General features: G+C 39.2%; 48 protein-coding genes, 2 pseudogenes and 1 riboswitch (2 of these 51 only partly in view). Of the genes and pseudogenes, 41 read left to right on the top strand and 9 right to left on the bottom strand.

What is annotated here, in order from left to right; all coding sequences use genetic code 11:
* From CLNEO_RS07250 to CLNEO_RS07215, 8 genes are all read left to right on the top strand, one after another.
* Window positions 1–1,400 carry the 3' portion of an ATP-dependent Clp protease ATP-binding subunit gene (locus CLNEO_RS07250; protein WP_066086676.1) on the top strand. It extends 1,048 nt beyond the left edge of the window, so 1,400 of the gene's 2,448 nt are visible here — the last part of the coding sequence; its start codon lies beyond the left edge, outside the window; it ends in the stop codon at window positions 1,398–1,400.
* Window positions 1,401–1,557: 157 nt separating this feature from the next.
* Window positions 1,558–1,974 carry a YajG family lipoprotein gene (locus CLNEO_RS07245; protein ID WP_066086580.1) on the top strand — a complete coding sequence of 139 codons (417 nt, stop codon included), beginning with the start codon at window positions 1,558–1,560 and terminating at the stop codon, window positions 1,972–1,974.
* A gap of 77 nt (window positions 1,975–2,051) precedes the next feature.
* Window positions 2,052–3,452: a DNA repair protein RadA gene (gene radA, locus CLNEO_RS07240; protein ID WP_066086577.1), complete on the top strand. Its 1,401-nt coding sequence runs from the start codon at window positions 2,052–2,054 to the stop codon at window positions 3,450–3,452.
* 143 nt (window positions 3,453–3,595) lie between these two features.
* Window positions 3,596–7,057 carry a pyruvate carboxylase gene (locus tag CLNEO_RS07235; protein WP_066086575.1) on the top strand — a complete coding sequence of 1,154 codons (3,462 nt, stop codon included), beginning with the start codon at window positions 3,596–3,598 and terminating at the stop codon, window positions 7,055–7,057.
* Window positions 7,058–7,471: 414 nt separating this feature from the next.
* A complete protein-coding gene (locus CLNEO_RS07230; protein WP_066086573.1) occupies window positions 7,472–9,946 on the top strand; it encodes a CoA-disulfide reductase in 2,475 nt (824 codons plus the stop codon).
* A gap of 448 nt (window positions 9,947–10,394) precedes the next feature.
* Window positions 10,395–11,519, top strand: coding sequence for a radical SAM protein (locus CLNEO_RS07225; RefSeq protein ID WP_066086571.1), 1,125 nt, complete (start codon window positions 10,395–10,397; stop codon window positions 11,517–11,519).
* Between the two features lie 346 nt (window positions 11,520–11,865).
* The gene (locus CLNEO_RS07220) at window positions 11,866–12,558 is read left to right on the top strand and encodes an anaerobic ribonucleoside-triphosphate reductase activating protein (RefSeq protein ID WP_066086568.1); all 693 of its coding nucleotides are present in this window, start codon (window positions 11,866–11,868) and stop codon (window positions 12,556–12,558) included.
* A gap of 114 nt (window positions 12,559–12,672) precedes the next feature.
* Window positions 12,673–15,066, top strand: coding sequence for a ribonucleoside triphosphate reductase (locus CLNEO_RS07215; RefSeq protein WP_066086564.1), 2,394 nt, complete (start codon window positions 12,673–12,675; stop codon window positions 15,064–15,066).
* A gap of 136 nt (window positions 15,067–15,202) precedes the next feature.
* On the opposite strand, the gene CLNEO_RS15760 is transcribed toward CLNEO_RS07215, so the two are convergent.
* Window positions 15,203–15,352, bottom strand: a complete 150-nt coding sequence (locus CLNEO_RS15760; protein ID WP_157723502.1) for an IS3 family transposase — start codon at window positions 15,350–15,352, stop codon at window positions 15,203–15,205.
* A 1,140-nt stretch (window positions 15,353–16,492) separates the two neighbouring features.
* Between CLNEO_RS15760 and CLNEO_RS07210 the strand changes: the two genes are divergently transcribed.
* The 12 genes and pseudogenes from CLNEO_RS07210 to CLNEO_RS16650 all read left to right on the top strand — a co-directional run.
* The gene (locus CLNEO_RS07210) at window positions 16,493–17,257 is read left to right on the top strand and encodes an IclR family transcriptional regulator (protein ID WP_066086561.1); all 765 of its coding nucleotides are present in this window, start codon (window positions 16,493–16,495) and stop codon (window positions 17,255–17,257) included.
* 31 nt (window positions 17,258–17,288) lie between these two features.
* The gene (gene kduD / locus CLNEO_RS07205; protein WP_066086559.1) at window positions 17,289–18,047 is read left to right on the top strand and encodes a 2-dehydro-3-deoxy-D-gluconate 5-dehydrogenase KduD; all 759 of its coding nucleotides are present in this window, start codon (window positions 17,289–17,291) and stop codon (window positions 18,045–18,047) included.
* A 120-nt stretch (window positions 18,048–18,167) separates the two neighbouring features.
* Window positions 18,168–19,181, top strand: coding sequence for a tripartite tricarboxylate transporter substrate binding protein (locus CLNEO_RS07200; protein WP_066086554.1), 1,014 nt, complete (start codon window positions 18,168–18,170; stop codon window positions 19,179–19,181).
* Window positions 19,182–19,312: 131 nt separating this feature from the next.
* Window positions 19,313–19,777: a tripartite tricarboxylate transporter TctB family protein gene (locus CLNEO_RS07195; RefSeq protein WP_066086550.1), complete on the top strand. Its 465-nt coding sequence runs from the start codon at window positions 19,313–19,315 to the stop codon at window positions 19,775–19,777.
* Window positions 19,778–19,805: 28 nt separating this feature from the next.
* On the top strand, window positions 19,806–21,284 hold the full coding sequence (locus tag CLNEO_RS07190) for a tripartite tricarboxylate transporter permease (RefSeq protein WP_066086548.1): 1,479 nt from the start codon (window positions 19,806–19,808) through the stop codon (window positions 21,282–21,284).
* 5 nt (window positions 21,285–21,289) lie between these two features.
* A complete protein-coding gene (locus CLNEO_RS07185) occupies window positions 21,290–22,300 on the top strand; it encodes a 2-dehydro-3-deoxygalactonokinase (RefSeq protein ID WP_066086545.1) in 1,011 nt (336 codons plus the stop codon).
* Window positions 22,297–22,935 (top strand): bifunctional 4-hydroxy-2-oxoglutarate aldolase/2-dehydro-3-deoxy-phosphogluconate aldolase, encoded by a 639-nt coding sequence (locus CLNEO_RS07180; protein ID WP_242864181.1) that lies wholly within the window; start codon window positions 22,297–22,299, stop codon window positions 22,933–22,935. The genes CLNEO_RS07185 and CLNEO_RS07180 overlap by 4 nt, the downstream gene beginning before the upstream one ends.
* Before the next feature lie 29 nt (window positions 22,936–22,964).
* On the top strand, window positions 22,965–23,588 hold the full coding sequence (locus tag CLNEO_RS07175) for a bifunctional 4-hydroxy-2-oxoglutarate aldolase/2-dehydro-3-deoxy-phosphogluconate aldolase (RefSeq protein ID WP_066086542.1): 624 nt from the start codon (window positions 22,965–22,967) through the stop codon (window positions 23,586–23,588).
* Window positions 23,589–23,606: 18 nt separating this feature from the next.
* Complete coding sequence (locus CLNEO_RS07170) at window positions 23,607–24,629, top strand: sugar kinase (RefSeq protein WP_066086539.1); 1,023 nt, start codon at window positions 23,607–23,609, stop codon at window positions 24,627–24,629.
* A gap of 164 nt (window positions 24,630–24,793) precedes the next feature.
* Window positions 24,794–25,360 carry a TetR/AcrR family transcriptional regulator gene (locus CLNEO_RS07165; RefSeq protein ID WP_066086669.1) on the top strand — a complete coding sequence of 189 codons (567 nt, stop codon included), beginning with the start codon at window positions 24,794–24,796 and terminating at the stop codon, window positions 25,358–25,360.
* Window positions 25,361–25,430: 70 nt separating this feature from the next.
* Window positions 25,431–26,006, top strand: a complete 576-nt coding sequence (locus CLNEO_RS07160; RefSeq protein ID WP_066086535.1) for a class I SAM-dependent methyltransferase — start codon at window positions 25,431–25,433, stop codon at window positions 26,004–26,006.
* Window positions 26,007–26,057: 51 nt separating this feature from the next.
* Window positions 26,058–26,322: pseudogene (locus tag CLNEO_RS16650) on the top strand (hydroxylamine reductase); the annotation flags it as partial.
* 216 nt (window positions 26,323–26,538) lie between these two features.
* On the opposite strand, the gene CLNEO_RS07155 reads toward CLNEO_RS16650, so the two are convergent.
* Entirely contained in the window at window positions 26,539–26,946 is a 408-nt protein-coding gene (locus CLNEO_RS07155) for a MerR family transcriptional regulator (RefSeq protein ID WP_066086532.1), read from the bottom strand.
* An 83-nt stretch (window positions 26,947–27,029) separates the two neighbouring features.
* Between CLNEO_RS07155 and CLNEO_RS07150 the strand changes: the two genes are divergently transcribed.
* The 10 genes and pseudogenes from CLNEO_RS07150 to asnB all read left to right on the top strand — a co-directional run bounded on the left by CLNEO_RS07150 (window position 27,030) and on the right by asnB (window position 38,640).
* The gene (locus tag CLNEO_RS07150) at window positions 27,030–27,818 is read left to right on the top strand and encodes an SDR family NAD(P)-dependent oxidoreductase (protein ID WP_066086529.1); all 789 of its coding nucleotides are present in this window, start codon (window positions 27,030–27,032) and stop codon (window positions 27,816–27,818) included.
* 118 nt (window positions 27,819–27,936) lie between these two features.
* Window positions 27,937–28,065 (top strand): hypothetical protein, encoded by a 129-nt coding sequence (locus tag CLNEO_RS16405; RefSeq protein ID WP_278276619.1) that lies wholly within the window; start codon window positions 27,937–27,939, stop codon window positions 28,063–28,065.
* A 244-nt stretch (window positions 28,066–28,309) separates the two neighbouring features.
* Window positions 28,310–28,393: riboswitch (ZMP/ZTP riboswitch) on the top strand.
* A 65-nt stretch (window positions 28,394–28,458) separates the two neighbouring features.
* A complete protein-coding gene (gene pflA / locus CLNEO_RS07145; RefSeq protein ID WP_066086527.1) occupies window positions 28,459–29,172 on the top strand; it encodes a pyruvate formate-lyase-activating protein in 714 nt (237 codons plus the stop codon).
* A gap of 22 nt (window positions 29,173–29,194) precedes the next feature.
* On the top strand, window positions 29,195–31,426 hold the full coding sequence (gene pflB / locus CLNEO_RS07140) for a formate C-acetyltransferase (RefSeq protein ID WP_066086524.1): 2,232 nt from the start codon (window positions 29,195–29,197) through the stop codon (window positions 31,424–31,426).
* A 284-nt stretch (window positions 31,427–31,710) separates the two neighbouring features.
* Window positions 31,711–32,301 (top strand): TetR/AcrR family transcriptional regulator, encoded by a 591-nt coding sequence (locus tag CLNEO_RS07135; RefSeq protein WP_066086521.1) that lies wholly within the window; start codon window positions 31,711–31,713, stop codon window positions 32,299–32,301.
* Window positions 32,243–33,379 (top strand): alpha/beta fold hydrolase, encoded by a 1,137-nt coding sequence (locus CLNEO_RS07130; RefSeq protein WP_242864180.1) that lies wholly within the window; start codon window positions 32,243–32,245, stop codon window positions 33,377–33,379. Before CLNEO_RS07135 ends, CLNEO_RS07130 begins: the two co-directional genes overlap by 59 nt.
* Window positions 33,380–33,473: 94 nt before the next feature.
* Entirely contained in the window at window positions 33,474–34,502 is a 1,029-nt protein-coding gene (locus CLNEO_RS07125) for a patatin-like phospholipase family protein (RefSeq protein WP_278276618.1), read from the top strand.
* Between the two features lie 208 nt (window positions 34,503–34,710).
* A pseudogene (locus tag CLNEO_RS16265) lies at window positions 34,711–34,895 on the top strand (IS5/IS1182 family transposase); the annotation flags it as partial.
* A gap of 495 nt (window positions 34,896–35,390) precedes the next feature.
* Window positions 35,391–36,770, top strand: a complete 1,380-nt coding sequence (locus CLNEO_RS07120; protein ID WP_066086517.1) for a citrate transporter — start codon at window positions 35,391–35,393, stop codon at window positions 36,768–36,770.
* Window positions 36,771–36,789: 19 nt separating this feature from the next.
* Window positions 36,790–38,640 carry an asparagine synthase (glutamine-hydrolyzing) gene (gene asnB, locus CLNEO_RS07115; RefSeq protein ID WP_066086513.1) on the top strand — a complete coding sequence of 617 codons (1,851 nt, stop codon included), beginning with the start codon at window positions 36,790–36,792 and terminating at the stop codon, window positions 38,638–38,640.
* A 143-nt stretch (window positions 38,641–38,783) separates the two neighbouring features.
* Here asnB and CLNEO_RS07110 read toward each other — a convergent pair whose 3' ends face one another.
* The 6 genes from CLNEO_RS07110 to CLNEO_RS07085 form a co-directional block, all read right to left on the bottom strand.
* Window positions 38,784–39,443, bottom strand: a complete 660-nt coding sequence (locus CLNEO_RS07110) for a superoxide dismutase (protein ID WP_083531895.1) — start codon at window positions 39,441–39,443, stop codon at window positions 38,784–38,786.
* 186 nt (window positions 39,444–39,629) lie between these two features.
* Entirely contained in the window at window positions 39,630–40,661 is a 1,032-nt protein-coding gene (locus tag CLNEO_RS07105) for a hypothetical protein (protein WP_066086509.1), read from the bottom strand.
* Window position 40,662: 1 nt separating this feature from the next.
* Window positions 40,663–42,261: an MBOAT family O-acyltransferase gene (locus tag CLNEO_RS07100; protein WP_066086507.1), complete on the bottom strand. Its 1,599-nt coding sequence runs from the start codon at window positions 42,259–42,261 to the stop codon at window positions 40,663–40,665.
* A gap of 19 nt (window positions 42,262–42,280) precedes the next feature.
* Window positions 42,281–42,508, bottom strand: coding sequence for an acyl carrier protein (locus tag CLNEO_RS07095; protein WP_066086504.1), 228 nt, complete (start codon window positions 42,506–42,508; stop codon window positions 42,281–42,283).
* A 19-nt stretch (window positions 42,509–42,527) separates the two neighbouring features.
* Entirely contained in the window at window positions 42,528–43,319 is a 792-nt protein-coding gene (locus CLNEO_RS07090; protein WP_066086498.1) for a GNAT family N-acetyltransferase, read from the bottom strand.
* Window positions 43,300–44,817, bottom strand: coding sequence for an amino acid adenylation domain-containing protein (locus CLNEO_RS07085; RefSeq protein WP_066086495.1), 1,518 nt, complete (start codon window positions 44,815–44,817; stop codon window positions 43,300–43,302). The genes CLNEO_RS07090 and CLNEO_RS07085 overlap by 20 nt, the downstream gene beginning before the upstream one ends.
* A 325-nt stretch (window positions 44,818–45,142) precedes the next feature.
* Here CLNEO_RS07085 and CLNEO_RS07080 point away from each other — a divergent pair, with 325 nt between their 5' ends.
* From CLNEO_RS07080 to adhE, 4 genes are all read left to right on the top strand, one after another.
* Entirely contained in the window at window positions 45,143–45,619 is a 477-nt protein-coding gene (locus CLNEO_RS07080; RefSeq protein WP_066086491.1) for a YbaK/EbsC family protein, read from the top strand.
* A 10-nt stretch (window positions 45,620–45,629) separates the two neighbouring features.
* Window positions 45,630–46,070 carry an RrF2 family transcriptional regulator gene (locus CLNEO_RS07075; protein WP_066086487.1) on the top strand — a complete coding sequence of 147 codons (441 nt, stop codon included), beginning with the start codon at window positions 45,630–45,632 and terminating at the stop codon, window positions 46,068–46,070.
* A 352-nt stretch (window positions 46,071–46,422) separates the two neighbouring features.
* The gene (locus CLNEO_RS07070) at window positions 46,423–47,358 is read left to right on the top strand and encodes a LysR family transcriptional regulator (protein ID WP_066086483.1); all 936 of its coding nucleotides are present in this window, start codon (window positions 46,423–46,425) and stop codon (window positions 47,356–47,358) included.
* Between the two features lie 743 nt (window positions 47,359–48,101).
* Window positions 48,102–50,744 (top strand): bifunctional acetaldehyde-CoA/alcohol dehydrogenase, encoded by a 2,643-nt coding sequence (gene adhE, locus CLNEO_RS07065; RefSeq protein WP_066086481.1) that lies wholly within the window; start codon window positions 48,102–48,104, stop codon window positions 50,742–50,744.
* 245 nt (window positions 50,745–50,989) lie between these two features.
* On the opposite strand, the gene CLNEO_RS07060 is transcribed toward adhE, so the two are convergent.
* Complete coding sequence (locus CLNEO_RS07060; RefSeq protein WP_066086660.1) at window positions 50,990–52,606, bottom strand: DEAD/DEAH box helicase; 1,617 nt, start codon at window positions 52,604–52,606, stop codon at window positions 50,990–50,992.
* Window positions 52,607–52,923: 317 nt separating this feature from the next.
* On the opposite strand from CLNEO_RS07060, the gene CLNEO_RS07055 reads away from it, so the two are divergent.
* The 7 genes from CLNEO_RS07055 to spoVAE all read left to right on the top strand — a co-directional run.
* Entirely contained in the window at window positions 52,924–53,721 is a 798-nt protein-coding gene (locus CLNEO_RS07055) for an undecaprenyl-diphosphate phosphatase (protein WP_066086478.1), read from the top strand.
* Between the two features lie 105 nt (window positions 53,722–53,826).
* A complete protein-coding gene (locus tag CLNEO_RS07050; RefSeq protein ID WP_066086474.1) occupies window positions 53,827–54,531 on the top strand; it encodes an MgtC/SapB family protein in 705 nt (234 codons plus the stop codon).
* A gap of 108 nt (window positions 54,532–54,639) precedes the next feature.
* Complete coding sequence (locus CLNEO_RS07045) at window positions 54,640–55,266, top strand: stage V sporulation protein AA (RefSeq protein WP_066086472.1); 627 nt, start codon at window positions 54,640–54,642, stop codon at window positions 55,264–55,266.
* Complete coding sequence (locus CLNEO_RS07040) at window positions 55,263–55,688, top strand: stage V sporulation protein AB (protein ID WP_066086468.1); 426 nt, start codon at window positions 55,263–55,265, stop codon at window positions 55,686–55,688. Before CLNEO_RS07045 ends, CLNEO_RS07040 begins: the two co-directional genes overlap by 4 nt.
* Before the next feature lie 167 nt (window positions 55,689–55,855).
* Window positions 55,856–56,302 (top strand): stage V sporulation protein AC, encoded by a 447-nt coding sequence (gene spoVAC / locus CLNEO_RS07035; RefSeq protein WP_066086465.1) that lies wholly within the window; start codon window positions 55,856–55,858, stop codon window positions 56,300–56,302.
* A gap of 7 nt (window positions 56,303–56,309) precedes the next feature.
* The gene (spoVAD, locus tag CLNEO_RS07030; RefSeq protein ID WP_066086463.1) at window positions 56,310–57,344 is read left to right on the top strand and encodes a stage V sporulation protein AD; all 1,035 of its coding nucleotides are present in this window, start codon (window positions 56,310–56,312) and stop codon (window positions 57,342–57,344) included.
* A protein-coding gene (gene spoVAE, locus CLNEO_RS07025; protein ID WP_066086460.1) for a stage V sporulation protein AE crosses the window boundary here: on the top strand, window positions 57,341–57,671 show its 5' portion. The gene runs 26 nt beyond the window's last position; only the first 331 of its 357 coding nucleotides appear in the window; the start codon lies at window positions 57,341–57,343; its stop codon lies beyond the right edge, outside the window. The genes spoVAD and spoVAE overlap by 4 nt, the downstream gene beginning before the upstream one ends.

Below are 57,671 nucleotides of genomic sequence, written 5' to 3'. Positions count from 1 at the left end.
AACAGTCTGCAATCAGTATGCTTCGTGCCCTTCGAGATCGATATGAAATGCATCACAAAGTAACCATTACAGATGAAGCAGTGGAGGCTGCGGTGAAGCTTTCCATGCGATATGTTACGGATCGTTTTCTGCCGGATAAAGCCATCGATTTGATTGATGAAGCTGCTTCCCGCTTGCGTTTAAAAACATATTCTACACCAATTGCTGTGAAGGATTTGCAAAAGAAACTGACGGCAATGGAGAAAGAAAAAGAGGAATCCATCAAATCCGAGGATTTTGAAAAAGCAGGGCAGATTAAAAAGCAGCAGGACGCTTTACGCACACAATTAAAGGAAGCTCAAAAAGAGTGGGAGCAAAATAACAATACCAATGACCATACCGTTACTCCTGAGGAAGTGGCAGAGGTTTTATCCCGTTGGACAGGAATTCCCCTGCAGAGTATAAAAGAGGAAGAAACCGCAAGATTGCTTGCTTTGGAGGAAACGCTGCACAAAAGAGTGGTAGGGCAGCATGAGGCGGTGAAGGCTGTTGCCAGAGCAATTCGCCGTGGTAGAGTGGGGTTAAAGGATCCCAATAGACCCATTGGCTCCTTCTTGTTTTTGGGACCAACGGGTGTTGGGAAAACAGAGCTTTCCAAAGCCCTAGCACAGGCGCTTTTTGGCGATGATAATTCAATGATTCGTATTGATATGTCCGAATATATGGAAAAACACAGCGTTGCCAGGATGGTAGGAGCGCCTCCGGGATACGTTGGCTATGAAGAAGGCGGTCAGCTTAGTGAAAAGGTTCGCAGAAATCCATACTCCGTGATTCTTTTTGATGAAATTGAAAAAGCATCTCCAGAGGTGTTTAATATCCTTTTGCAGGTGCTGGATGATGGACATATTACCGATGGGCAAGGCAGAAAGGTTGATTTTAAAAATACCGTAATTATTATGACCTCAAATGCAGGAGCAAGAAACATTGTTGCACCCAAAAAATTAGGGTTTACCAGTGTGGAAACAGCGGAGCAAAGCTATGAGTCCATGAAGAAAAACGTCATGGATGAAGTGAAAAATATTTTTAAACCGGAGTTTATTAATCGAATTGACGATATTATTGTGTTCCATCCCTTGGAACAAACGGATATTGTGGAAATTGTAAGAATTATGGCAAAACAGCTTTCTGATAGAGTACAGGAAAATATGGACATTACCTTGACCTTTACAGACAAGGCAATTGAAAAAATCGCTGAGGTTGGTTACGATAAGGCCTATGGCGCCAGACCTTTGCGCCGTGCGCTGCAAACAAAGATTGAGGATGTTTTTGCTGAGGAGTATTTAAGCGGAAACTTTAAGCGTGGTTCCAAGGTATCAGTGGGTATAAAAACAAATGGATTTTCCTTCAGAAATGTTAAATAATTGTTTTTTTACCTATTAAAATAATAAATTTGGGTATATACCAAAACCTTGTTTTGTGTTATAATCAACCTAATCCAAATAAAGAGAAAAATTTGGCGAAATTTAGCATTTTATTTCGAAAGTATATTTTATTGGTGATTTATTGGGAGGTAACGTAATGGCTGTAATCGAAGAATTGATTCGTCAAGAAGAAGATGGAAGTATCAGCTTCGGAAACTATTTGATGGAAGAAAAGAAAAAAGTTCTGGATTTTGAAGTGCAAGGAGATCTTTACAAGGTTAAAACATATAATGAAATTACAAAGCTGGAAAAAAACGGAAAAATGCTCATGGAGGTAGTGCCTGGCGCTACCATACATAAATTTTTATTAACAGAGCATGGTGCATTTTTCATGGTGGAAGGCCAGGAAGATGTGCAGTTAACCTTGGAAATGGAGTCGTTAACGGAATATAAAATTTTGATTGACGATGTAAATGTAGGCAAAGTAAAAACAAATATGGCGGGCAAGGTAACCCTTAGCGTGGAATTACATAATAATAACATGCCATATGTAAAGGTTGAAAAGATTGGCTAATAAATGCAAAGTGGACTGTATTAAAATACAGTCCACTTTTTCTAAATGTAGAATTTTTTATGGCAGGGAGTGGAGAGATGAAGACTAAAATAGTATATGTTTGTTCCTCTTGTGGATACGTCAGTCCAAAATGGGCGGGTAGATGCACAAGATGTGGAGAATGGAATACATTTGAGGAGCAAGAAGAGGTGAAGGGGCAAAAGGGACAGGCTTACACAAGGGCTGTAACGAAAACCTCCACCAAGCAGTCTGTTTCTCGCCTGTCAGAAGTTGAAATTAAGGGGGATGAACGCTTATTTACGGGGATTGCTGAATTTGACCGTGTTATGGGCGGGGGTATTGTCAGGGATTCCGTTACCATCATTACTTCTCCCCCCGGGGGAGGCAAATCCACCCTGTCTTTAATGGTTGCCAGCCAATTGGCAAAGTCAGGGAAACGGGTTCTCTATGCATCCGGCGAAGAAAGCGACAGCCAAATCAAAAGCAGAGCTGACCGTATTTTGGAAAAGGTGGAGGATAATATTTGGATTTTGGCGGATACTTCTATGGATCGGGTGCTGGAGGCAATCGCAGAGATTGATGCGGATTTGATTATTCTGGATAGTATTCAAACCTTTGCTTTGGCGGAATTTTACCCCTCCAGAGCAGGAAATCCCACCCAGACCATGGAGTGTGCCTCGGCATTGGTGCAAAGCGCAAAAAATAAAGTGCGACCCAGAGCAGTATTTATGATTGGGCAGATGAATAAGAACGATGAAATTGCAGGCTTGCGCGCCTTAGAACATTTGGTGGATACGGTTTTGGTTTTGGAAGGCGATGGGGCGGAGGAGCTGCGAAGCTTAATTGCTACAAAAAACCGCTTTGGCAGTACGGGGGAGATGGGCTTTTTCGCCATGACAGAAAAAGGGCTTGCCTCCATTGATAATCCATCAGAATATTTTGTGACCAAACGAGAAAAAGGAGATGGGGTTTCAGGAAGTGCCATTACGGTGTTACGGGAAGGCTCTCGTCCGGTCATTGCGGAAATTGAAAGCCTGGTTTCCAATTCCTTTATGGCCTATCCCTTAAGAATCAGCGAAAACATGAAAAAAGATACCTTAAATACACTTTTATCCGTATTGGAACAGCGTGGCGGGATAAAACTATATGATAAAAATGTGGTTGTAAAGACAACAGGAGGCTTGTATCTAAAGGAACAAGCTGCAAATTTAGCAGTATTAATGAGTATCGTTTCCGGTGTTCGTGATTTCCCCCTTCCCTCAGACTGGGCATTCATTGCCGATGTGGGCTTGACTGGCGAATTGAAAAAAATTCCTGCCATGGAAGGGCGCATCAGAGAGCTGGATAGAATGGGCTTCAAAAAGGTATTTGTAGCGTTTGAAGGAGCTAGGAAAGTAAAATTGGATAATTTGGAAGTCATTGAGTGCAAAAACCTTATACAATTAATGGGGAAAATTTTTCCAAGTAGGAAAAAATGACGAAATGTATAAGTTTTACTTATATAATCCTTTATAGATTTTTAGTTTACGAATAAGCCAACGTATATTATAATAGATACAAGATTTTTAATTGTAAACCAAGGGTTTTGATTAGAAAGCATAATGATTAGGGAGGTATAAAAATGCAGGAAGTACAAATTAAGAAGTTTAAAAAGGTGCTTGTAGCAAACCGTGGCGAAATTGCCATTCGTGTGTATCGTGCTTTGAACGAGCTGGGAATCCAGACTATAGGTATCTTTTCCAAAGAAGACAAATACTCTCTTTTTCGTACCAAAACAGACGAAGCGTATATGCTGAATCCTGAAAAAGGGCCTATTGATGCATATTTGGATATTGATAATATTATTAAAATTGCAAAGGCAAAGGGCGCAGATGCCATTCATCCTGGTTATGGCTTCCTCTCCGAAAATCCTGACTTTGTTTCCGCTTGTAAAAAAGCAGGGATTGCTTTTATTGGCCCTGAGGTTGGAGTAATGTATGCAATGGGGGATAAAATCTCCTCCAAGCAAATGGCAATCGAGTGTAATGTACCAATCATCCCCGGCGTTGATCACGCGATTCGCGATTTGAATGAGGTGCTGGAGGTTGCGCAAAAGGTTGGCTATCCTGTTATGCTTAAGGCAAGCAATGGCGGGGGCGGCCGTGGTATGCGTATTGTAAATAACGCAGATCAAATGCCAAAAGAATTTGAAGAAGCAAGAAACGAAGCCAAAAAGGCTTTCGGTGATGATAAGATTTTTGTTGAAAAATATCTTCGTAATCCCAAGCATATTGAGGTTCAGGTTTTGGGCGACAAATACGGAAACGTTGTCCACCTTTTTGACCGTGACTGTTCTGTGCAAAGACGTCATCAGAAGGTGGTGGAGTTTGCCCCTGCCTTCACAGTAAGCGATGGGGTTAGAGAAAAGATTTTTAACGATGCCGTTCGTTTGTCAAAGCATGTTGGTTATAAAAATGCAGGCACACTGGAATTTTTGGTTGATGCTGATGAAAACTATTATTTCATCGAAATGAACCCCAGAATTCAGGTTGAGCATACCGTGACGGAATCGGTAACGGGAATCGACATTGTGCAAGCTCAGATTTTAGTTGAGGAAGGCTATCCTCTTAATTCCACTGAAATCGGAATTCCTTCACAAGCGGATGTTACTTGCAATGGTTATGCCATTCAGCTGCGTATTACAACGGAGGACCCTTCCAATAACTTCCTGCCTGACACAGGCAAAATCAACGTTTATCGTTCTCCAGCAGGCAACGGCATTCGTTTGGATGGCGGCACCGCTTACACTGGTGCGGAAATCACACCATATTATGACAGCTTGCTGGTTAAAGTCATCGCCCATGACAGACGCTTTGAGAATGCAACCCATAAAGCAATTCGCGCACTCAAGGAAACAAGAATTCGTGGTGTGAAGACCAACATTCCTTTCCTTATAAACGTATTGAAAAGTCAGATTTGGGTGGATGGAAAATGTACAACAACTTTCATTGAAAGCACACCCGAACTGTTCCATATTGTTCCTGGAAAAGACCGCGCTACAAAGATTGCTGAATTTATCGGTAACAAAATTGTAAACGAGTCTAAGGGCAATAAGCCTGAGTTTGATAAAATTGTTCCCCCATCCTTTGGGATGAATGAGGATGGCTCTACCATTGAAGTAAATGGTGCAAAGAATGCCTTTTTGAAAATGGGTGCAACGGAATTTACCCAGAGCTTGATGAAGGAAAAACGCCTGTTTGTTACAGATACAACCATGCGTGATGCCCATCAGTCCTTGATGGCAACACGCTTGCGTACCAACGATTTAATTGTTGCGGCACCCGCAACCAATATGGCCATGGAAAAAGCATTTTCTGTGGAAGCATGGGGCGGTGCGACCTTTGATGTTGCTTATCGTTTCTTAAAGGAATCTCCTTGGATTCGCTTGCAGCAGTTATCTAAGGCAATGCCAAACACCTTAATTCAGATGCTGTTGCGTGCATCCAATGCCGTTGGCTATGCAAACTATCCGGATAACGTGGTACAGGAATTTATCAAGATTTCTGCAGAAAGAGGCGTAGATGTTTTCCGTATTTTTGATAGTTTAAACTGGGTTGAAAATATGAAAATGCCCATAGAAGAATCTTTGAAAACAGGTAAAATTGTTGAGGGTGCAATTTGCTATACAGGGGATATTTTAAATCCAAATGAAACAAAATACACCTTGGAGTACTATGTGCGTAAGGCAAAGGAATTGGAAGCACTGGGCTGCCATATTTTTGCCATCAAGGATATGGCTGGCTTGCTGAAGCCATACGCAGCAAAAGAGCTGTTTACCGCATTAAAATCTGAGTTGAGTATTCCTTTGCATCTGCATACCCATGATACAACAGGCAACGGCGTTAGTACTGTTTTAATGGCGGCAGAAGCAGGGGTAAATATTGCCGATTTGGCAATCCAGTCTATGAGCTCCTTAACGAGCCAGCCATCTATGAACGCTGTTGCTGAGGCATTAAAGGGAACGGAAAGAGATACTGGCTTGGATACGGACCAGCTGACGGAATTAAGTCGCTACTATGACGGTGTTCGTCAGATTTTCACAGGCTTTGAAAGTGAAATGAAAACACCCAATACAGAAATTTACAAGTACGAAATCCCCGGCGGTCAGTACTCAAACTTACTGGCTCAGGTTAAGGCTATGGGTTCCGCAGACAACTTTGAAGAAATTAAGCAGTTGTATAAGCAGGCAAATGACCTTTTGGGTAATATTATCAAGGTTACACCTTCTTCTAAGGTGGTTGGAGATATGGCAATCTTTATGTCCAAGAACGGTTTGAATCAAGACAATATTTTAACCGAGGGCAAGGATTTGTCCTACCCCGATTCAGTTGTGGATTATTTTATGGGTAACATCGGCAAGCCCGAAGGCGGTTTTCCTGAGGAATTGCAAAATATTGTATTAAAAGGCAAGAAGCCTATCGAAGGCAGAGCAGGTGCTTTATTGGCTCCTGCGGATTTGAAGGCCATTGAAAAGCATTTGCTTGAAACGCATACGATGAAGCGCATCAATCCAAGAAATATTATTAGCTATGCAATGTACCCTAAGGTATATGATGATTACTGCTATCATTGGGAATATTATACAGATGTTTCCAAGTTAACCAGTGATGTATATTTCTTTGGTTTGGCCAAGGGGGAAGAAACCAGTATTGAAATCGGCGAAGGCAAAAATATTTTGATTAAATATATGGATATGTCTGACCCTGATTCTGAAGGCTTCCGTTCCCTTACCTTTGAAATCAACGGTGCTGTGCGTGAGGTAAAGGTGCTTGATCAGAATTTAGAGGTAAAGAGCGACAGAAAATTAAAGGCGGATAAAAATAATCCTTTCCACTTGGGATCCTCGATTCCTGGTACAATCAGTAAGGTTTTTGTAAAAGAAGGGGATACAGTGAAGAAAAATCAACCTTTGCTTACTGTTGAGGCGATGAAGATGGAAACCTCGATTGTAGCCAAAGAGGATGGTGTCATTGATAAAATTTATGCTGTTGAGGGCGAAAAGGTTAGCCAAGGGGATTTATTGGTGTCCTTTGTGAAAGAATAATAGAAGAATTTTACAATAAAAGCTGTAATGCATTTTGTAGACAGCTGTAAAAAAACCCGATTTGGCGTTAGGCTAAAATCGGGTTTTTTATAAAAAGGCATGTTCTCTCAAACACCTTGAATGAAAAAATTAACCTAGTTACTGCTTATAAGAGTAGTGGATTTTTGATCTATAATTTTGTGTTTCTTAAGTTAGATCGTGTTCCCTTACATATTTCCTCAATACTTTATTTCTTTATTTCCCCCGTTTTACTTGAAAAAAGCGGTTTTGATGGATTTTTTCAACAGTTTTAGGCCATATTGGTTGAGATGGTTCTTCTGTGACAAGGTTACAGACAGGACGTGGATAAAAACAATATAATATGGTCAAAGAAGGGTTAAATAAATAACACAAAAAGCAGAGGGGGACTTGGATATGGCTAAAAAGACGCTTATTATTGGTGGTGTGGCCGGTGGTGCTACAACAGCAACAAGACTTCGCAGAAGAGATGATGCTATGGAAATTATCATGTTTGAGCGAGGAGATTATATTTCTTATGCAAACTGCGGCTTGCCTTATTACATCGGTGGTGTAATCGAAAGCAGGGATGCTTTGTTAGTGCAAAAGCCGGAGGTAATGAAGAATAGATTTAATATTGATGTGCGTGTGTCCAGCGAGGTAACAAAAATCATTCCCAACGAGAAAAAAATTGAAGTGAAAAATAGAAAAACCGGGGAAATTTACGAGGAAACCTATGATAACCTGATTTTGGCCACAGGTTCTTCCCCCATCAAGCCGCCTATTCCGGGGATTGATTCTGGCAATATTTTTACCCTGTGGACAGTGCCGGATACCGATCGGATTAAAGCATACCTCACGGAGAAAAAGCCCAAAAGAGCAGCTGTTATCGGCGGTGGTTTTATTGGTCTTGAAATGGCAGAAAATCTTCATGAGGAAGGTGTGGATGTTTCAGTCATTGAAATGCAGAATCAAGTAATGGCACCCGTAGATTTGGAAATGGCAAATCTGGTTCAAGAAAATATGATTATGAACGGTGTCAACCTGATTTTGGGAGATGGCGTAAAGGAATTCCATCATAAGGGTGAAATCATTCAAATTGAATTGACAAGCGGAAATGTTGTGGAAACGGATATGGTTATTTTATCCATTGGAGTGCGACCAAATAGTGAGCTTGCAAAACAGGCTGGAATTGCGCTGAATAAAAAGGGCGGCGTGCTTGTGGATGACTACCTGCAGACCTCTATCCCCAATATTTATGCGGTGGGCGATGTGATTGAAGTTACCCATTATATTACCAAGGATAAAACCATGATACCTCTTGCCGGCCCCGCAAATAAACAGGCGCGGATTTTAGCGGACAATATTGTGGGAGATAAAAAAACCTATAACGGAACCTTAGGAACTGCTGTGGCAAAGGTGTTTGATTTGAATGTTGCCAGCACAGGTCTGAATGAAAAGCAATTAAAAGCCATGGGTAAGGTTAAAAATCAAGATTATTTTGTGGCGTTGATTAATCAGAAATCCCATGCAGGATACTATCCTGGTGCAACACCTCTAACCCTTAAGATGTTATTTGACAAGGCTGGAAAAATTTTTGGCGGTCAGATTGTAGGGCAGGATGGCGTAGATAAGCGCATTGATACCCTTGCTACTACAATGCGACTGGACGGAACGGTCTATGACTTGCAGGCGCTGGAGCTTGCTTATGCACCGCCCTTTTCCTCAGCAAAGGATCCTGTGAATATGTTAGGCTATGTGGCGGAAAATATTTTGCGCGGACAGATAAGCTTTATCGAGTGGGATGAATTAGATGCCTTATTGGCAGATGCAAGCAAGAAAAATAAATATACCATATTGGATGTAACGGAAGAAATGGAGCGAATGGTATTTGCAATTCCCGATTCCGTTCATATTCCTTCGGGAGAAATCCATCAAAGATGGAAAGAGCTGGATCCAAATAAAATGGTTATTCTGTATTGCACCATTGGGGTACGGTCCTATAATGCGGCAAGAGTCTTACTGCAAAAGGGATTTAAAAATATAGCCGTATTGTCTTGCGGAAGTGGATTTTATAAATCCATGCATTATAACAAAAGCGGTGTTCGTTTTGAAGCGCAAAAAAAAACAGCAGAACCTATGAAAGTGTCTGATCAAGAAATGAAGATACTCAATTGCTGTGGTTTACAGTGTCCAGGGCCCATCATGAAGGTGCACGAAGCAATTTCTGATATGAAGGAAAATGAAGTACTGAAGGTTTCGGCTACCGATATGGGATTTGCGGCAGACATTGATTCTTGGTGTCGAAGAACAGGAAATACGCTGGTAAAAACAGAGCGGCAGAATAAGGAAAACATTGTGTATATCAAAAAGGGCGCAGAGGGCCTGAAGCAAAATGACGAAAATAAAGTGGCAGAATTGCCACAGGGAAAGACAATTATTGTTTTCAGTGGTGATTTGGATAAGGTGCTGGCGTCCTTTATTATTGCAAACGGCGCAGCATCTATGGGTAGACCGGTTACCATGTTCTTTACCTTCTGGGGACTAAATGCTTTGAGAAAATCAGATATGCCTTCTGTGAAAAAGCCGTTTATGGATAAAATGTTTGGTGCAATGATGCCAAAAGGCAGCAAAAAGCTGAAGCTGTCCAAAATGAACATGGCGGGCATGGGAACCTCTATGATGAAAAAAGTAATGAAGGACAAAAATGTGGATTCCCTTGAAACACTGATGCAGTATGCAATGAACAAAGGAATTCGATTGGTTGCCTGCACCATGTCCATGGATATTATGGGAATTACTAAGGATGAGTTGATTGACGGTGTTGAGTTTGCAGGGGTGGCATCTTACCTTGGGGATGCAGAAGAATCTAATGTGAATTTGTTCATCTAAAGTGGAAGATAAATAAAATAAAGTAATACGGGCAACGGCTATCTGTTGATTTTCAATTAAAACAGATAGCCGTTTTTTGCAGGGAGAAGGAATAAGCAGCTTTTTGGACAAGCGCAAGCAAAGGTTTTGAGGCAAGACAACCAGAAAGAAAAAGCTTGCTGCCACCAAGATTTATGGCGGCATAAGAAAAACAGATAGAAATAACTATTCTCATGTATGGGCTTATGCTATAATGATAAAATTGGTAAAAGAAGCGAAAATAGAAGGGCAAGAGAATTTGCCGAATTTATTTTCATACAGATACTTTAGGAGTCTTAAATAACAGGCAAAATGCCCCGACAACGTACCAATTTTTCGAGAATAGCATATGTAATATTTTTCGGAAAAATATAGAAAAGGCAAGTGGTGAATTTACGGGTTTAAAAGGGATATTAAAGGAGAATACAAAATGAAAATTTCAAAAAAAGACGCTTTAATGTGGTTTGAATTTTTCTCGGCCTTACCGGAGGATGAAGAATTTTTGGCAAAACAGCAGGAAATTATTTACGCCACTTTTGCGCAAATTGAGGCGGCCATTGATGATAGAAATGATAAACTAATGTCTGAAATCAGCGGTTTGAAAACTTTTGGGAACAGAACTTATTTTGTTGGAAATGAAAAAAACTTTCCTGGCGGATGTCGCTCCTGTCTTTTCGGCACAGGCTTGAGTGCAATCAGGAAAACCAACAAATGTAATTTGGAGTGTAAATTTTGCTACAATTATGGTGAGTTGGATGATGTTCCGCCCATTGGTGAAGGAATGTGGGAAATCGGCGGAACAAAATTTTACGAAAAAGATATCGATTTGCTTCTTTCCATTCAGCAAAAACCTACGGGCATTTCTTATGTTTATTTAGAGCCATATATGGAAATTGAAAAATATTATTTCATCATAAAGAAATTTAGAGCTGCGGGAATTCATCAGCATCTTTACACAAATGGTACTTTGGCTACAGAGGAAACATTGAAGGCTTTAGGGGAAGCTGGCCTTGACGAGATTCGTTTTAACCTTGGCGCCTCAAATTGTGCAGATAAGGTGATTGAAAATATAGGAATAGCAAAAAAATACATTAAGCATGTGGGCATTGAAACGCCCATGACCCCTGAGTTTTTTGATGCTTTCTTTATGAAAAAGCAAGCGATTTTTGATACAAAGCTGGATTTTATTAATTGTGCGGAATTGCATTTAAATGCAAACAATATAGACAATTATTTTGGGGAAAACATGTATATTTCCAGACACGGCTACATTTCGCCTGTTTGGAGTAGAGAATTAACGCTGAAATTCATGAAAATAGCAGATAACGAAAATTGGGATTTTGTTGTGCATGATTGTTCAAATCATACAAAATTTGCAAGAAGTCTGAATTTAAGCAGCAAAGAGGGGCGATGGTTCGGCGCCAGCAATTATGCCTGCGAGTTTTCCAGGATACCCTGCGAAGTATTTTTACCCATACTGCATGATAATAATTTTAAATTTTTATGGGAAGAGGAGCTGCCCATGGGCTATCAGCCTGGGGAGTTGATGTTTTAGGGGCTTCATAACTGTTTGTTTTGGGATAGCCATGATTTTATCATCATTCCCTATGAACTGCCCATGGGAATATCAACGCTGAGTGGCAAAGAATGGGTGGATCATGTATTAGAGGGCAAGGCTTGATAAAAATTTCTGATGATATGCTATATTCATGATGGTCATGGCGATCTCATACAGCTGGCTAATATCAACGGGGATGTTATTAAGGTCTTTATAGGATGTATTTGGAATAGTAGCGGTTGAAGAATTACGGAAACAACAGAGCTTGATCGCCTATTTCGGTGTTGTGGGAAGTATTTCGATAATTGAACACGTTGATTTTTTATATACAGGAGGTAATTGAATGCTGATTGGAGGACTTCAAAAACTGTCCTTGCTGGATTATCCGGATCGAACATGTTGTACAATTTTTACGATTGGATGTAACTTTAGGTGCCCCTTTTGCCACAATGCAACTATCATACAGGATAAATATGAGGGACCAAAGATTTTGGAAAAGGAAATTTTATTATTTTTAGAAAAACGGAAAAACCTTTTGGATGGTGTTTGCATTACCGGAGGTGAGCCTCTTTTGCAAAAAGGACTGGAAGCTTTTATTGGTGAAATTAAGGCCCTTGGTTTTGCCGTAAAGCTGGATACGAATGGAAGCTTTCCGGAACGCTTACAGGAACTTATCCATAATAAGTTGGTAGATTATGTAGCCATGGATATTAAAAATGCACCAGATAAATATGGACAAACCATTGGTGTAAAAAACTATGACATTTCACCCATAAAACAAAGTATTTCTATTTTGCTGTCGAATGTAGTGCCTTACGAATTTCGCACAACTGTGGTGCGAGAATTGCATACGGACGAGGATATGTTTGCTCTGGCACAGTGGATTAAGGGGACGCAAAATTATTATATTCAAAATTTCGTAAATTCCAATGATGTTTTGGCGAGGGGTATGAGTAGTTATTCAAAGGATGAATTGCAAGCTTTACTTGATTTAATTCACCCTCTTATCCCAACAGCTAGGCTTCGCGGAGTATAACAAAAAAGCATAGATTGTGGCGTTGTCGAAAAAAACCACAACATATTGTAATTTTCTATTGAGGGATTGGTATATCTGTGCTACAATGATAAAAAAATAATTGGGGTGGGAAAAATGTATAAAGTAATTAAACGAGATGGTCAGATTGCTGAATTCGACTTAATCAAAATCAGTAAGGCGATAACGAAAGCTTTTGAAGCCCAAGATAAGCAATATCATCCGCAAACCATAGATTTTTTGTCACTTAAGGTAACAGCTGATTTTGAACCTAAAATTGTGGATGGTCTTATTTCCGTGGAGGATATTCAAGATAGCGTAGAAAATGTTCTGATCAAAAGCGGCTATGCAGATGTGGCAAAGGCGTTTATTTTATATAGAAAGCAGCACGAAAAGATGCGTAATATGAAGTCTACCATCCTAGATTTCAAGGAAACGGTGGACAGCTATTTAAATGTAACCGATTGGCGAGTGAAAGAAAACTCTACAGTTACTTATTCCGTAGGCGGATTGATTCTCAGTAATTCCGGTGCGATTACGGCGAACTATTGGCTGAGCGAAATTTATGATTCGGAAATAGCGAAGGCACATCGGGATGCGGATATTCATCTGCACGATCTTTCCATGCTGACAGGTTATTGTGCCGGATGGAGTCTGAAGCAGCTGATTCAAGATGGGCTGGGAGGTATTCCCGGGAAAATAACTTCTTCTCCTGCCAGTCACTTGGCAACGCTTTGCAATCAGATGGTCAATTTCCTTGGTATTATGCAAAACGAGTGGGCAGGAGCACAGGCTTTTTCCTCTTTTGATACCTATTTGGCACCTTTTATTAAGGTGGACAACCTTTCCTATGATGCTGCAAAAAAATGCATTGAAAGCTTTATTTATGGGGTAAATACACCTTCACGCTGGGGAACACAAGCGCCATTTTCCAATATTACCTTGGATTGGGTTGTGCCCAACGACCTTGCGGAGTTGCCGGCGATTATCGGCGGCGAGGAAATGAATTTTAAATATAAGGATTGCCAAAAAGAAATGGATATGGTGAATAAAGCCTTCATTGAAATTATGCTCGAGGGTGATGCCAATGGGCGTGGCTTCCAGTATCCTATCCCAACCTATTCCATCACAAGAGATTTTGACTGGAGCGATACGGAAAATAATCGCCTTTTATTTGAAATGGCGGCAAAATATGGTACTCCTTATTTTTCAAATTATATTAATAGCGAGATGGAGCCAAGCGACGTACGGAGTATGTGCTGCCGTTTGCGTTTGGATTTACGAGAGCTGCGGAAAAAATCAGGCGGTTTTTTCGGAAGCGGCGAAAGTACGGGTTCCATTGGTGTTGTTACGATTAATTTGCCCCGCATTGCATATTTGGCAAAGGATGAAGCTGATTTTTATAACCGCCTTGATCGGATGATGGATATTGCGGCAAGAAGTCTTAAAATAAAGCGAAATGTGGTTACAAGGTTGCTGGAGGAAGGACTTTATCCGTATACCAGGCGCTACCTAGGCACCTTTAACAGCCATTTTTCTACCATCGGTTTGATTGGGATGAATGAAGCAACCCTCAATGCCAAATGGATAAAAGAGGATATCTCACATCCAACGGCACATGCCTTTGGCAGAGAAGTGTTGAATCATATGCGTGAACGCCTTTCTGACTATCAGGAGGAATACGGCGATTTATACAATCTGGAGGCAACTCCTGCGGAGAGTACAACCTTCCGTTTGGCGAAGCATGACGTGAAGCGTTATCCGGATATTATTACCGCAGCGAAAGGGGGAGAAGCACCGTATTATACAAATTCATCTCATCTGCCCGTAGGCTATACAGATGATATTTTTGAAGCCCTGGATATTCAGGATGATTTGCAGACCCTTTATACCTCCGGTACGGTGTTTCATGCGTTTGTAGGGGAAAAGCTTCCGGGATGGAAGGCAGCTGCAACGCTGGTAAGAAAAATTGCAGAGAACTATACCCTGCCGTATTATACGCTTTCTCCAACTTATTCCATCTGCAAAAACCACGGATATATCAACGGAGAACAATATGTTTGCGAAAAATGTGGCGCAGCAACAGAGGTATATAGCAGAATTACTGGCTATTATCGCCCTGTGCAAAACTGGAATGAAGGCAAGACCCAGGAATTTAAGGATCGAAAGCTATATGATTTAGAAAAAAATCCTATTTTGAAAAATATGGCTGTTAATAATGACAGTCAACCCGAAATTTGTGCGGCTGAAAAACAAAATGTTTCTGCGGCGGATAACATCATGCTCTTTACCACAAAAACCTGCGCAAACTGCAATATGGTAAAAGCTTTTCTTGAGCAGGCAAATATTACTTATGAAATTGTGCAAGCAGAAGAAAATACTGACTTGGTTGAAAAGTATGAAATAAGAAGTGTGCCTGCTTTGGTTGTCCAAAATGGTTTGGAGTACAGTTTATATGTGAACGCCTCTAATATAAAGAATTTTATTGAAGGTTATTCAATTTTGGTATAAAAAAGGGGTTCTCCAATTTGTTCTTATCACCAGCGGTGCAAAAACATAGCCGGTTAAAAATACAGAGAAATTAAAAGGGATGCATTTTGTTGAAGTGCCCCCAAAAAGTTAGACAAATCTTTAAGAAAAATATTGTTTAAGCAGCCGAAAGGGCTTGTTGTCTGTGGAGTGCAGGCGGCAAGCCCTTTCGCTTTGCCTTGCTGCGCCGATTGTTGTAATAATCCATGTATACTGCGTTGAAAATGCCCAACAGAACAGCTACATCCATGCAAACTGCAATTGCCACACGCTATAATACATTGCCCAAGAGTGCCTCAAGACTGGCACAACAGACCGTGGCAAAGAGTTTGCCTGTTGCACAAATACTGAGGAACGACTCGGTTTAACCCTTTATTTTGCCAATGCTTATTCTTTATGGCAACGTAGTAGCAATGAAAATTCTAATGGTCTGCTGCGAGAATTTTATCCAAAAAAACCAATCTGGCTTTGGTGAACCAAGAGGATTTAACCCACAAGTTGTTTCTTATTAACGCCAAACCTCGTAAGTGCCTTGGCTGGAAATCAGCAATTCAGGTTTTTCTACACGAAATGGCGCACTTGACTTGACAATTCATCACTTAATAAAATCTCCGTGTCTTACTCGATTTAAAAGGTTAATTTTCCGTTTAAAGCATTCCCAGCCTTCTTTTGTTTAATACAGTGCCACCTCGCTTATCGCTGTGGGCTCCAGATGATTTTTTTATGTCCTACAATATAAACGAGGATTGGCTTTTAATCAAACAAAATTTTCAATTTATAATAAAAAGATTTTATAGAAATAAATATTTAAAGGATATAAAGAAGGCTGCAAAGTATTGACTTAAACGATTTTAGATTAAAAAGCTTGGCGCTATTGCTAAGGGTTTCCTTAAAAAAGGTCTATTTATGATTTTTAAAGAAAACAAAATAGTGTTGTCAAATTAACTGATATAATCATCAAAAAAGTTGCTCGATTATCAACTAATTTAACAACTAAATTTTTTTTTATTAGGCAATACAACTAAAATATTACTAAAAAAATATAGCAAATTAACCAATAATTGGAATGTTTTTTGGTAAAACTTGACTTTAGAATTTTAGTGTGATACCATAAAAATAACTTAAACGGAACGTTGTTCCTTCTAGAGGAATGGAAAGTGTTTTTATAAATTTTTATAATTCTATTTGTATTACACAAGCATGTTTCGCAAGAAATGGGATGCATTTCGGTAAAGGATAGGTTGTAAGAGAAAACATATATTTTGTAAAAGAAACGAAAAGAAATACCATGATTTAGAAGGATTTGTAAAAAAATAAAATTTGGAAGTATGGACATAGGAATAATAATTGATTTAAAATAATTGTGTTGTTTAAATAAAAAAACATAATTATTTTTGGAGGGAAATTGATGGCTGGAGAAACGATGCAGTCTGTAGAGCGTTTATTTATTGTGGTGGAGGCGATGGCACAAAAAGAAACGGTAGGGGTACGAGAGTTAAAAACAATTACCGGTTTAAATACCACTACAATACACCGTATACTATCTTCGCTGCTTGAGCTGGGGTATGTAATACAAAATCATGAAACGGATAAATATATGTTGACCTATAAATGGACGGCATTGGGTAACGCCGTGTATAAGAAAAATGCAATGGTACAGTTGGTGCATCCATATTTAAAGGAATTGGCGGAAAGAATCGGAGATACGGTACACTTTGCCGAGCGTGTGGGAAACAATATTCGTTACATTGATAAAATTACACCAAGCTCTGGGATATTTGCCATTGGATCCTTTGTTGGAATGGAATTACCAATACCAAATACAGGGTTAGGAAAGGCAATGCTTTCCCAACTGCCGGATGAAGATGTGAATCGCATTTGGGAAGAGCGGGAGAAGGTTGTCTATACAGACAAAACGATTCAGGACGTAAATATTTTAAAAAGAGAGCTGCATGAGGCAAGAGAAACGGGATTTGCCTATGATAGAGAAGAAAGAGAAGTAGGAATTTTTTGTATTGCTACAAACATACCTGATTTTAACGGTGGCGTTCGTTATGCCTTAAGTGTTTCTGCTTCGGCGGGAAATATGACGGAAGATAACTTAACCCGCATTAAGGGACTGCTTTTGGAGGGCAAGAAAGAATTGATGCGTTTGATGGGAAGAAAGGAATAGTATTTTTAAGGTAGAAAAAGGGGTTGTAAGCATGAATTTTGCGTTACAAGGAAAGGTTGCAATCGTCACAGGTGCCCGAACAGGCATTGGCAAGGCAATTGCCATAGAGCTTGCCAAATCCGGCGCAAATATTGTGGGGGTTGGGAGTAGCTCTTTGGAAGAAATAAGAGAAGAAATCGAAGGGTTTGGTGTTGGTTTTTTACCCATACAAGCAGATTTGACAAAGCCTAGTCAAGCTTTGTTTCAAGAAATTTTACAAAAGACTTTGGATCAGTTTTCCCAGGTTGATATGTTAATAAATAATGCAGGAATTATCCGTAGAGAGGATGCTTTGGCCTTTTCGGAAAAAGATTGGGATGACGTAATGAATATCAATGCCAAGACGGTATTTTTCCTTTCCCAAGCAGTTGCCGGTCAATTTATAAAACAAGGCGGGGGAGGAAAGATTGTCAATATTGCTTCCATGCTTTCTTATCAAGGGGGCATTCGCGTTCCATCTTATACCACAAGCAAGAGTGGCGTTATGGGGCTTACCAGGCTTTTGGCAAATGAGTGGGCGAAATACAATATCAATGTAAACGCAGTGGCACCTGGTTATATTGCAACGGAGAATACCAGAGCCTTGCGTGAGGATGCTGCACGGTCTCACGAAATTTTGGGTAGGATTCCTGCCGGACGGTGGGGAGAGCCCAGCGATATAAGCGGAGCAGTTGCTTTTCTTTGCTCCAGCGCCGCAAACTATATTCATGGCTTTACTTTAGCTGTAGACGGGGGCTGGCTGGCAAGATAATTTCTTCTCTAGGAGAGAGGATAAAGTTTGGGTTAAAAGAGATAATTCCGCACAAACCAAAGACTTTGTGTTTGTGCGTAATTATATAGAATGAAAAATGAAAACAGGAGGAGAGTAAGTATGAAAAAATTTTTGAAAAGAACAATCGGTATTGCTTTATCCATGACATTGGTGGCAAGCTTGGCAGCTTGTGGAACCAAGGCTAGTGACGCAAATGCCGATGCTGGTTCTCAAGAGCCGGCTGCTGTTGATTTCTCTAAGGAATCTGTAACGGCAATTGTACCTTATGATGCAGGTGGCGGTACAGACACAGTTATGAGAGCTTTGGCTGATGCTGCAAAAGGCTCCTTTAAAAACATTACAGTTGAAAACCGTTCCGGCGCAGGTGGTGCAACGGGCATGCTTGCAGGTGCAAATGCAGCTGCGGATGGCAAGACGATCACCATGACAACTGTTGAATTGACAACTTTGGAAGCCATGGGCACAAATGCAGGTTTAACCTATTCTCAGTTTAAACCGATTATGATGGTAAATTCTGCTGCATCTGCAATTACAGTAAAGGCAGACGATACAAGATTTAATACATTAGAAGATGTGCTTGAATACAGTAAATCAAATGGATTTCAAATGGGTAACTCCGGTAATGGTGCAATTTGGCACTTGGCTGCAGCCGGCTTGGCAAAGGCAGCTGACACACAGTTTACACACGTTGGTTACGACGGTGCTGCAGGTGCAATTACGGACTTGTTGGGTGGACATATTGACGGCGTAGCAGTTTCTTATGCAGAAGTTGCAAACTATGTTGCAAGCGGAGATTTGAAAGTATTGGCAGTTCTGAGCGACAATAGATTAGAAGCAATTCCTGATGTACCCACAGCAAAAGAATCAGGTTATGATGTAGTGCTTGGTACATGGAGAGGCTTGGCTGTTCCTGCCGCAACACCTCAAGAAGTTGTTGACGAATTATACAGAATTTTTTCTGAAGCAGCACAATCCGAAGATTTTGTTACATTTATGAATAACTCCAACAACGTAATTGAAATCATGGATGGTCCCTCTTACGAAGCTCGTATGGCGAAGGATTTGGAAACATATACAGCTTTGATTGAAGATCTTGGACTGAAGGTACAATAATTTTTCTGAAAGAACTTTAAATTTTACGAAAGATTAAAAATGGGGAGGTGAAAACCTCCCTTTTTTCAAAGAAATTCCGAGAAATGTTCACTGTTTTGGGGTTTCCGATAATTAAGAAAGGACGTAGATTTATGAAAAAAGGCAATATAGTTTTTTCTTTGATATGTATTGTGCTGGGCTTATATATAATAATTGTTACAATGGGATATCCGAAAGCGGCAGTATATGGCACCGGTGTACCGGGCCCGGGGATGTGGCCGGGAATTATTGCAGGGTGTTTGGTAGTTGTTTCTATGGTTTTACTGATTAAGTCAATTCGAATGCCAAAAGAAGTCGCAGAAAAAGTGTCTGAGAGAATGAATGGCAGCAAACGAGTTTTGATTACCATGATAGGACTTGTGGCTTATGTTGCATTGTTAAATATATTAGGATTTATCATTTCTACTGTAGTTATGTTATTTGCATTTATACAATGGTTTTCTAGGGGGAAAATTTGGGAAAGCATGTTGATTTCTGTAGTGACAACGCTTTTTATTTACTGCGTTTTCCGATTCCTATTAAATGTGCCGGTTAACTTTGGCTTGTTTTATTTTTAATTGATAAAAGAGAGAAAGGGTGAACATTATGCTCATACAGGTTTTACAATCGGCACTGGAACCCATGGTGCTGCTATATATGGCACTTGGTGTAGCGGCGGGCATTTGTATTGGTGCCTTACCCGGTTTGACAGCAACCATGGGGGTAGCCTTGCTTTTACCACTCACCTTCGGTATGGATGCCGAATCAGGTATTTTGATGTTGTTGGGGATTTATGTGGGGGCAATTTATGGCGGTTCTATTTCTGCAATTTTATTGCATACACCGGGAACACCTGCATCGGCTGCAACAGCCATTGATGGTTATGAGTTTTCAAAAAGAGGAGAAGCAGGGAGAGCTTTGGGGATTTCAACTATATCCAGCTATATTGGCGGCTTGGTCAGTGTACTTTGTTTATGGTTAATCAGTCCGCAGCTGGCAAAATTGGCTTTGAAATTTAGTTCCGCTGAATTTTTTTTGCTTGCATTTTTTGGCCTTTGCATCATCGCCAACATCTCTGGCAAGGACATGGAAAAAGGCTTGATTTGCGGGTTATTAGGTATTTTAGTTGCAACAATCGGCATTGATAGTGTAACAAGCTATATTCGTTTTTCTCATAATGTTAATTTATTATCCGGTGTGCCTTATATTCCCGTAATGATTGGCTTGTTTGCTATGAGTCAAGGGTTTGAATCCATTGAAACCATTTATGATAAGGATGAGGTTAACTGTAAAGTAACGAAAATTTTGCCGCATAAAGAAGATTGGAAGGTAATTTTAAGGACGGCGCCGATTACCGGCTTAATTGGGACTTTTATTGGAATTATTCCCGGCGCTGGAGCAGATATTGGTTCCTTTGTAGGATATAACACGGCAAGAAGCTTATCCAAAACACCGGAGGAGTTTGGAAAGGGTTCTCCTGAGGCGGTAGCGGCTTCGGAAGGCGGTAACAACGGGGTAACGGGTGGTGCCATGATTCCTATGCTGACATTAGGCGTTCCTGGAGACGCAGTTGCGGCGATTATGATTGGGGCTTTAACCATCCAAGGGTTAACGCCAGGCCCTATGCTCTTTCAAAACAATAAGGTTTTGGTATACACTATCTTTTTTGGAATGTTTATTGCAAACACCTTTATGCTGTTGATGGGCCTTAGCTGTATTCGATTATTTACAAAGGTTTTAAGTGTACCCAAAACCGTGTTGACACCTATTATTTTTGTGCTTTGTGTTATCGGAAGCTTTGCAATGAGAAACAATTTGTTTGACGTTGGTGTAATGTTGGTTTCCGGTATTGTTGGCTATTTATTAAGCAAAATAAAAGTTCCTACAAGTCCAGCCATTTTAGGCTTGATTTTAGGGCCTATGGCAGAGAAAAACTTTAGAACAGCCCTTTTAAAATCCGGCGGCAGCGTGAACGTATTTTTTAATACGCCCATTTGTTGGTTTTTCTTAATTTTGATTTTTATTACACTATTTGGGAAGCATATCAAAGGTTTTTTCCTGTCTTTCAATAAACAAAAGGGGTAATTTTTATGTATCACATTTATATGGATTCGGGAACGACGAACACAAAGGTGTTTTTAGTGAGAGAAGGCAGCTGTATAGATACCTTAATACTTCCCGTAGGTACAAAGGATTCTGCCATTTCGGGAAGCAACGAGATTTTATTGCAAGGGCTGAAAAAAGGTTACGATGATATATTAAAGCATAATGGGGTTTTGGATAGTTGGGTAACGCAAATTTGCTTATCAGGAATGGTAACAAACCCCTTTGGTATCATTGAAGTGCCGCATATTAGTACGCCGGTGGGTTATCAAAAACTTTGGGCAGAGAGATACTTGCATTTTGAACAGAAGTATTTTCAAAGGGAATTGGTGTTAATCCGTGGGGTGAAAACAGGGCAGCCAGATGAAACAGTTACAATGGAGAATATGGGAAAAATGAATAACGTGCGTGGCGAGGAAATGGAAGTGGTTGGGATGTTGTCAAAGGGCGTGCTTTCAGAAAATGAAACAGCTGTGATGATTTCCCCCGGTTCCCATACACATATGCTTTATATCAAGAGTGGTATGATTTCCGATATTGTTTCTAATTTTACCGGCGAGCTATATCATGCCATTCAAAAAGAAACAATTTTTGCCGGGGAATTGGTAAAAGAAGATATCCCTTTGGCGGCTCCTTCTGTTTTGGAAGGATATCATTTGCTAACCACCTATGGCTTGGCCCGAGCATTGTATATTGTTCATGGAACGAAGGTGTTTGGTGTTTGTGAAGACAAAACACGAAACGCTTTGTTAATGGGTTTGATTGTGGGTAGTGTCATAGAAATGCTGCAAAAAAAAATAGAATATGATTGGGCAGATGCAAAAAAAGCGGTGATTATTGGCGGAAAGCACTATATTGAGGCATATAAAATTTTAGGCAGTCATTATTTGCCTAATATGAAATGGATTGTAGAGCCTGTGGCTGAGGGCGAAAACTTTGGTTTACAGGGGTATTATAAGCTTTTGGAAGAAATGAAAAAAGGAGATGGCGTTCTTTGACAAAAACCATGGAAAAAATAATTGCGGGGAAGGTAATTGCCATTGTGCGAGGGATTTCAGAAAAGAATATCCTTCCAACGGTTCAAGCATTAAAGGATGGCGGCGTTACTTGTATCGAAGTAACATTTTCTATGTCAAGCGCTGGAAAGTCAGCGGAAACAGTGCATTCTATTAGAAAAATCAAGGAGCATTTTGGTGATGAAATTACCTTGGGGGCAGGAACGGTATTGACGCCTGAGGCAGTTGCTTTGGCAAAGGAAGCAGGAGCGACTTATATTATTTCTCCCAATATAGACGAAGCAGTGATTAAAGAAACAAAGAGATTGGGTCTGGTTTCCATTCCCGGAGCAGTAACTCCGTCGGAGGTTTACCAGGCGTATTGTTGGGGCGCAGATATTGTGAAGCTGTTCCCGGCGGCAAGCTTAGGTCTTGGCTATGTAAAAGCGGTTTTAGGGCCTTTGGATGGCATTCCTGTAGCCGCTGTAGGAGGAATTGATGCAACGAATTATCAGGCCTTTTTGAATGCTGGCTGTGTTGGCGTTGGCATTGGTGGAAATTTAGTGAATCAGAGGCTCATTGAAGCTGGTGATTTTCATGGAATTACAAAACTGGCTTTGGAATACGGATTAAAATAAGAGGAGGGAAGAGTGTATACTCGAAAGAAATGAATATTCAAAAAAGAATCGAAGAATTAAAAATTGTACCGGTTGTAAAGCTTGACCAGGCTGAGGATGCAAAACCACTGGCTGAGGCGCTCATTGCCGGTGGGCTGCCCATTGCCGAGGTGACTTTCCGCACAGAGGCGGCATATGAGTCAATCAAAATTATGTCTGAAATTCCCCAGATGCTGGTAGGTGCAGGAACGGTCATAAACGTGGAGCAGGCAAAGCTGGCAGTTGAGGCGGGAGCAAAATTTCTTGTTTCTCCCGGCTTTAGCGCTGAGGTTGTGGCGTACGCAAAGGAAAACAATATTCCCGTATTTCCGGGGGTTTGTACGCCTACGGAGGTAATGGCGGCTTTGGCAATGGGGCTTACGGTGTTAAAGTTTTTCCCTGCGGAAAACTATGGCGGACTCAATACGATCAAAGCCTTGACCGGGCCTTTTCCAAATATACGTATCATGCCTACAGGGGGAATTAACGAAAAGAACATTAAGGAATACTTGGCAAATCCAAAAATTATTGCCTGTGGCGGTAGCTGGATGGTGAAGGACACCTTAATAAAAGAAAAGAAATTTGATGAGATTGAAAAATTAACTGCATCGGCAGTTGCATTGGTACAAGGATGATTTGGGGAGGAAGATCAAATGAAAAAAGTAGTTACATTTGGTGAAATTATGTTAAGGCTTGCGCCGGAGGGATATTTGCGTTTTTCACAGGCCGAAAAGTATGGAGCAACCTACGGCGGCGGGGAAGCTAATGTGGCAGTTTCGTTAGCAAACTATGGTTTGGATGCGGCATTTGTTACAAAGCTTCCCAAGCATGAAATCGGTCAAGCCGGTGTAAACGCCCTTCGTAAATATGGCGTGGATACCAGTAAAATTGTCCGTGGCGGTGATAGAGTGGGGATTTATTTCTTGGAAAAAGGAGCATCCCAGCGTCCTTCTAAGGTGGTTTACGATAGAGCAAATTCTGCCATTTCACAAGCAAAAAGAGTAGATTTTGACTGGAATAACATTTTAGACGACGTGGAGTTTTTTCATTTTACTGGGATTACGCCTGCCTTAGGCGGTGAAGTGCCTGCCATTTGCGAAGATGCTTTGAAGGTGTGCAAGGAAAAAGGAATTATGGTTTCTTGCGATTTAAATTATCGTAAAAATCTTTGGACAAAAGCAGAAGCCAAGGAAACTATGTCCAAATTAATGCCCTATGTGGACGTATGTATTGCCAATGAGGAAGATGCTGCTGACGTTTTTGATATTCATGCAACGAATACAGATATTTCCTCTGGAAAGCTGAATTATGATGGATATAAAGAAGTAGCAAAAACGTTGGCAGAAACCTTTGGTTTCAAAAAGGTAGCCATTACGCTGCGTGGTTCTATTTCTGCGAACGACAACAATTGGGCGGCTATGCTTTATGATGGTAGTGAATTTTATTTTAGTAAAAATTATTTGGTTCACATTGTAGATCGCGTTGGCGGTGGCGACAGCTTTGGCGGTGGCTTGATTTATGCAATTTTAAACAATTTTTCTATGCAAGAAACCATTGAATTTGCTGTGGCGGCAAGCTGCTTAAAGCATTCTATTGAGGGCGATTTTAATATGGTTTCGGTAGATGAGGTATTGAAGTTAGCAAAGGGCGATGGTTCCGGTCGTGTCCAGCGCTAAATTAGTGGAAATAAACGGAAAATAATATGCTGATAAAACCTGTTTCAAGGAGTCCTTGTGCAGGTTTTTTTGTTGTAGGCAAAATTTATTTTTTAAAAAAACAAAAAAGTAGTTGCAATTATGAAAAAGCATGTTATGATAATAAGGAACGGAGGTTCTTTATTATGCAGGTATTAAAAGATGAGGTACGACTTCAAATCTTACAGGTAGCAGAAAAGTTGTTTTGCGAAAAGGGATTTCTTGAAACGACAACACGAGGCATTGCCAAAGAGGTTGGAATTAGTGTCAGTAATTTATACTTATACTATGAAAACAAAGAAATGCTGTTTAATGCCGTTGCAGATCCCATTTTTCATGAGTTTGTAACTGGGTTTCAAAAGCTTATGACGCATGAGGATCAAACTGAGGAGCTGAATCAAAATATTAGCTTTGTAATCGGAAAAATGATTGCCGTAAGCAAAGGAAAGTTTTTGTTAATTTTTGAAAAAAGCAAAGGAACTAGGTACGAAGGGTTTCGGGAAGAAATAATTGCTCTTGTACAAAAGCACGTTATGGAGCAAATGAATGATAAGGTAGACGACAAAGCGTTAATGTCAAAGATTTTTGCACAAAATTTGATAGAAGGAATTATCGCTGTTGTGAAAGCACACGGAAGTGAGGAGGAGTTGCAGCAAAATTTGCAGCATCTAACTAATTTTTATGCAAAAGGAATTAGGCAATTTTTAAAATAGCTGCCAAAGGGCAGTTTATTTTACGGATCAATAAGGAACGATAGTTCTTTAATAAAAAGGAGGCAATGAAATGAAATTAAGAGATGTGCTTTTTTCGGGAAAATCCCAAAAAGGGGTAGTTTTTTATGAAAAGCTGCTGAAATGGTTGGATAATCCCAAAAGAAAAAAATATAACAATCCCACAAAACTGGTTGCAAATGCCTGTCTTTGTAATGGGCAAGTGGTGCTTGAGATAGGCTGTGGTTCCGGCTTTTTTACTGAGGAGATAGCAAAGTGTGTGGGAAAGGAAGGGTGTGTGTATGCAACAGACATTCATCCTATTGCAATCAAAGAAATGGAGAAAAAGGTTACGACACTGGGGCTTTCCAATGTTGTGGTGCAACAGCAGGATGCACTTAATACAACATTTGCGGATAATATGTTTGACATGATTATTTTGTATGGCGTAATTCCGGCACCAGTCATTCCATTGAAGGAGCTTTCAAAAGAGATATATCGTATTTTGAAACCCAATGGTGTTTGCGCTATTTGGACTGCCGCACCTTTTTGGAGGCCGAAAGCAATACAAAAATATGGAAATTTTGTTCAAATGAAGCGCTTGTATCCAATTTTTAGATTGCAAAAGAAATATGAGGAAATAGGTTAAGGGTTATGAAGGTGGCAGTATCAATAAAAGCAAAACAGCATTTTCAATTGGGGTATTCCAACAGTGCTTGTTCCTAGTCAATGCAATGACGCATATTCTCTTGTGGTAACCGCCCTTAAAAAAAGTTTTCAACCATGAGGATGTAAATGACCTTCCCATTGCATATAATATTGCCTGGTATGAGCAAAAAGCCGCAATTATACTGCTTGCATTACTCTCCTTAGGCGTAAAAAATATTGATCTCGAGCCAGCCTTATCTGGATTTTTGTCTTCAAATGCTCTTGCTGAAGTGTTTGACATTTTTGGAGTTGGATAAGGAAGAGAAGATATCAACTTTTTATGGGCGAATAATTTACGAATCATTAAAAAAGCAGAGATTCCGGAGATACTTCGGGCATCTTTGCTTTTAATGGTTGAAACGATTAGGATATTCACAAATAAAAAAATTTCAAAGTAAGAAAAATAGTTCCGTCGTGTAAATGATTTCGTTAGTATTATTAAAGAGGAAGTTCTTTGAAGCCAAGGTACGTGGTTACAAAAAAATGGTTTCCTTTCTAAAAGTAGATTGAATTGATAGATTTTGAGAAGCAATTTCTTCTTTGTAAAATTCAATTTTTTCGTTCAGTTTTGCTTGATGCTCTTTCAATTGTTTAATTTGATCATCCAAGATTTGGCGGTGTTGTATCAATATTTCCAATCTTTCGTTTAATGATGAATTCCCGCTGGATCGCAATTGGGCATAGCGCTTGATTTCTTTAATGGGCATACCTGTAGCCTTTAAACGCTTGATAAAGGCAATCCATGCCATATCTTTATCATTATAGCACCGACGATTTGCGGAATTTCGCTCCGGTGAAATTAATTTTTCCTGCTCGTAATACCGCAAGGTATGTATACCTAGGTTTGTAAGCCTGGAAAACTCGCCGATAGAATATTTCATAATAAAATCACCTCCATCCCCTTGACATAGAGGGAACTCTATGTTGTATTGTTTGATTATAACAGATAAAAGGAGGCTTTTCAATGATGGAGAAATCAAAGAAGTATACAGTAATTACCGGAGCTAGTTCGGGTATTGGCTATGAAACAGCAAAAGCATTTGCAGCACGGGGCAAAAATTTGGTTCTTATTGCTCGTCGTCAAGATAATCTTGAAGCACTGAAAAAAAATATCTTGGGAGAATATCCAACGCTGGACGTTATCATTAAGGCAGTTGATCTATCCTTAACGGAGAATGTGTACCAGCTTTATGCTGACTTGAAGGCGTTTGAGCTGGAAAGCTGGATTAACAATGCGGGGTTTGGAAGCTATGCCAGCGTAGCCAGCCAAGACCTAAAAAAAGTTGAAAATATGCTTCGCTTAAATGTAGAAGCTCTAACGATTTTATCTTCATTATTTGTTCATGACTATAAGGATACGGAAGGGACGCAGTTAATAAATGTTTCTTCTTGCGGAGGCTATATGATTGTGCCAACAGCTGTTACTTATTGCGCTACAAAATTTTTTGTCAGCGCTTTTACGGAAGGCTTGGCTCATGAATTGAAAGAATCCGGGGCTAAGCTGCGGGCGAAGGTATTGGCGCCGGCTGCAACGAAAACGGAGTTTGGAAAGGTGGCAAATCATGTTGATGTGTATGACTATGATAAACTCTTTGGCACTTACCATACAAGTGGGCAGATGGCGGCATTTTTATTGGAATTATATGATAGTGATCAAGTAGTTGGAGCGGTAGATCGAGAAACGTTTGAGTTTCAGCTGTGTAATCCTAAATTTTTATATGCAGGGGGATCTTCACGCAATCAAAAAATGTAACGGAAAAAATCCATACTTAGCGCCCAGGGTTTTGCACAAAAAACACCATGAAAAATTTATTTTACATTCTTTTTGATAGAAAAAGGTGGTTTGGGTTAAACTATGCAGAGGTGATTTTATGGCAAAAGAAGATGTAAAATATAATACACGAAAAGAGCTTTTCGAACCAAAGGGGAAAAACAAGGTAAAAAAACAGGCACAAGAGAAGGAATCCTTACCTTTTCCTGAAATACCAAGAAAAAAATAAAGGGATTTTACTAAATTTACCTTGCAAAAAAATTGCTTTCTAAATATTTCAACGTTATAATTCATTTTAAAAGGTTGGTAGATTTTTATTTTTACAAAATTCTATGAACCTTTTTTGAATATGTGCCTGTTGTTGATGAATCACAACTTTGGCTTATTATGATGAAACCAAAAAACAAACCTTCTAGGGATACAAATTAAAAAAATTTAGTTGACAGTAAAAAAAAGTCATGCTAAAATCATTTCATAGATTATATGACTGACGGAACAGTGGGTGCAACCACGTGAAGTATAATCGCTAAAACAAGCCGACCGTCTGGGCAGAAAAAGCCCGGATTGTCGGCTTTTTCTATTTCAAAAAATTGGAAAATTTGGATTAGAAAGAGGTGGTTATATGCAAAAGGGTAGAATTCATTCTATTGAGTCTATGGGACTGGTAGATGGCCCAGGAATACGAACAGTTCTCTTTTTTCAAGGTTGCAAGCTTCGCTGCAAGTATTGTCATAACCCGGATACATGGGAAATGCAAGGCGGAAAAGAAATGGATGTAAGTGAAATAATGAAAATGCTGAAACGTTTTCAACCCTACTATGGCAATACAGGCGGCATAACCTGTTCCGGCGGAGAGCCGCTTTTGCAGCTTGAGTTTTTAACGGAATTATTTAAAGCCTGTAAAAAAGAAAACATCTCAACCTGCCTTGATACGGCTGGGTATGGATACGGAGATTATGAGGAACTATTAAACTATACGGACTTGGTAATATTAGATGTAAAGCATTATTTATCCGAACATTATAATGGGCTGACGGCTGGGGATTTTTCGGTGCCAACAAAATTTTTAGAGGCAGTGAAGAAAAAAGGAATCCCCCTATGGATTCGACACGTTGTCGTACCAAATTTGACTGATTCCAAAGAACATATCAAGGGACTCAGGGAGTACATCAAGGCGATTCCCAATGTGGAAAAAGTTGAGTTGCTTCCGTATCACACGCTGGGCGTTGAGAAATACAAGGTTATGGGCATACAGTATCCTTTCAATGATTTGTTACCCATGAGCAAAGAAAAAACAATACAGCTTCAGAATATGCTTTTAGATAGTATTTCGTAGGGATTGAGAAAGGATTGAAAACATGAATACATTTGCATGGCAGGGATTTCAAACAGGAAGATGGACAGAAGAAATTGATGTTCGTAATTTTATACAAAAAAATTATTGCCTTTATGAAGGTGACGATTCCTTTTTGGAAGGCGTTACGGATCGAACGAAAAGGCTTTGGGATAAGTGCCACCAATTGATTGTGGAAGAAATGAAAACCGGTATTTTGGATGTTGAAACCAATATTATTTCAGGGATTGACAACTTTGCACCGGGCTTTATTGATAAAGAAAACGAAGTAATCTTTGGCTTGCAGACAGATGCGCCTTTAAAGAGAATTGTAAATTTATACGGCGGCTTAAAAATGGCCACCAGTGCGTTAGAGCAGTATGGCTACACTTTGAATCCCCAAGTGGAAAAAGATTTTCATGCCTACAGAAAAACACATAACGAAGGTGTTTTTGATGCTTACCCCGAAAGAACTAAGGTTGCCAGACACGTTGGTTTGCTGACAGGCTTGCCCGACGCTTATGGCCGTGGCCGTGTGATCGGCGACTATAGACGAGTTTCCTTGTATGGTGTGGACTTCTTGATGGAGGAAAAAGAAAAAGAGCTGGCTGATTTCGACGGCCCTATGACGGATGAACGTATTCGTACAAGGGAAGAATTGAGCATGCAGATGAAAGCCTTAAAAGAAATGAAGGCCATGGCTTTAAGTTATGGTGTTGATATCAGTAAGCCTGCGCAAAATGCCAAGGAAGCCGTACAATTTTTATATATGGCATATCTTGCAGGGGTAAAGGAAAACAATGGTGCAGCAATTTCCTTGGGCCGTACCTCCACATTTTTGGATATTTATATTGAAAGAGATTTGAAAAATGCCGTTCTTACGGAAAAAGAAGCTCAGGAATTGATTGACCAGTTTATTATCAAACTAAGATTGGTACGTCACTTGAGAACGCCGGAGTATAATGAATTGTTTGGCGGTGACCCTACTTGGATTACGGAGGCCATTGGCGGAATCAGCATAAATGGGATGGCGCTTGTGACAAAAAATTCCTTCCGTTACCTGCACACCTTGACAAACTTGGGCACTGCGCCCGAACCCAATATGACTGTTCTTTGGAGCAGAGATTTGCCTTATGCCTTTAAGGAATATTGCGCAAAAATGAGCATTGAAACAGATTCTATTCAATATGAAAATGATGATGTCATGCGTCCTTTATATGGTGATGACTATGCAATTTCCTGTTGTGTATCTGCCATGCGTGTTGGCAAGCAAATGCAATTTTTTGGTGCAAGAGCAAATATTGCAAAATCCCTCCTCCTTGCAATCAATGGTGGCGTTGATGAATTGATGAAGGTGCCTGTTGTGCCCAATATTGCGCCCATGGAAGGGAATGTTTTGGAGTATGAGGAGGTGCTTGAGCGCTACAAAAAGGTACTTGATTATGTGGCAGAGCTGTATGTAGACAGCATAAACATTATTCATTATATGCACGATAAATATGCATATGAAGCAAGTCAGATGGCACTTCATGATAGGGATGTGGAACGCCTCACTGCTTTTGGTTTTGCAGGTGTATCTGTGGCGGCAGACTCTCTTTCGGCGATTAAATACGCAAAGGTTACGCCAATACGCGATGAGCATGGTGTAACAGTAGATTTTAAAGTAGAAGGAGATTATCCGAAATACGGCAATGACGATGATCGGGTAGACGATATCGCTGTAGAAATTGCCACCTATTTTTCTGATGCCTTGAAAAAACATCCGATTTATCGTAATGCAAAGCATACCCTGTCTGCTTTGACCATAACAAGTAATGTTATGTATGGCAAAAAAACAGGAACTACCCCTGATGGCAGAAAACATGGGGAACCCCTTGCACCAGGCGCAAATCCTATGCATGGACGAGATGAAAACGGCGCCTTGGCGTCATTGAACTCTGTGGCAAAAATTCCTTATAGAAACGTTTGCCAGGATGGCGTTTCCAATACATTTTCCATTGTACCTGATGCGCTGGGCAAAGAGGAGAAGCAGAGAATTGAAAATCTCATTCATATTTTGGACGGTTATTTTATTCAAGGTGCCCATCATTTGAATGTAAATGTAATGAACAGAGATATTTTGATTGATGCTATGGAAAATCCTGAAAGGTATCCAACGCTCACCATTCGTGTTTCCGGTTATGCAGTAAACTTTAACCGATTGACTCGTGATCAGCAGCTGGAAGTAATAAAAAGAACTTTCCACGAAACAATTTAAGGAAAATCAGATACCCCGCCGTTTTGGCGGGGTATTTTTTATATCTATGGATCAAAGCAAAAGCCTTTTATGACAAATATAAATGTGGTTATCAAAACAATGGAACGTTTTACATGGCTAAGCATGGGAAGCAAAAAGAGACCGAGGGCTATCAGGAGGATTTATCGTAATCAAATGCGAATAGTGGTATCATCTTTGCTATCAATTAGGCATACGAAATTAATCTTGACGGTGTTAAGATATAATGATAAAATCTTTACAGTATTAAGATTGGAGAGGTTGGTATGAATGATAAAAAATATCATCATGGGAATTTAAAACAGTGTTTAATTGAAGCGGGCATAGACCTTCTTAATGAGGAGGGCGAAAATCATTTTTCGCTGCGTAAAGTGGCTGCGCTTTGTGATGTGAGTAATGCGGCGCCGTATAGTCATTTTAAAAATAAAGAAGATTTGCTCGAAGCAATGAAAAAATATGTGACGGAGCAATTTTCCCAGCAATTATATAACGCAATCCAAGGTGAAAGTGTGGAAGATCCAAACACTATCGTTAAAATGGGAAAAAGCTATATTCTGTTTTTTATAAATCACCCACAGTATTTCGAATTTCTTTTTTCACGGCCATGTATTAGGGTAAATCTAAATATGAATGATGACGGAAAGAGCAACTTTCCTCCTTTTGAGCTTTTAAAAGAGCTGCATTTTAAAGTGTTGTCAAAATGTGGTTTTTCTGATGAAAAAATTAAAGATATGATTATATCGTCCTGGGCAACTGTTCACGGTTTAGCCGCCATCGCAACGATGGAAGGGGTGATTTATGATGAAAGCTGGGAAAATAAAATTGAGGCCATTATTTCCAATAAAGAAAAAAATTAAAATGGTGGTTTGTATCATACTGGGTATGATTTTAACAGTTATTGTCCTGTGCCTCGTGGTTTTGGTGAAAATGAGTCCGGGAAAGATAAAGCAAATGACAGATGAAAAGGGAAGAAAACTAGAAAAAAGCATAGCGGAAAAAAGCTTTGTAAAAATTAATGACGTTACAATGGGTATGATCATCAAAAGCAAGGATATATCTAATCCTGTATTGCTATTTGTTCATGTTGGGCCAGGTATGCCGGAATTTTTTTTGACAGAGAATTATCCTACAGGCTTGGAAGACTACTTTACAGTCGTCTGGTGGGATCAGCGGGGGGCTGGGTTATCTTATCACAGCGATATGGATAAGACGGCCTTAACTGTTGACCAGTATATTGAGGACACAATTGCCGTAACAAACTATTTACGCGACCGTTTTGGGCAGGAAAAGATTTATCTTATGGCGCACTCATGGGGAACTTATTTTGGTATCCAGACAGTGCAAAAATCCCCTGAGCTTTATAATGCTTACATTGCAGTAGGTCAGGTTACAAATCAGGATGCGTCTGAAAGGCGGGCACATGAGTATATGTTGGAATATTACGAAAAGGTGGGTAACAAAAAAGCTTTGAAAACACTGGAAAGGAACGATGTAGCATCTGCTGGTTATCATAAGATAAGGGACGCTTTTATGCATAGTGCAGGGATTGGAACAGCCCGCAATATGAAGTCGGTTGTTTCGGGAATTGTTTTTACTTCTTTTACAAACAAGGAATATACCCTTGCTGAAAAAATAAATTTATGGAGAGGAAAGCTGTTGCTAAATCAAAATGATCAGCTGAAAATGGAAGATGATTTGAGGGAAAAAGTAACCTCGTTAGATGTGCCTGTATACTTTTTTTCCGGAAAATACGATTATACCGTAAATTATAAAATGGCAGAGGATTATTTGGCAGAATTAGATGCACCAATAAAAGGATTTTATCTTTTTGAGAACTCGGCCCATAGCCCTATTTTTGAAGAACCGGAAAAGATTGCACGAATTATTAAAGATGACGTACTATCAAATACAAATAGCCATGCTGATATCAAGTGACACTGTAATTGATGAAAAATTTAAAAATTTAAGAGCCTTTTACTAAAATATAATTTGCAACGATGCAATATAATTTAATACTAAAATAGTAAGGGTGATTTTCTTGTTTGGAAAAATTGAAAATTTAGTTTTTGAAGGCGGGGGTGTTTTGGGAATTGCGTACCTTGGAGTACTACACTACCTGTTTTACAATGGATTCATGGGAGATGTTTCTAGGGTTGCAGGAACCTCCGCAGGGGCAATTACTGCCTGCATTACAAGCTTTAACCTTCCGTTTTGGGACATAAGAAAAATTTCCGGCACCTTGGATTACAGAAAGATTCCGTCTAAGGGTCAGCCGGAGCATATTGGGTTTGTTCTGGAGGATATGAGTGAGGTGATGGGAAGGTTTTTAGGAGATGTAAGCTGCATCTATCGGCTCATGAATCATTATGGCTGGTTCTCTACGGATTATTTTTATAGCTGGATGAAGGAAGTAATTGATGGGCAGTTTGACTTTGCAAAAAAGCTGCCACCGTATACTTTTGAAGATTTTAAAAATCCCTCAATTCATAAGGATAACAGAGCATTTCTCGATTTATATGTGATTGGTACGGATATCTCCATGAAGACAACTCAAATTTTTTCTTTTGAAACAACACCGACGATGGAGGTCGCTGAGGCCGTTCGAATTTCTATGTCGGTTCCAATATTTTTTGAGGCAGTAATTAAGGAGCAGACAGATTCCCTTGGTAATTCCTTTTCAAATGTTTTTTGTGATGGCGGGTTGATGAACAATTATCCTTTGAATATTTTTGATAATCCTGCTTTCAATGCAAACCTTTATGAGGGGGCAAATATGTCAACTCTTGGCATTCGCTTTAAAAATAAGCTTAGCCGCAATGAAATAGATAGCCTATGGAAATATATTGAGAGTCTTTTGCGGGTATCTTCCTATATACAGCAGCAAAGTTATGAAAGCAACCCAATGAACAAGGAGCGGTCTGTAATCATTGATACAAAGGACATACATCCTTTGGACTTTGATATTGGCGTAAATGAAACAACATATCATTTTTTATATCGTCAGGGCTACATTGCGGCAAAAGAATTTTTTGGGGATGGCAGATATGGGCTGATTTAATTTAATGGTTTCTGTGAAAATGCTTCCTTAAAAATGAAGTTTTTTGCGAAACGCAAAGAAGCGTGGCAATTGGTATTAGGCATTTTTACGGGTGTGACTTGTGTGGACGAGATGCGAAAGACCATCACCAGCCCAGAGAAAGGTTCTGCTATTATTTTACGATAAAAGGGTTTTGTGAGTTAAGCGGTAGGTGCGTCTGGTGGTGCTTGTGATTTTGCCAAAGCAAAACCGTAAACTGAAACGAGAGTAAGATGCGCATCTTTATAAATTTGGAAATGCAATTTTGCATTTGAAAAGGTGGAGGGGAATTGCTACTCGATATGTCAAAAATATGGGTTTTAATACAACAATAGTTCAATTCGGTGTGTTGCTTTATGGCTTAACGATTATTGACGACACTATCTAGGTATCCACTCACCATTTCGCATAAGGCCGGTCTTTCCGGGGATTCGTTTTTTCGTTTTTTTGCCAAATAATAACCTCCAAACTGAGTAGTTTTATTATGCATCAGTTTGGAGGTTTACATAAACTTTGGGGTGTTCTCTCTTAATTCGTTTTTGTCTAACTTTTGGGGGTCACTTCAAAACAGGCACTGCTCCTAATAACGATAAAATATTTTCCATTATTTATTGAGTTTACACAAAACTTGAAATTCTTTCTACCTCCATTGCCTGATACTGCATGCCCTCAGAGACTGCAAATCTTTTTGCACACAAATCTTGACCCTACCTTCAAAATCTTCAACCTTCGGATGTTTTTTGTATATGCTCTAAAAAAATGTGATGGTGAGGCTTATCAGTCCGAAAAGACATCTTCCGATTGCTCCAAGCACATATCCCCAGAAAATGAATATTGTATTATATCACTTTTTTGGGGGAGGTATCCTATATGCCAAGCTTATCTATTCAACTTACACCAATTCATTTTATCTACCTCATTGGCGTTATTACCATTCTAGCAACTATGATACTCAGGAAGGACACACCCATAGTTTGCGCTGTTTTTATATTTATATTGGGACTTGTAAGTAGCCGTACTTTAGTAGGTGGTATTCAATCTGTTTTCCATGCTGTTTTGTACGCTTCAAAGGAATTTATGGAAATTATTGCAACAATTGCACTAGTGACCTCTTTATCGAAATGCCTGTCAGATATGGGGAGCGACTACATCATGATGCGTTCCATGTCTAAGATTATGAAAAATACCTATATTGCTTGGTGGATTTTAGGATTTACCATGATGATTTTTTCTTTGTTTTTATGGCCTTCCCCAGCCGTGGCATTGGTGGGTGCAATTTTAGTCCCTTTGGCTGTAAAGAAAGGATTAACGCCTCTAGCGGCAGCCATTGCAATGAACTTGTTTGGTCATGGCATTGCGCTAAGCTCTGACATTGTAATTCAGGGTGCGCCCTCCATTACCGCTGCCTCAGCCGGAATAGAACCGCAAAATATTATGCAAGTCGGCATGCCGTTATTTCTTACTATGGGTATTGTAACCGTTGTTTCTGCTTTTCTTTTAAACAAAAAAAGCATGGTACAGGAAAGCGGCGGCATATTATATATGCAAAGTAACGACGAAGTCCCTCTGAATAAGCCGTCAAAAGGGGCGATTTTTATTGCTGTTTTTACGCCTGTTGCCTTTGCCGTTGATATCCTTCTTATGTTTATGTATGACTTAAAGGGTGGGGATGCAACAAGTCTGGTATCGGGGACAGCCATGATGGTCATGATTATTGCCTCCGTCGTTGGGTTTAAGCGTAAAAGTCTTGAAAAAGTTACGGAATACATTCGGGATGGTTTTTTATTTGCCATAAAAATATTTGCCCCGGTAATTGTGATCGGCGGGTTTTTCTTTTTAGGTGGTGAGGGTATTACCTATATTTTAGGGGAACAATATCAAAGCGGCATTTTAAACGATTGGGCAATTTGGCTTGCAGGGGTGACACCGTTAAATAAATACTTTGTTGTGTTTATTCAAATGGTAATCGGAGGATTAACCGGATTAGATGGCTCTGGTTTTTCTGGGCTGCCCCTTGTTGGTGTATTGGCAAATACCTTCGGTACCGCAATTAATTGCTCCATTCCTATTTTGGCAACATTAGGCCAAATTACAGCGATTTTTGTGGGTGGAGGTACGATTGTTCCTTGGGGATTGATTCCGGTTGCAGCTATTTGTAATGTAAACCCTTTAGAATTGGCAAGAAAAAATCTTCTTCCTGTTGGAATTGGTTTTTTATGTACCTTTATATTAGCTTGTATTTTAATTTAGCAGTTGGGAGGCGAATATTATGTGCGGCATAGCCGGATTTTTCAATCCAAAAAAGGACTATCAGGAGCAAAAAGCATATTATATGAAAATATTGGAGGATATGTATACAGTCCAGCGTCACAGAGGCCCTGATGATTGTGGAACATTTTTGTCCTCAAACGTTGGATTATCCCATGCAAGGCTTTCAATTATCGACTTAGAGAAAGGTCATCAGCCAATGACAAGAACTGTTGGCAACCAAACCTGGGCTATTGTTTATAACGGTGAGCTTTATAATACCCATGAGCTGCGCAATGATCTTTTGGCGAAAGGCTGGTCTTTTGAAACGACTTCGGATACAGAGGTGATTTTGGTAAGCTATATGGAAAATGGTGCTGAATTTGTAAAACAGCTGAACGGAATTTTTGCATTTGGAATTTATGATCCCATAAAAAATATGCTGCTGCTTTACCGCGATCGTTCCGGTGTAAAACCTCTGTTTTATTCTGTTTTTGATAATGAAGTGGTATTTTCATCAGAAATTAAGGGCTTATTTTCCTATCCGAGTATTGTTCCTCGTTTGGATAAGGAAGGATTGAATGAGGTTTTCAGCATCGGCCCAGCAAAAACCTATGGAAAGGGTGTTTTTAAAGGCATTGATGAAATGCTTCCTGGTCATTACATGACATTTTCTCCATTTGGAATACAATCATACTGTTATTGGAAGCTGGAAAGCCATGTTCATGAGGATGATTATGAAACAACGGTTGAAAAAACAAAGGAATTGCTTCTTGATTCCATCAAACGCCAAATGGTATCCCATGTGCCCATTTGTACCTTTTTATCCGGCGGGGTAGACAGCAGCATCGTTACTGCGGTATGCGCCATGGAGCTGGCAAAAAAAGGGGAGCAGCTGAACACTTTTTCCTTTGATTTTGTAGGGAATGACAAATTTTTTAAAGCCTCATCCTTTCAGCCCTCACAAGATAGGCCTTATGTGGATATTATGGTGAAGCACCTAAATACGAATCACCGCTATTTGGAATGCAGTATTCAAGACCAGACGAATTGCTTAAAAAGCTCTGTAGATGCAAGAGATTTGCCTGCCATGGCAGATATTGACTCCTCTATACTTTATTTTTGTTCAAAAGTAAAGCAATATAACAAAGTTGCTTTAACCGGAGAATGTGCCGATGAGATTTTTGGTGGTTACCCTTGGTTCCACAAAAAAGAATGCTTTGAAGCAAACACTTTCCCTTGGACGATGGATTTAGAGGCAAGAAAGGTTTTGTTGAAGGATGATTTTATAGAATACCTTGATATGGATGACTATGTTGCCAAAACCTACGCAAAATCTGTCAGTGAAACGCCAAGATTAGCGGAGGATACTCCAGAAGAAGCCCGCCGACGGGAAATTTCATATTTAAATCAAAAATGGTTTATGCAAACGCTTTTGGACCGAATGGATCGAACCAGTATGTATAGCGGTTTGGAAGCTAGGGTTCCCTTTGCAGACCATAGACTCATTGAATACGTTTGGAATGTGCCTTGGGATATGAAAACAAGAAACGACGTGGTAAAGTCCTTGCTAAGAGAATGCGGTGTAGGGCTAATCCCCGATGAGGTTTTATTCAGACGGAAGTCACCATACCCCAAAATTTATGACAAACAGTATGAAACCCTGCTGGCATCCATGGTTGTAGAAATTATGGAGGATTCTACATCACCTGTAATGCAATTTTTAGACCGAAAAAAGGTAGAAACCTTTATCACAAGCCCGTCGGATTATGGAAAACCCTGGTATGGTCAGCTCATGGCAGGACCTCAAATGTTAGCCTATGTGGTTCAAATTAATGATTGGATAAAAAAATGGGATATCAAAATTATATAAAATAATTTTTGAGAGATGATTGTAATATCGAGGATTAGAAATGACGTTCGCTACTATTAATATATACAAAATAAACGGCACAAGGCAAAGTTTCTTTTGCCTTATGCCGCTTTTTTCGTGGGGGTACCTATTTGAATTTTTCGTTATTTTCTTCTTCTCATTCCCATCTCTTGGTAATTTTGAATGCAATTCAAATAATTTTCATCGGCTTTCTCCCAATTGATTACCCGAAACCAATCGTCAATATAATTTCCTCTTAAATTATAATGCTTTAAAAAATAGGCATGCTCCCATACATCTAAAGCTAAAATGGGACAAAGGCCTTGTTCTAGGGGACAATTTTGATTTGGTGTAGTTATGACCCTTAGCCTTCCATCATCAAAAACCAACCAAGCATAGCCGGAACCAAATACGCTCAAGCCTTCTCGTTTTACAACCTCTTGAAAATTATAAAAATTTCCATACTGGGCATTGATCATTTCAATCAACCTTCCCCTAGGCGTTAAATCCGAAGGTGGTTGCATTCCATTAAAGTAAAAGCGATGATTATATACGCCGCCTCCATAGTTTCTTATGGGAATCGACAATCCGTCCGTCAGCTCATCTGCGTTTATAATCAATTCTTCCAGTGTCATAGACTGCAATACGGGAAAATCACTTAAAACTCTATTTAATTGGTTAATATAGGCTTGTAGTTGTCTATCATGATGTATTTCCATGGTTTTTGTATCAATATACGGCTCAAGGGCATCAAAAGCGTAGGGCAGTGGTAAGTTTACAAAAGGGTACATATTATTTTCCATGGTCAATCCTCGCAATTTATTTTATTTCAAAGGTATTCAAGGAAAGCTTATTTTATGCTGGAAAATCCTTGTTAAAACGAAAAAAACCTGGCGGAACAAATGCCCAAACAGGTTTTTCATAGCCGGCTTTTTCATTGGTATTTTTCAAAAATTGTACACACAAGATAAATATTAAAATTGTAAGTTTTACGATACCGCCTTTGTTTTTTCGGCATATAATTGATAATCCTCATTCCACTTTTGATAAGCTTCCTCATTTCTATGGTCGGGCAGATTGTAAGTGATATCCAAATATTCACCAAACCATTGAGAAAGCTTTATAGAACCAATCAAATTCATATGCCCCTGGTCATAGTAATCAACGGCAGGATCCAGATTTAATTGAGTTCTGATTTCTTCACGGTCACAATCAAGGTAATCAACGCCCATTTCTTTTGCAAAGTCCTCTATTGCCATGCTTTGTTCATAGCTCCATGACATTTTCGGCAAATGAAGCATTAAAACAGAAATATTTTTTTCCTTGCAAAGATTGATTGTTTTTTCGATATAATCTTTGGCGCTCTCGTTAAATTCTGGGGCCAATGTAGAGGAAGGTTCCATAAAGTTTTCCGGATATTCCTGAGGCTCTCCGCCACGAAGGTAAACATTGCCTTTTTTGAAGGAATGTACCATGAGAGGGGTTGGCTCTGCCTCTGCCCAGTTGATTTCCTTCCATCTTTCATGATAACGGAACAACGGAAACATATAGGATAGCAAAGTCTGTCTGTCATCCGCCGCAATAACCTGGTTTACAATTTGGAATTTGTATTTAGACATTTTCATTCCATCCAATGCCCGTCGCAAATCTCCTTCACGCTCCCCATAGTCAAATTCCAGAAAAATGTTATCGCACAAAAGCACTACTAATTCTGGGCTTTGGTACTCTAAGGATTCCCCCAAAAGCCCATAGGTAACGGAGGGTGCTTGTAACGCCGATGCACGAACGTAGCTGGTAAAGCCGTTCTGTTTCCACATTACCATGGGAGAAACCCCTCGCAAGATGGGACTGCTTCCCATAAATAATACGTCAATGGAGTCCTTTGGCTCGTCGTAAAAGGCGTGAATTTCATCGGACTCATCGTCGGGACGACGCAGATAGTCAGACGTATTAGAAAAGATCATTGAGAAAATTATAAAAAAAGCAACGCATCTTGTCATGGTTTTGATACATCCTTTCATATTAAAACCCCCTATAAATAAAGTCGGAGGCGTTATAATTCAAGCCATATACGCCAAACAAAATTAATGAGAAAATTGCTGCCAAATAAATCACCCAACGAAACATGAGGTTTTGCTTGGATAAGGCTTCGCGAATTTGCACACCGGATTCTTGCAGCAAGCTTACCGTTAGGAATACAAGGGATGCAAAGAATAATACCCATAAATCCTGTATATCAAGCCCCAGTTTTAATAATCCCCCATTCAACAAAACATTTCCGTCCCAATTTTGCACCATAGAGCGCACCATATAGGCAGAAGCACCAACACCGGGAGCTCTGGTGATTATTTTACCCAATGCCACTAAAATAAGTGTGCGTAAAACCTGAAACAAATGCCAGCTAAAACATTCTGTACGAATATGAAGCTTTTCAATTAGTTTTTTGAAGGGCTGATCAAACAAAATGCCCAAAACAATTAATGTGCCGTTGTAAAAACCGAAGGCAATATATTTCCATTCTGCTCCATGCCAAATACCGATGAGGAAGAAAACAATAAACTGTGGAATCAATACAGGCAACAGCTTGCCTATGTAGTTGCCCAGAAGCTTGCGCCCTTTTTTTCCTACTTTCATAAAAAACTTGGATAAAGAAAGGGGATAAAATACATAATCCCGAAACCATGCCCCTAAGGTAATGTGCCATCTGCGCCAAAAATCGGGGATACTGGTTGCCAAATAAGGCCGCTGGAAGTTCTTTTCTAATTGAATTCCCAAAACCTGTGCCGCACCCGTTGCAATATCAATTCCTCCGGAAAAATCCCCATAAAGCTGAACACAGTAGACCAATGCAGCCACTGCAACATAGGTACCGCCAAAGGTTTGAGGATAGCCGAAAATAGTATCTACAATTACCTTGGCTCTATCGGCAATAATCAGCTTTTTAAATGCACCCCAAAGCATTAGCTGTACGCCAAATTTCACTCTTTGAAAGGAAAAGGAATTGGGGCGAAAAAGCTGCTCCGCCAAATCATTATATCTGCCGATGGGCCCTTGCACGATTTGAGGGAAAAAGGAAATAAATAACGCAAGCTTTGCCCAATTTCGTTCGGGTTCATATTTTTCCCGATAAACATCAATCAAATACGCCACAGACTGAAAGGTATAAAAAGAAATCCCCAAGGGTAATAAAAAGCTGTGTATCGGCATCTCAATACCAAGGGAAAAGCGGGCAAACAGTGCATTTAAATTGCTCTCAACAAAACCGGAATATTTTAATACCGCCAAAATACCAAGATTAAAAAGCAGGGCGGGAATTAAAATCATGCGCTTCTTTTTTGTAAAAGTGGCTTTCCAAGCTTTTTTCTGCTCCTTATCCAGCGCTGTCTTTGCAGCAGCAAAATCAACCTTATTTTTTGCAGAGATATTTCCCAGCTTAACTGCAGCAAAATATATGGTTATCGTTGTTGCCAGTAAGTAGATAAAGTACCTTACCCCTGCAAAAAAATAAAAAATATAATTAGCAATTAAAAGCGTTACCCAACGGTAACGCTTCGGGGTCAGGAAATATGAAGTGGCCGCCAGTAGTAGGAATACCACAAATTGTACCGAAGTAAAAGCCATAATCCAATCTCCTTAAAAATCAATCTTCCTGCAATCTTTTAACTAAAGCCATAATTGCTTCAACAGAATTAAAATTTTCAGGAATAATGTCCTCTGCGCCTATTTGAATTTCATATGCCTCACACAATTCTCCAACCAGAGAAACAATGTCAAAGGAGTCCAGCTCGCCGCTATCCACCAACTCCTTGTTCTCCTCAAAATCAACGTCCGGTCTTAATTCCGCTAAAATTTTTAATAGTGTTTCCATCTCTGCATTATCCTTTCTGTTATGTGGTTTTTATCATTACGGGCGCAACCCTGCCATCAGGCAAAAAACCGAATTTTTCGTACATTCGTAAAGCAGGGGGGTTGTCCGTTCTTACCCAAAGGAGGAATTTCTTAGCAACATCCCTTTGGGCAAAAATCCAGTCTTTCACAAGCCGATTACCAACACCTAAGCCGCGTGCTTGGGGCATTACTGCAATATGCCATAGCATTGAGCCCTGTTTCATATTCCCAAAGTGTAAAAAGCCGAGAAGCTCTTGATTTTGTAATGAAACCAATACCTTTTGGTTCAATATATCCGTCAAAAGTGATTCTTTTGTAGGCAATGCCGAGGAAAAGGGTTCAAAGCTTTCATGCATCAAATAAAAAATATCATCAAGCATTTTTTCTGATGCAAAGGTAATCTTTCGCTCTTCGAAAGAAACATTTTTTGTTGTTAAATACATTCGTTTTCGTTCTAAATACGGCTTCAAACCGGCTTTTTTCCAGTTATCCTCCGATGGAATACGCTCCTTCGCAGCCAAAAGCACCTCTTCTAGTATAATAGGTTCTGCAAGCGCAGGCAATACCTCTGGGCTTTTTTCCTTTTCCAAAAAATAATAAAGTTGATAAAACGTTTCTTCTTTTACAAAAAAATACACACCGCCGTCAAAGTCTAATCGATAAATTTTGTCCCTTTGAACCATCAAAAGTGCATCCTCCTGGGAAAAAAAGAAGTTTGTACTTTCTCCATTTGATAGTCTTTTTGCAATTTCTCGCCAAAAAGCTTGACCGTCAATCATCTTTTTTAACATAATACTCCTTTAGGCGCAGCCTGTCTATCTTTCCATTTAAAGTTTGGGGCATTTCATCTAGTAAAATCATAACGTTTGGAAACATATATTTTGGGACCTTATCTCGTAATTTTTTTAAGATATAGCTTTGGGTTGCTTCCTTACCGCAATAAAACAATATAATTTTTTGGTTGTCCCCATCATAAATACAAGTGCCGCTTTCCACTAAATCAATAGAATTGACTGCTGTTTCAATCTCTCCTAACTCAATGCGGTGACCCATATGCTTAATTTGATGGTCTTTTCTTGCCAAGAAAACAATTTCTCCGTGTTCGTTATACTTTGCCACATCTCCTGTTTTATATATTTTTTCGGGATAATAGGGATTTAGAGGATTTTGAATGAACGCCTCGTCTGTTTTTTCTGGATTTTTGTAATAACCCGGAGCAAGGCATCTTCCGCGGATACAAAGCTCTCCCGCTTCGCCTTCCTTTGCCAAATGATCTCCATTTAATATGAATATATCTGTATTTCTGCAGGGATAGCCAATGGGCAAAGGCTCATCATCGGCAAATTCTCTGTTAACAATATAATAGGTGCAATCCACCGTTGCCTCAGTTGGTCCATAGATATTTGCAAAAAGGGCATGGGGATATTTTGTCCGCCACATATTATATTGTTTTGTGGGCATAATTTCTCCGCAAAAAGCAATTTTTTTCAAGGATTGTGGAGCGATTTTCTCCAAAGTGCCTGAATTTGCAACAATGCAAAATGCCGAGGGTACCCAATCTATATAATTTACCTTTTTTTCATCAATATATTCCATCAGCTTTATAGGAAAGGAAAACAACTGCTTCGGAATGATTTCCATGGTTGCCCCTGTTTTTAGAACAGCATAAATATCCTTGATGGACGAATCAAAGTAAAAGGGTGCTTGGTTCCCTATGATTTCATTTTCTGAAATTTCAAAGGTTTCTGTATACCATTCCGTCAAATTTATAACAGAGTGGTGGGTAATAACGACTCCCTTGGGAATCCCTGTGGAACCAGAAGTAAATAGGGCATAAAGTGGATCAGCATCAATGGCAGCTTTTCGAACCTTTAATAAAGCGGTTTCCTCTACTTGGGTATGGAATATTTCCTCAAGCACAATTATTTCCCCTTTATATTCCAAATATTCCGCCGTTTTTTTGCTTTTTTCATCAATGAAAAGCACTTGTGGCTGTAGGGTTTCAAATATGGAAAGGATACGCTCCTTTGGCATTGTGGAGTCAATGGGCGTATAAAAATTTCCGCTGTAAACACAGCCTAAAAAAGCGGCTACCGACGCAGGTGTTTTTTCCATCATAACCGCAATGGGAGCATTTCTTTTTCCATATCGCAGCAAAAATGTTCCTATTTTCTTGCTTAGGGTCATTAATTCTTGAAAAGAGAGGACACTTTCCTTGCTGGCAAAAGCCGTTTTTTCCGGTATTCGCCCCGCTGTTGCCTCCAAATATTCTAAAATATTTCGTATCATTTTTTCTCCTCGATCCGTATAGGTTTTTCCTTTGTAAATAATAGGATTAACTCGATTTTGAGTATAGCATTTTGATTATTCCACGTCAAGGCAAGAGAGAAAAACCCCGTATCTTTCAGTTCTTTTATGACAAATATTATTTTAAAAGTCCAAACAACAAATATGCAGAAATAATTTTTTCTCTTTTATGCTCAAAAGTATAGTATAGACAAGCTGCATTGAAATTGGTAGTTTACGTTTCATTGCCTTGCAGAATTCCCTTTTTTCTGCTATGATTTAAAAATGTAAATTTATTGATAATTTGTACGAAGGAGTTGTAAATACCATGTCAATTGAAAAGGTAAGGGCGTATTTAAAAGAAATGAATTGCCCTCATGATGTTTTAGAATTTGATACTTCCAGCGCCACCGTTGATTTGGCTGCGCAAGCGGTGGGGGTCATTCCCGCACGCATCTCAAAAACCCTTTGTTTAATGTCAAAAGAGGGGCCTATCGTCATTGCGGTTGCAGGTGATGCCAAAATTGATAATAGAAAATTTAAGGATACCTTTGGTTTAAAGGCAAAAATGCTTTCCCCTGAGGAAACACTAGATGCCACAGGACATGCCATTGGAGGTGTTTGCCCTTTTGCCTTGCCGGAAGGAACAAAGGCTTATGCGGATATTTCAATGAAACGGTTTGAAACTGTTTTTCCTGCAGCAGGTAGCAGTAACTCCGCCATCCAATTAACATGTGATGAAATATTTCACTTTGGAAAATGTATTGAATGGGTAGATATTTGTAAAGGCTGGCAAGAAGAATAGGGGTGATGGAATGAAAATTTCAACCAAAGGACGCTACGGAATTCGCTTGATGCTTTCCTTGGCGATTAATTATGAAAAGGGAACGCTTTCCTTAAAGGCTATTTCAAAGGAACAGCAAATTTCTGAAAAATATTTGGAGCAAATAATAAATCCGCTGATGAAGGCAGATTTGGTAACAAGCTTTCGGGGGGCACAAGGCGGGTATATTCTTTCCCGCCACCCCAAAGAAATCACGGCAGGAGAAATATTGCGTGTATTAGAAGGCTCTCTGTCTCCGGTATATTGTGTTGATACGCCTACATGCCCGAATTCAGATTTCTGTGCTTCCCTCACTCTTTGGAAAAAAATGAAGGATGCTTTGGATGATGTGGTGGATAATACAACGTTAGATATTATGGCCCGGGAATACTTGGAGAACGAAGTAGGTAACCGAGGTAATATAATTGAATAAGCTAGCGTTTTTTGAAAAAGTTCTATTTTACCGTATTTTTTCTTGATTATGGTGATGATAAGCGGATTAAAATGAATGGTTTTGAAAATTTGAGGGTCTTTTGTAAAGGTTTCCCATTAAACTCTTGTATCATGAAACAAAGTGTATTTTGAATGAATCATACAAAAAAATATAAAAAAGAATCAATTTGCAAGGTCATTTAGGTATGGTTTTTTGATAAAAAATTACAAAAAACGCTAAGGAAGTCGGAATTTCTGGATTTTTAGAAAATTTTAATTTATAATAATTTTAATGGTTTTTTTCTGACAAGTTAAGTTTTTTATATGTTCAAACGATATTTAGGGGGACTTAGATGAATCTTACTGATTTAAAATATGTAATTGAAATTGACAAATGTGGTTCCATATCTTTAGCAGCCAAAAAACTGTACGTCGCCCAGTCTAATTTAAGCCGGGCAGTAAAAGAATTAGAACAAGAATTTGATATTGTTATTTTTAAACGTACCCCAAAAGGTGTAATTACTACACGAGAGGGACAGCGTTTTTTGCGTCATGCAAAGGAAATACAGTATCAGATAAATATTTTGACGAATCAATATTCTGATGTTAACGACCGTGGGGTTAGCTTAAAAATTTCTGTGCCAAGAGCCAGTTACATTTCTGAAGTTTTTACCAACTGCTTGAATACGTTAATTAAAGAAGAAAATATGCGGATTCACTATTGTGAAACAAATTCCAGTAGAACAATACAAAATGTTTTGGATTATCATTATGATATTGGTATTATTCGTTATAATGTTATGCATGAAGGCTATTATTTGTCTTTGTTTAAGCTGAAGGATCTTGCGTATAGGCTTATATTAGAGTTTGATTATTTGCTTTTAACTTCCAAAAACAGTATTATTGCGGATAAATATATTCGAGCGGATGCAGACTTAGAGGGTTGCATAGAGGTGGTTCATGGGGACGAAAGACTTCCTTCGGGGGATTATATTGATTTAACGGAGAATGATCGGGAGGAACGCTATCAAAAAAAGGTGATTTATGTTTATGAAAGAGGCAGTCAGTTTGAAATTCTTTCTTCTGTACCCAATACCTATATGTGGGTATCTCCTGTACCTGAGGAAACCCTTGAAAAGTATGGCTTGGTACAAATGCGCTGCGGCGCATATGCGAAATATATGAAGGATGTTTTGATTTTCAAGGAAAATCATGTGCCAAAAAAATATGAAAAGCTGCTAATAGATATGCTAAGAGAAAAAACCCGTGAATTTGGGTGTTATTTGTAATTTTAAAATAGTGCAGTGAAAGAAAGACATAAATTAAAAAACAGGCCATAAAATGCCATGAAATTAGAATTTTTCACAGAGCTTAAAAGGATTCACAGAAAAAATGTGAATCTTTTTTTGTTTTCAAAATGCTGATTGAAAGTAAAAAAGCATGGGATATCATTAAAAAACAATAGAAATGAAGTTTTATAGTTTTTTTAACACAAAGCCATTTTGTTTTTAAATTAACAAAATGGACAAAAATGAATAAAACTGATTTTACTTTAAATGGGTTTTTTTAAGCAAATTTTCATAAGACATTTTAAATTGCACAAATGAATGTACAAATAAGCTAATTTTGCACTACAAACAAAGAATAAAATTGTTTTTTTGAGTGAAAGCATTTTATGCAGGAAATTTATGACCATATAAAAATTGATATAGGCCAATCGCTAAAAAGGTATATTAATTTTCAAAAATTTTTATTGATTTAACTGGAACAAGGTGTTAACATTAGCTCCAAGAAGAAAAATCGCACAATATCAAATGTGTATTTTTTGTTGAATTATAAATTTTGCACAACTTGATAGTTTTTCTTTTTTAATCGCTCTCTGTGTCAACTTAAATACTCCCATCTGAATTTTATAATTAATATACCAAATTCAGATGGGAGGACACGGCAATTCGTGCAGTGCCGTTCCTGCACTCTAAGATAAGCGCTACAAGAAACTAAAAAATTATTGTTAGTTTAAGGAGGATTTTAAATGGCAGTTGAAAAGAAAAAAGAAGTAACTACTGCAACAAAGAGACCAGAAGTTGTAAATAGTGTTGAAACCTTGAAACACAGAATTGCAGAGGTAAAGGAAGCGCAAAAAATATTTGCAACATATACACAAGAGCAAGTAGATAAAATTTTCTTGGCAGCAGCTACCGCAGCTACTAAAAACAGAATTCCATTGGCAAAACTGGCAGTAGAAGAAACCAAAATGGGTGTTGTTGAGGATAAGGTAATAAAAAATCACTTTGCTTCTGAATATATCTACAATGCGTTTAAAGATAGACAAACTTGTGGTGTTTTGGAAGAAGATACTGCTTTTGGTATTAAAAAGATCTTTGAGCCCATCGGCGTTATCGCAGCGGTTGTACCTACAACAAATCCGACATCCACAACAATTTTTAAATGCTTAATTTGCTTAAAGACAAGAAATGGTATGATTGTTTCTCCTCACCCTACAGCTAAGAAATGTACAATCGCGGCTGTTAAGGTTGTGTTGGATGCAGCTGTTGCAGCTGGTGCTCCTGCTGGTATCCTTGCTTGGATTGACGAACCTTCCATCGAAATGTCTGTCGAAGTTATGAAAGACGCTGACATGGTATTAGCAACTGGTGGTCCTGCCATGGTTAAATCCGCTTACTCCTCTGGAAAACCTGCTGTTGGTGTAGGTAATGGTAACACACCTGCATTGATTGATGAAAGCGCAGACATCCTTATGGCAGTTAACTCCGTAATTCACTCCAAGACATTCGATAATGGTACAATTTGTGCTTCCGAACAGTCTGTAGTAATTGAGGATAAAGTATATGCTAAGTGCAGAAAAGAGTTCCTTGACAGAGGCTGCTATATCTTGACTCCAGAAGAAAAAGATAAAGTTGGCAGAATTATTTTAAATGCAGCTGGCAATATCAATGCTCAAATCGTTGGACGCAGCCCTTATCAGATTGCGCAGTTGGCTGGTATTGAGTGTCCGAAGGATGCAAAAATCCTCATTGGCGAAGTAACAGAAGTTGATGTTACAAAAGAGCCTTTTGCTCATGAAAAACTTTCTCCTGTTTTGGCTATGTATCGTGCAGCTAACTTTGATGAAGCTATGGATATTACAGACAGGTTGGTTATCGACGGCGGTGTTGGTCATACTTCTGTATTATATGTAGATCCTGTTAAGGCTCCTGAGAAAATAAAGCGCTTTGAAGAAAGAATGAAAACCTGCCGTATTTTGATCAATACACCTTCTTCCCACGGCGGTATCGGCGACCTGTATAACTTTAGACTTCTTCCTTCCCTTACTTTAGGTTGTGGTTCTTGGGCTGGCAATGCAATATCACACAACGTAGGTATCGATGAATTAGTCAATATCAAAACGGTAGCTGAGAGGAGAGAAAACATGCTGTGGCTTAGAACTCCTGAAAAGGTATACTTCAAGAAAGGGTGCACACCTGTTGCATTAAAAGAACTGAAAGATGTATATAGCAGAAAGAAAGCATTTATCGTAACAGATGGCTTCTTATACAAGAATGGCTATACAAAACCCATTACAGATCAGTTGAGTGAAATGGGAATTACAAGCCATGTATTCTTCGATGTAACTCCTGACCCTACATTGCCTTGTGCAATCGCTGGTGCTACGGCAATGAAAGAATTTGCACCTGATGTAATCATTGCTATCGGTGGTGGCTCTGCAATGGATGCTGCAAAGATGATGTGGGTAATGTATGAACATCCCGAAGCTGACTTTGCTGACTTGGCAATGCGCTTCATGGATATTCGTAAGAGAGTATTCGTATTCCCTAAGATGGGCGTAAAAGCAATCATGGTTGCTATCGCTACATCTTCCGGTACTGGTTCCGAAGTTACACCTTTTGCCATTATTACAGATCCATCTACACAGACAAAATACTCCATCGCCGACTATGAATTAATGCCTACCATCGCAATCAGCGATGCAGATATGATGATGGATCAGCCTAAGGGCTTAACAGCTTCTTCTGGTATTGACGTATTGACCCATGCTCTTGAAGCATATGTTTCCATGTTAGCGACTGACTATACAGATGGTTTGGCTTTAAAGGCAGCGAAGTTGGTATTCGATTTCTTGCCCAGAGCATACAAATATGGTCGTGATGATATTGAAGCTCGTGAAAGAATGGCAAATGCTTCTACAATCGCTGGTATTGCCTTCTCAAATGCTTTCTTGGGTGTATGCCACTCCATGGCGCATAAGTTGGGTGCGCACCACCATGTACAGCACGGTGTTGCAAATGCGCTGTTAATTAATGAAGCAATCAAATTCAACTCTGCGGAAGTTCCTAAGAAGATGGGTACTTTCCCTCAGTATAAATATCCTCATACAAGAGCACGCTATGCTGAAGTAGCTACATATTTGGGCTTGCCAGGCAAAACTGATGAGGAAAAAGTAGATAGCTTGATTGCGAAGATTGAAGAGTTGAAGGCTACTGTTGGTATCGCAAAGTCCATCAAAGAACATGGTGTTGACGAAAAATCATTCTTGGATTTACTGGATGTTATGTGCGAAGAAGCATTCGATGACCAGTGCACAGGTTCTAACCCTAGATATCCTTTGATGAGCGAAATTAGAGAAATGTATTTAGCAGCTTATTACGGTAAGTAATCAACATACCCTCTATATTTATGAAAAAGGATCACATTGGGTTTTGTGGTCCTTTTTTATGGAGTTTTTTGAAATGCAAAGCATACTTTTGGAAAAATGAATCATGGGAAGTATCCTGTGTGAGAAGTAGAAATTCCTTTTGGGATGTACAAAAATGCATTTAAATAGGTAGGAACTAGTGATTTTTAAAAAAATAAAACGGATTATAAGCTATGGGGCTTGTAATCCGTTTTTAAAATCAACGTTTATTGCTGTTTTCCTTTTGCTTTTTTTGCGATTTCTATGTGAATTCTTTTGTTTTTGATTTTAGCATTTTTCATTCCTGCTAAAATATCTTTTATATAATTTTTGGGTACATCCACAAAGGTATAATCGTCAAAAAGGTCAATTGCTCCCAAGACTTTTCCGGGAACTCCGGTTTCGTTTGCAATGGCACCTACAATATCCTTTGCACGAATTTTATTTTTCTTGCCGGCATTGATAAACAAACGAATCATTTTTTCATCATTGCCGCCATAGAGTTCTGTTCCGCCTAAATTAATGTCGTCTAAAACATCCAATTCGTCAACATTGACATCTGCAAGGTGGTTTTTCAGTAAAGCCGCTGCAATATCAATTGCGGTAAAGTCCTCATCTGTTAATCGTTCAACCAAATTAATGTATTTGGTCAGATGACCTTCATTTATAACATCTTTTACTTTGTCCAAAAAAATATTGGTTTTCATTTCTTCAACGTCGCTAAGTGTAGGCAATTTTTGCTGCACAATTTTTGTTTTTGTGTAGCGCATAATATCCCGAAGCTTATAAATTTCTTTACCAACGCAGAATGTAAATGCTTTTCCAGACTTTCCAGCACGGCCAGTACGACCGATACGATGAACATAATATTCTTCGTCCTGAGGAACGTCATAGTTAAATACGACATCAATGTCATCCACGTCAATGCCTCTTGCCGCCACGTCGGTTGCAACTAGGATTTCAATAGTTCCATTACGGAATTTTTGCATAACCTTATCACGCTGAGGCTGCTTTAAATCACCATGAAGGCCTTCAGCAAAATAGCCGCGACCTTGTAGAAGCTCAACCAAATCATCCACACGTTTTTTGGTATTGCAAAACACCATGGACAAATGAGGATCGTACACATCAATAATACGAGTCAATGCATCCAACTTAGTTTTTTCCTTAACATCAAAATATGCCTGTTCAATATTGGGAACGGTTAACTCTTTGCGAACTACCTTCACAAATTCAGGATTTTTCAAAAATCTTCTTGTTATATCCAAAATTTCGGGTGATAAGGTTGCAGAAAATAGTAATGTTTGATGATCCTCTGGAATTTTGGTCAAAATTAATTCGATATCTTCACGAAATCCCATATCCAGCATTTCATCCGCTTCGTCTAAAACCATCATTTGCACGGTTTCCATTTTTAAGGTCCTACGACGCATATGATCCATTACACGACCGGGGGTACCAATTACTACATGTGCTCCTTTTTTTAAAGCAGCAATTTGTCTGTCAATAGGTTGTCCGCCATAAATTGGCAAAACACGAATATTCTCTTTGTATTTCAAAAGCTTTCTGAATTCTTCGCTAACCTGAATTGCTAATTCTCTGGTTGGGCAGAGAATTAACGCCTGTAAACGTCTATCTTCAGGGTTTACGCGTTCTAAGCAGGGAATACCAAAAGCTGCAGTTTTACCGGTGCCTGTTTGAGATTGACCGATGACATCTCTACCTTCTTTTACAACGTTGATTGCCATAGATTGAATTGGGGTTGCTTCTTCAAAACCCATATCCAATACTGCCTGGCAGATTTCTGGGGATAAGCCCATGTCTTGAAATTTTAAATGTTCCATTCTTTGTTTCCTTTCTTCTTTTCCGAGCCGAAGAGAAACCACAAAAAAGGAAGTTGCTTGTCAGAGGTTACCCTCCACGTTTTCTTTCGACTACTTTATTATAATTTAAGTGCTTTCGCAAATGGCATATTCTTTTTTTTCTTTTAATATACCTGTTTTAAATCCCTTTTAAAGCACTGTTTTGCCATCAGGTTTAAAAAAAACCATACGCTCTATCATAACAGGGAAAAATAGTAATTGCAAGGGGCAATTGTCTGTTATATAATGAATTGTTACTAATTTACAAGAAAAACTTAGAAATAGGAGGAATTTTGATAATGCAGATATTAGAAGCTATTGTTTTGGGCTTAATTCAAGGCCTGACAGAGTTTTTGCCGGTAAGCAGCTCCGGACACTTGGTGCTGTTTCAGAACCTTTTCGGCATACATGAGGCAACACAGGCATTTGCTATTTTACTGCATGTGGGAACCTTAATTGCGGTTTTTATTTACTATTGGAGAGATATTTGGGATTTGATCTGTCATCCCTTTCAGCGTACAACAGCCCTTTTAATTGCCGGTACTGTGCCTACGATTATCATTGCATTATTGTTTAATGATACCTTCGATACTGTTTTTGGTACAGGAAAATTTATAGGTTTTAATTTTATTATTACCGGTTTTATCCTTCTTTATGCGGATAGTCGCAAGGAAGGGAGAAAGAAAATCCGCAATATGTCAATTTTTGATTCTTTGGTGGTTGGTACAATGCAAGGTTTGGCAATTTTACCTGCCGTTTCTCGCTCTGGTATGACCATAAGTGCCTGTCTGGCAAGAAAAATGGACCGGGAAAATGCAGCTAGGTTTTCGTTTTTATTGTCTATTCCTGCAATACTGGGCGGTATGGTGCTTATGATAAAGGACATGATAACAGGTGATGTGGTTTTGACTGAGGTTTTTGGTATTTTGCCCATGGTAGCTGGTTTTATTGCAGCGGCGGTTTCCGGTTATTTTGCCATTCGTTTTATGGTGGATATCATCAAAAAGGGTAAGTTGAAATGGTTTTCTGTGTACGTGTTTATCTTAGGTGTTGTATTAATTGCAGACCAGTTTTTCTTACATATGATTATTAAATAATAGGATTTTCTTTCGATGGCAGGGCAGGGAATTAGTGAATATGAAAAATGGCATTGTTTTTTGATATATATAATATATTAGATGAATAGCGAAAGGAGGGGGAATATGATTCTAAAACAGTTTTTTTTGGAGGAGTCATTACTTGGGCTGCATGGGAATGCGGAATTTATCTTTCGGATTATCATTGCTTGTATTTGCGGCGGAATTGTTGGCTATGAGAGAACCAGACGCCGTAAAGAGGCAGGAATCCGTACGCATGTAATTGTTGCAATCGGTTCCACTTTAATGATGATTGTGTCTAAATACGGTTTTTATGATGTGATTACAACTGCTGGAATAGGGGTAGATGTATCCCGGATTGCTTCCAATGTAATTACAGGAATATCTTTTTTGGGTGCGGGTGTAATTTTTGTGAAAAATATTTCTATAAAAGGGTTAACAACGGCAGCAGGCCTTTGGGCAACCGCAGGTATTGGCTTGGCCATTGGCGCCGGCATGTATTCTATTGGTATTTTTACCACAATTTTTATTCCGATTATTCAGATTTTGCTTCACAGTGGTTTAAATAAGCAGGAATTCAATCATGATGACACGGTCTTAATTACTTTTTATCATATTCCTTCCCAAATTGATTCTATTAAGAAGGAGTTAAACAAAAGAAATATTGAAATTTTGCATATGGAGCTGGAGAAAAATCCCGATGGTACTGCTACTGTAATATTGGATGTTACAAGAGATACTATGGTTACCTGCACAGATTTAACTGATTTTTTGGCAGAGAATCCCCTTGTAAAGAGCTTTAAAATTTAAGAAAACAGAATGAATTTCATAAAAGGCTGTATAATAACCCAAGACAGGATAACCTTGTTTTGGGTTTCTTTTTTATAAAAAAACCTTTCCATTTAGGAGGTATGAAAAATGGATATTTATATTAAACCAATTGAAAAGGCGCAAGTGATAGAAAGAAAGCTGGTTTATTTAAAGGATATTGCAGAGGTTTTTATTGGTGGGCAGACGAAGGGCGAAATTGAGTCCCTCGTTGTTTTTCAAATACCAAAGGATAGAGATGCAACCTATCTGTTATCTGTTTTGGATATTATAAGAGTTATTAATCATCATTATCCAGATGCCACGGTTTCCAATGTTGGTGAAATGGATATTTTAGTGGAGTATCATCAAAAAGAAAAAAAAGAAAATAAAGGAATAGAATTTTTGAAGGTTTTTGTAATTTGCATTGTTTTATTTGCAGGAGCATCAACAACCATAATGTGCTTTCACACTGATACACAAATACCATTAATTTTTCAAAACTATTATTATATGTTCTTTGGTGAAAATGTGGATATGCCGTTAATTTTGTCAATCCCGTATTCCGTTGGTTTGGCGGTTGGGGTATTGGTGTTTTTTAATCATTTTTCCAAATTTAAAATTACAGATGATCCTACGCCCATTGAGATTGAAATGACTACCTATGAGAAGGAGACCATCGCCAGCGTTGTGGATAAACTGAACAAAAAAAGTGACAAAGGGAAGAAGGGTAAATGATGGCTAACATACTTATGATTATCATTGGCTTCGCCTCGGGGGCTGGCATTGCGGCCGGCGTTTTTGCCTTTATCGCAGCGATCGGTATTGTGCCACGTATGGCACAAAGAAGTAAAACGGAAAAATATATTCCTTTATATGAAGATATGATTTTGTTGGGGGGACTTTTTGCTACAACGGCTATGTTTATAGACTATAGACTGCCCAAAATCCCATTTTTGGCGGGGGCACTTGCCCTTGCAATTGGTACTTTTGTGGGCGTTTTGGCAATGGCCTTGACGGAGGTTTTAAACGTAATTCCAATCTTACTAAGGCGCAGCAGAATTACAAAAGGCCTTCCTTGGCTTATATTATGTTTTGCATTGGGTAAGGTAGCGGGGGCATTAATTTACTTTTTGGTAGATGGGTTTTATGTGCTTTAAACACCGTATGAAACATAAATCTTTGATGGTTTATACAAAGGGAAGAAAAAATAGTTTTTTCAAAGTGTGGCAGCCTAAAAAACAATAAAGGTATTTTTTTTGTTTACTTGAAAATACTAATCTTTGAGAAATGACAAAAATTCTTAAATTACGAAGGAGGTAACAATATGGACACAAGCAATCGTGCCAAGCAAGAGTATGACCAAATGGTTAAAAAAGCCTCACCAAACAGCCCGATATTCACAAATTGTGTAAAGGCTTTTTTTTCAGGTGGTTTGATCTGCGGCTTTGGGCAATTATTATTAGATTATTTCAGCAAAACAAATTCCGAGGACGATGCGGCATTAATGCTTTCTGTTACACTGATTGCAATTTCGGCGGTTTTAACAGGCTTTGGATTGTATGAAAAAATGGGGAAGCAATGTGGTGCAGGGACGATTGTTCCCATAACGGGCTTTGCGAATTCCGTGGTTTCACCGGCAATTGAGTTTAAAAAAGAAGGCTTAATTTTTGGGACTGGGGCAAAAATGTTTATTTTGGCTGGACCTGTTATTGTATATGGAACGTTAACTTCTATGATTGTGGGTATTATATATTATTTTATAGGCAGGTGATATAAGCGTGGGTGCAAAAAAAATAGGAAAACAAACAGTACGATTGAACGAGGGTGTTCGCATTATGTCGGTGGCATCCACCGTAAGCAAAAAAGAGAGCGAAGGCCCATTGGGCAAATATTTTGATAAAATCATTGAAGATTCTATGTTTGGAGAAAAAAGCTGGGAGTTGGCCGAAAGTCATTTTATTCGTGAAAATATGGAGCTAGTGGTGCAAAAAGCCGGCTTAAAAATGAAGGACATGGATTATCTCCTTTGTGGTGATCTGTTGAATCAATGCACTGCCTCAACCTTTGGCACAGTGGATTTTCAGATTCCCTTTTTTGGATTATACGGAGCCTGCTCAACCATGGGCGAATCTATGAGTTTGGGAGCCATGCTGATTGACGGCGGATTTGCAAATTATACATTAGTGGGAGCCTCCAGCCATTTTTGTGGGGCAGAAAAGCAGTTTCGGGCGCCACTATCCTTGGGGAATCAGCGGCCGCCTACTGCAACATGGACGGTAACGGGGGATGGTGCAGCTGTTCTGGCAAAAAAAGGAAACTTTCCGTGTATTATGGAAATAACTACAGGCAAAATTGTAGATATGGGGATTACCGATGCAAATAATATGGGAGCAGCAATGGCACCTGCAGCGGTGGATGTATTGGTAAATCATTTTAAAGATACAGGAAGAACCCCGCAGGATTATGATGTAATTGCAACGGGGGATTTGGGTGAGGTTGGACGTAGCTTAGTGGTGGCTTTGATGAAAAAAGAAGGCTATACCATGGATGGACGCTATACGGACTGTGGAATTGAAATTTTTGATAAAAACGCACAGGATACCCATAGCGGAGGCAGTGGATGCGCTTGCTCCGCGGTCACGTTTTGCGCATATTTCTATCCAAAGCTGATGAATGGGGAAATCGGAAGAATGCTTTTTATTCCCACAGGGGCGCTGCATAGCCCAACTTCCTCACAACAGGGTCAAAATATTCCCGGCATAGCCCACGCCGTTGTCATTGAGGGCTGCGGCGAAAAGGAGGCGAGAAAATGATTTCATTGCTAAAAGCCTTTCTTGTAGGCGGAATTCTTTGTGTGATTGGTCAAATTTTAATTGATAAAACAAAGCTGACATCGGGCAGAATTTTGGTTATATATGTTTGTGCTGGCTGTATTTTAGGTGCCCTTGGTATATACAAGCCATTGAAAGAATTTGGTGGTGCCGGTGCTACGGTTCCCTTAACGGGTTTTGGCTATCTCTTGGCTGAGGGGGTAATGAAGGAGGTTGATTCTTCCGGATTTTGGGGGATTTTTACAGGAGGCTTGAAAGCCGCATCAGGGGGCATAACCGCAGCTGTGGTATTTGCTTTTCTTGTTGCCC

Origin of the sequence: Anaerotignum neopropionicum (assembly GCF_001571775.1) — a bacterium.
GTDB lineage: Bacteria > Bacillota > Clostridia > Lachnospirales > Anaerotignaceae > Chakrabartyella > Chakrabartyella neopropionicum.
This window is presented reverse-complemented; position numbering and strand designations above follow the sequence as displayed.

Coding starts and splice junctions, on each gene's coding strand:
- CLNEO_RS07245 (WP_066086580.1), top strand. CDS start 1,558: ATGGCTGTAATCGAAGAATTGATTCGTCAAGAAGAAGATGGAAGTATC.
- radA (WP_066086577.1), top strand. CDS start 2,052: ATGAAGACTAAAATAGTATATGTTTGTTCCTCTTGTGGATACGTCAGT.
- CLNEO_RS07235 (WP_066086575.1), top strand. CDS start 3,596: ATGCAGGAAGTACAAATTAAGAAGTTTAAAAAGGTGCTTGTAGCAAAC.
- CLNEO_RS07230 (WP_066086573.1), top strand. CDS start 7,472: ATGGCTAAAAAGACGCTTATTATTGGTGGTGTGGCCGGTGGTGCTACA.
- CLNEO_RS07225 (WP_066086571.1), top strand. CDS start 10,395: ATGAAAATTTCAAAAAAAGACGCTTTAATGTGGTTTGAATTTTTCTCG.
- CLNEO_RS07220 (WP_066086568.1), top strand. CDS start 11,866: ATGCTGATTGGAGGACTTCAAAAACTGTCCTTGCTGGATTATCCGGAT.
- CLNEO_RS07215 (WP_066086564.1), top strand. CDS start 12,673: ATGTATAAAGTAATTAAACGAGATGGTCAGATTGCTGAATTCGACTTA.
- CLNEO_RS07210 (WP_066086561.1), top strand. CDS start 16,493: ATGGCTGGAGAAACGATGCAGTCTGTAGAGCGTTTATTTATTGTGGTG.
- kduD (WP_066086559.1), top strand. CDS start 17,289: ATGAATTTTGCGTTACAAGGAAAGGTTGCAATCGTCACAGGTGCCCGA.
- CLNEO_RS07200 (WP_066086554.1), top strand. CDS start 18,168: ATGAAAAAATTTTTGAAAAGAACAATCGGTATTGCTTTATCCATGACA.
- CLNEO_RS07195 (WP_066086550.1), top strand. CDS start 19,313: ATGAAAAAAGGCAATATAGTTTTTTCTTTGATATGTATTGTGCTGGGC.
- CLNEO_RS07190 (WP_066086548.1), top strand. CDS start 19,806: ATGCTCATACAGGTTTTACAATCGGCACTGGAACCCATGGTGCTGCTA.
- CLNEO_RS07185 (WP_066086545.1), top strand. CDS start 21,290: ATGTATCACATTTATATGGATTCGGGAACGACGAACACAAAGGTGTTT.
- CLNEO_RS07175 (WP_066086542.1), top strand. CDS start 22,965: ATGAATATTCAAAAAAGAATCGAAGAATTAAAAATTGTACCGGTTGTA.
- CLNEO_RS07170 (WP_066086539.1), top strand. CDS start 23,607: ATGAAAAAAGTAGTTACATTTGGTGAAATTATGTTAAGGCTTGCGCCG.
- CLNEO_RS07165 (WP_066086669.1), top strand. CDS start 24,794: ATGCAGGTATTAAAAGATGAGGTACGACTTCAAATCTTACAGGTAGCA.
- CLNEO_RS07160 (WP_066086535.1), top strand. CDS start 25,431: ATGAAATTAAGAGATGTGCTTTTTTCGGGAAAATCCCAAAAAGGGGTA.
- CLNEO_RS07155 (WP_066086532.1), bottom strand. CDS start 26,946: ATGAAATATTCTATCGGCGAGTTTTCCAGGCTTACAAACCTAGGTATA.
- CLNEO_RS07150 (WP_066086529.1), top strand. CDS start 27,030: ATGATGGAGAAATCAAAGAAGTATACAGTAATTACCGGAGCTAGTTCG.
- CLNEO_RS16405 (WP_278276619.1), top strand. CDS start 27,937: ATGGCAAAAGAAGATGTAAAATATAATACACGAAAAGAGCTTTTCGAA.
- pflA (WP_066086527.1), top strand. CDS start 28,459: ATGCAAAAGGGTAGAATTCATTCTATTGAGTCTATGGGACTGGTAGAT.
- pflB (WP_066086524.1), top strand. CDS start 29,195: ATGAATACATTTGCATGGCAGGGATTTCAAACAGGAAGATGGACAGAA.
- CLNEO_RS07135 (WP_066086521.1), top strand. CDS start 31,711: ATGAATGATAAAAAATATCATCATGGGAATTTAAAACAGTGTTTAATT.
- CLNEO_RS07130 (WP_242864180.1), top strand. CDS start 32,243: ATGATGAAAGCTGGGAAAATAAAATTGAGGCCATTATTTCCAATAAAG.
- CLNEO_RS07120 (WP_066086517.1), top strand. CDS start 35,391: ATGCCAAGCTTATCTATTCAACTTACACCAATTCATTTTATCTACCTC.
- asnB (WP_066086513.1), top strand. CDS start 36,790: ATGTGCGGCATAGCCGGATTTTTCAATCCAAAAAAGGACTATCAGGAG.
- CLNEO_RS07110 (WP_083531895.1), bottom strand. CDS start 39,443: ATGGAAAATAATATGTACCCTTTTGTAAACTTACCACTGCCCTACGCT.
- CLNEO_RS07105 (WP_066086509.1), bottom strand. CDS start 40,661: ATGAAAGGATGTATCAAAACCATGACAAGATGCGTTGCTTTTTTTATA.
- CLNEO_RS07100 (WP_066086507.1), bottom strand. CDS start 42,261: ATGGCTTTTACTTCGGTACAATTTGTGGTATTCCTACTACTGGCGGCC.
- CLNEO_RS07095 (WP_066086504.1), bottom strand. CDS start 42,508: ATGGAAACACTATTAAAAATTTTAGCGGAATTAAGACCGGACGTTGAT.
- CLNEO_RS07090 (WP_066086498.1), bottom strand. CDS start 43,319: ATGTTAAAAAAGATGATTGACGGTCAAGCTTTTTGGCGAGAAATTGCA.
- CLNEO_RS07085 (WP_066086495.1), bottom strand. CDS start 44,817: ATGATACGAAATATTTTAGAATATTTGGAGGCAACAGCGGGGCGAATA.
- CLNEO_RS07080 (WP_066086491.1), top strand. CDS start 45,143: ATGTCAATTGAAAAGGTAAGGGCGTATTTAAAAGAAATGAATTGCCCT.
- CLNEO_RS07075 (WP_066086487.1), top strand. CDS start 45,630: ATGAAAATTTCAACCAAAGGACGCTACGGAATTCGCTTGATGCTTTCC.
- CLNEO_RS07070 (WP_066086483.1), top strand. CDS start 46,423: ATGAATCTTACTGATTTAAAATATGTAATTGAAATTGACAAATGTGGT.
- adhE (WP_066086481.1), top strand. CDS start 48,102: ATGGCAGTTGAAAAGAAAAAAGAAGTAACTACTGCAACAAAGAGACCA.
- CLNEO_RS07060 (WP_066086660.1), bottom strand. CDS start 52,606: ATGGAACATTTAAAATTTCAAGACATGGGCTTATCCCCAGAAATCTGC.
- CLNEO_RS07055 (WP_066086478.1), top strand. CDS start 52,924: ATGCAGATATTAGAAGCTATTGTTTTGGGCTTAATTCAAGGCCTGACA.
- CLNEO_RS07050 (WP_066086474.1), top strand. CDS start 53,827: ATGATTCTAAAACAGTTTTTTTTGGAGGAGTCATTACTTGGGCTGCAT.
- CLNEO_RS07045 (WP_066086472.1), top strand. CDS start 54,640: ATGGATATTTATATTAAACCAATTGAAAAGGCGCAAGTGATAGAAAGA.
- CLNEO_RS07040 (WP_066086468.1), top strand. CDS start 55,263: ATGATGGCTAACATACTTATGATTATCATTGGCTTCGCCTCGGGGGCT.
- spoVAC (WP_066086465.1), top strand. CDS start 55,856: ATGGACACAAGCAATCGTGCCAAGCAAGAGTATGACCAAATGGTTAAA.